General features: G+C 59.0%; 60 protein-coding genes (2 of these 60 running past the window's edge). 31 read left to right on the forward strand and 29 right to left on the reverse strand.

All coding sequences use genetic code 11. The features are described 5' to 3' along the window. The 5 genes from ACR0JA_RS08035 to ACR0JA_RS08055 form a co-directional block, all read left to right on the forward strand. Positions 1–617 carry the 3' portion of a F0F1 ATP synthase subunit gamma gene (locus tag ACR0JA_RS08035; protein ID WP_010441762.1) on the forward strand. The gene continues 259 nt to the left of window position 1, outside the view, so 617 of the gene's 876 nt are visible here — the last part of the coding sequence; the start codon falls outside the window, past its left edge; its stop codon occupies positions 615–617. A gap of 20 nt (positions 618–637) precedes the next feature. Next, entirely contained in the window at positions 638–2,062 is a 1,425-nt protein-coding gene (gene atpD / locus ACR0JA_RS08040) for a F0F1 ATP synthase subunit beta (RefSeq protein WP_480572567.1), read from the forward strand. Positions 2,063–2,074: 12 nt separating this feature from the next. Then, the gene (locus tag ACR0JA_RS08045) at positions 2,075–2,485 is read left to right on the forward strand and encodes a F0F1 ATP synthase subunit epsilon (protein WP_480572569.1); all 411 of its coding nucleotides are present in this window, start codon (positions 2,075–2,077) and stop codon (positions 2,483–2,485) included. Between the two features lie 120 nt (positions 2,486–2,605). After that, a complete protein-coding gene (locus tag ACR0JA_RS08050; protein WP_480572571.1) occupies positions 2,606–2,956 on the forward strand; it encodes an H-type lectin domain-containing protein in 351 nt (116 codons plus the stop codon). A gap of 85 nt (positions 2,957–3,041) precedes the next feature. Beyond that, on the forward strand, positions 3,042–3,734 hold the full coding sequence (locus tag ACR0JA_RS08055; protein ID WP_480572573.1) for a nitroreductase family protein: 693 nt from the start codon (positions 3,042–3,044) through the stop codon (positions 3,732–3,734). A 97-nt stretch (positions 3,735–3,831) separates the two neighbouring features. Here ACR0JA_RS08055 and ACR0JA_RS08060 read toward each other — a convergent pair whose 3' ends face one another. Then, complete coding sequence (locus ACR0JA_RS08060; protein ID WP_480572575.1) at positions 3,832–4,851, reverse strand: ribose-phosphate pyrophosphokinase; 1,020 nt, start codon at positions 4,849–4,851, stop codon at positions 3,832–3,834. A 108-nt stretch (positions 4,852–4,959) separates the two neighbouring features. Between ACR0JA_RS08060 and ACR0JA_RS08065 the strand changes: the two genes are divergently transcribed. Further along, on the forward strand, positions 4,960–5,562 hold the full coding sequence (locus ACR0JA_RS08065) for a DsbA family protein (protein WP_480572577.1): 603 nt from the start codon (positions 4,960–4,962) through the stop codon (positions 5,560–5,562). 87 nt (positions 5,563–5,649) lie between these two features. Here ACR0JA_RS08065 and ACR0JA_RS08070 read toward each other — a convergent pair whose 3' ends face one another. The 7 genes from ACR0JA_RS08070 to ACR0JA_RS08100 all read right to left on the reverse strand — a co-directional run bounded on the left by ACR0JA_RS08070 (position 5,650) and on the right by ACR0JA_RS08100 (position 11,807). Next, a complete protein-coding gene (locus ACR0JA_RS08070; RefSeq protein WP_480572579.1) occupies positions 5,650–6,684 on the reverse strand; it encodes a threonine aldolase family protein in 1,035 nt (344 codons plus the stop codon). After that, positions 6,684–7,157: a YcgN family cysteine cluster protein gene (locus tag ACR0JA_RS08075; RefSeq protein WP_480572581.1), complete on the reverse strand. Its 474-nt coding sequence runs from the start codon at positions 7,155–7,157 to the stop codon at positions 6,684–6,686. The genes ACR0JA_RS08070 and ACR0JA_RS08075 overlap by 1 nt, the downstream gene beginning before the upstream one ends. Further along, a complete protein-coding gene (locus ACR0JA_RS08080; RefSeq protein WP_480572583.1) occupies positions 7,154–8,086 on the reverse strand; it encodes a bifunctional riboflavin kinase/FAD synthetase in 933 nt (310 codons plus the stop codon). The genes ACR0JA_RS08075 and ACR0JA_RS08080 overlap by 4 nt, the downstream gene beginning before the upstream one ends. A gap of 147 nt (positions 8,087–8,233) precedes the next feature. Next, positions 8,234–8,677, reverse strand: a complete 444-nt coding sequence (locus ACR0JA_RS08085; protein ID WP_170452686.1) for a MaoC family dehydratase — start codon at positions 8,675–8,677, stop codon at positions 8,234–8,236. Positions 8,678–8,778: 101 nt separating this feature from the next. Beyond that, the gene (locus tag ACR0JA_RS08090) at positions 8,779–9,654 is read right to left on the reverse strand and encodes an HAD family hydrolase (protein WP_480572585.1); all 876 of its coding nucleotides are present in this window, start codon (positions 9,652–9,654) and stop codon (positions 8,779–8,781) included. A 146-nt stretch (positions 9,655–9,800) separates the two neighbouring features. After that, a complete protein-coding gene (locus ACR0JA_RS08095) occupies positions 9,801–10,721 on the reverse strand; it encodes a manganese-dependent inorganic pyrophosphatase (protein ID WP_480572587.1) in 921 nt (306 codons plus the stop codon). Positions 10,722–10,826: 105 nt separating this feature from the next. Then, the gene (locus ACR0JA_RS08100; RefSeq protein ID WP_480572589.1) at positions 10,827–11,807 is read right to left on the reverse strand and encodes a TraB/GumN family protein; all 981 of its coding nucleotides are present in this window, start codon (positions 11,805–11,807) and stop codon (positions 10,827–10,829) included. A 128-nt stretch (positions 11,808–11,935) separates the two neighbouring features. On the opposite strand from ACR0JA_RS08100, the gene ACR0JA_RS08105 reads away from it, so the two are divergent. From ACR0JA_RS08105 to ACR0JA_RS08130, 6 genes are all read left to right on the forward strand, one after another. Then, entirely contained in the window at positions 11,936–12,610 is a 675-nt protein-coding gene (locus tag ACR0JA_RS08105; RefSeq protein WP_480572591.1) for a DUF2161 domain-containing phosphodiesterase, read from the forward strand. Positions 12,611–12,762: 152 nt separating this feature from the next. Further along, positions 12,763–13,050 (forward strand): co-chaperone GroES, encoded by a 288-nt coding sequence (gene groES / locus ACR0JA_RS08110; protein ID WP_010441779.1) that lies wholly within the window; start codon positions 12,763–12,765, stop codon positions 13,048–13,050. Positions 13,051–13,105: 55 nt separating this feature from the next. Further along, positions 13,106–14,749: a chaperonin GroEL gene (gene groL, locus ACR0JA_RS08115; protein ID WP_480572593.1), complete on the forward strand. Its 1,644-nt coding sequence runs from the start codon at positions 13,106–13,108 to the stop codon at positions 14,747–14,749. Positions 14,750–15,011: 262 nt separating this feature from the next. Further along, the gene (locus tag ACR0JA_RS08120) at positions 15,012–15,854 is read left to right on the forward strand and encodes a DMT family transporter (RefSeq protein WP_480572595.1); all 843 of its coding nucleotides are present in this window, start codon (positions 15,012–15,014) and stop codon (positions 15,852–15,854) included. Positions 15,855–15,892: 38 nt separating this feature from the next. Next, positions 15,893–16,666, forward strand: coding sequence for an esterase/lipase family protein (locus tag ACR0JA_RS08125; protein ID WP_480572597.1), 774 nt, complete (start codon positions 15,893–15,895; stop codon positions 16,664–16,666). Beyond that, positions 16,663–17,814 (forward strand): alpha-D-ribose 1-methylphosphonate 5-triphosphate diphosphatase, encoded by a 1,152-nt coding sequence (locus ACR0JA_RS08130; RefSeq protein WP_480572599.1) that lies wholly within the window; start codon positions 16,663–16,665, stop codon positions 17,812–17,814. The genes ACR0JA_RS08125 and ACR0JA_RS08130 overlap by 4 nt, the downstream gene beginning before the upstream one ends. Before the next feature lie 63 nt (positions 17,815–17,877). Here ACR0JA_RS08130 and ACR0JA_RS08135 read toward each other — a convergent pair whose 3' ends face one another. The 4 genes from ACR0JA_RS08135 to ACR0JA_RS08150 form a co-directional block, all read right to left on the reverse strand. Continuing rightward, positions 17,878–18,945 (reverse strand): 5-(carboxyamino)imidazole ribonucleotide synthase, encoded by a 1,068-nt coding sequence (locus tag ACR0JA_RS08135; protein WP_480572601.1) that lies wholly within the window; start codon positions 18,943–18,945, stop codon positions 17,878–17,880. Further along, on the reverse strand, positions 18,945–19,703 hold the full coding sequence (locus tag ACR0JA_RS08140) for an NAD(P)-binding domain-containing protein (RefSeq protein ID WP_480572603.1): 759 nt from the start codon (positions 19,701–19,703) through the stop codon (positions 18,945–18,947). Before ACR0JA_RS08140 ends, ACR0JA_RS08135 begins: the two co-directional genes overlap by 1 nt. After that, entirely contained in the window at positions 19,700–20,185 is a 486-nt protein-coding gene (gene purE / locus ACR0JA_RS08145) for a 5-(carboxyamino)imidazole ribonucleotide mutase (RefSeq protein WP_480572605.1), read from the reverse strand. Before purE ends, ACR0JA_RS08140 begins: the two co-directional genes overlap by 4 nt. Positions 20,186–20,249: 64 nt before the next feature. Next, entirely contained in the window at positions 20,250–20,474 is a 225-nt protein-coding gene (locus tag ACR0JA_RS08150) for a YdcH family protein (RefSeq protein WP_480572607.1), read from the reverse strand. Between the two features lie 162 nt (positions 20,475–20,636). On the opposite strand from ACR0JA_RS08150, the gene ACR0JA_RS08155 reads away from it, so the two are divergent. The 3 genes from ACR0JA_RS08155 (at position 20,637) to ACR0JA_RS08165 (ending at position 22,278) form a co-directional block, all read left to right on the forward strand. Then, a complete protein-coding gene (locus tag ACR0JA_RS08155) occupies positions 20,637–21,050 on the forward strand; it encodes an Hsp20 family protein (RefSeq protein ID WP_058275530.1) in 414 nt (137 codons plus the stop codon). A gap of 5 nt (positions 21,051–21,055) precedes the next feature. Then, on the forward strand, positions 21,056–21,280 hold the full coding sequence (locus tag ACR0JA_RS08160) for a DUF1150 family protein (RefSeq protein WP_480572609.1): 225 nt from the start codon (positions 21,056–21,058) through the stop codon (positions 21,278–21,280). 119 nt (positions 21,281–21,399) lie between these two features. After that, positions 21,400–22,278 (forward strand): PhzF family phenazine biosynthesis protein, encoded by an 879-nt coding sequence (locus ACR0JA_RS08165; protein ID WP_480572611.1) that lies wholly within the window; start codon positions 21,400–21,402, stop codon positions 22,276–22,278. Here ACR0JA_RS08165 and ACR0JA_RS08170 read toward each other — a convergent pair. The 5 genes from ACR0JA_RS08170 to trxB form a co-directional block, all read right to left on the reverse strand. Beyond that, positions 22,275–23,123, reverse strand: coding sequence for a hypothetical protein (locus tag ACR0JA_RS08170; protein WP_480572613.1), 849 nt, complete (start codon positions 23,121–23,123; stop codon positions 22,275–22,277). The two genes, ACR0JA_RS08165 and ACR0JA_RS08170, sit on opposite strands and share 4 nt — an antisense overlap. A gap of 114 nt (positions 23,124–23,237) precedes the next feature. Then, the gene (locus tag ACR0JA_RS08175) at positions 23,238–24,953 is read right to left on the reverse strand and encodes a bifunctional sulfate adenylyltransferase/adenylylsulfate kinase (protein WP_480572615.1); all 1,716 of its coding nucleotides are present in this window, start codon (positions 24,951–24,953) and stop codon (positions 23,238–23,240) included. Positions 24,954–25,152: 199 nt separating this feature from the next. Further along, positions 25,153–26,838 (reverse strand): adenylate/guanylate cyclase domain-containing protein, encoded by a 1,686-nt coding sequence (locus ACR0JA_RS08180; protein ID WP_480572617.1) that lies wholly within the window; start codon positions 26,836–26,838, stop codon positions 25,153–25,155. A gap of 72 nt (positions 26,839–26,910) precedes the next feature. Continuing rightward, positions 26,911–27,369 (reverse strand): RES family NAD+ phosphorylase, encoded by a 459-nt coding sequence (locus ACR0JA_RS08185; RefSeq protein ID WP_480572619.1) that lies wholly within the window; start codon positions 27,367–27,369, stop codon positions 26,911–26,913. A gap of 1 nt (position 27,370) precedes the next feature. Continuing rightward, positions 27,371–28,312 (reverse strand): thioredoxin-disulfide reductase, encoded by a 942-nt coding sequence (gene trxB / locus ACR0JA_RS08190; RefSeq protein WP_480572621.1) that lies wholly within the window; start codon positions 28,310–28,312, stop codon positions 27,371–27,373. Positions 28,313–28,541: 229 nt separating this feature from the next. Between trxB and ACR0JA_RS08195 the strand changes: the two genes are divergently transcribed. Further along, positions 28,542–29,042, forward strand: coding sequence for an Lrp/AsnC family transcriptional regulator (locus tag ACR0JA_RS08195; protein WP_480572623.1), 501 nt, complete (start codon positions 28,542–28,544; stop codon positions 29,040–29,042). 132 nt (positions 29,043–29,174) lie between these two features. Here ACR0JA_RS08195 and ACR0JA_RS08200 read toward each other — a convergent pair whose 3' ends face one another. The 4 genes from ACR0JA_RS08200 to lgt form a co-directional block, all read right to left on the reverse strand. Next, positions 29,175–29,957: a Hint domain-containing protein gene (locus ACR0JA_RS08200; RefSeq protein WP_480572625.1), complete on the reverse strand. Its 783-nt coding sequence runs from the start codon at positions 29,955–29,957 to the stop codon at positions 29,175–29,177. A 724-nt stretch (positions 29,958–30,681) separates the two neighbouring features. Continuing rightward, positions 30,682–31,440: a peptidoglycan editing factor PgeF gene (pgeF, locus tag ACR0JA_RS08205; RefSeq protein ID WP_480572627.1), complete on the reverse strand. Its 759-nt coding sequence runs from the start codon at positions 31,438–31,440 to the stop codon at positions 30,682–30,684. After that, complete coding sequence (locus tag ACR0JA_RS08210) at positions 31,437–32,504, reverse strand: class I SAM-dependent methyltransferase (RefSeq protein ID WP_480572629.1); 1,068 nt, start codon at positions 32,502–32,504, stop codon at positions 31,437–31,439. The genes pgeF and ACR0JA_RS08210 overlap by 4 nt, the downstream gene beginning before the upstream one ends. Further along, positions 32,501–33,388 (reverse strand): prolipoprotein diacylglyceryl transferase, encoded by an 888-nt coding sequence (lgt, locus tag ACR0JA_RS08215; RefSeq protein ID WP_480572631.1) that lies wholly within the window; start codon positions 33,386–33,388, stop codon positions 32,501–32,503. Before lgt ends, ACR0JA_RS08210 begins: the two co-directional genes overlap by 4 nt. Positions 33,389–33,485: 97 nt before the next feature. On the opposite strand from lgt, the gene ACR0JA_RS08220 reads away from it, so the two are divergent. From ACR0JA_RS08220 to ACR0JA_RS08240, 5 genes are all read left to right on the forward strand, one after another. Further along, positions 33,486–33,734, forward strand: coding sequence for an accessory factor UbiK family protein (locus ACR0JA_RS08220; RefSeq protein ID WP_480572633.1), 249 nt, complete (start codon positions 33,486–33,488; stop codon positions 33,732–33,734). Between the two features lie 321 nt (positions 33,735–34,055). Beyond that, entirely contained in the window at positions 34,056–34,556 is a 501-nt protein-coding gene (locus ACR0JA_RS08225; RefSeq protein WP_480572635.1) for a type III secretion system chaperone family protein, read from the forward strand. Between the two features lie 38 nt (positions 34,557–34,594). Then, positions 34,595–35,410 carry a pyrroline-5-carboxylate reductase gene (gene proC / locus ACR0JA_RS08230; protein WP_480572637.1) on the forward strand — a complete coding sequence of 272 codons (816 nt, stop codon included), beginning with the start codon at positions 34,595–34,597 and terminating at the stop codon, positions 35,408–35,410. Continuing rightward, positions 35,403–35,741: a tRNA-binding protein gene (locus ACR0JA_RS08235; protein ID WP_480572639.1), complete on the forward strand. Its 339-nt coding sequence runs from the start codon at positions 35,403–35,405 to the stop codon at positions 35,739–35,741. Before proC ends, ACR0JA_RS08235 begins: the two co-directional genes overlap by 8 nt. Beyond that, positions 35,741–36,691 carry a 2-hydroxyacid dehydrogenase gene (locus tag ACR0JA_RS08240; protein WP_480572640.1) on the forward strand — a complete coding sequence of 317 codons (951 nt, stop codon included), beginning with the start codon at positions 35,741–35,743 and terminating at the stop codon, positions 36,689–36,691. Before ACR0JA_RS08235 ends, ACR0JA_RS08240 begins: the two co-directional genes overlap by 1 nt. Here the strand turns inward: ACR0JA_RS08240 and ACR0JA_RS08245 are convergent. After that, a complete protein-coding gene (locus ACR0JA_RS08245; protein WP_480572642.1) occupies positions 36,688–37,266 on the reverse strand; it encodes a thymidine kinase in 579 nt (192 codons plus the stop codon). The two genes, ACR0JA_RS08240 and ACR0JA_RS08245, sit on opposite strands and share 4 nt — an antisense overlap. A gap of 355 nt (positions 37,267–37,621) precedes the next feature. Here ACR0JA_RS08245 and ACR0JA_RS08250 point away from each other — a divergent pair, with 355 nt between their 5' ends. Continuing rightward, complete coding sequence (locus ACR0JA_RS08250) at positions 37,622–38,083, forward strand: hypothetical protein (protein WP_480572644.1); 462 nt, start codon at positions 37,622–37,624, stop codon at positions 38,081–38,083. 37 nt (positions 38,084–38,120) lie between these two features. Here the strand turns inward: ACR0JA_RS08250 and ACR0JA_RS08255 are convergent, their stop codons facing one another. Beyond that, complete coding sequence (locus ACR0JA_RS08255; protein ID WP_480572646.1) at positions 38,121–39,245, reverse strand: beta-ketoacyl-ACP synthase III; 1,125 nt, start codon at positions 39,243–39,245, stop codon at positions 38,121–38,123. 157 nt (positions 39,246–39,402) lie between these two features. Between ACR0JA_RS08255 and ACR0JA_RS08260 the strand changes: the two genes are divergently transcribed. The 3 genes from ACR0JA_RS08260 to ACR0JA_RS08270 are packed head-to-tail and all read left to right on the forward strand — an operon-like array spanning position 39,403 to position 43,957. After that, positions 39,403–39,870, forward strand: a complete 468-nt coding sequence (locus ACR0JA_RS08260) for a MarR family winged helix-turn-helix transcriptional regulator (RefSeq protein ID WP_480572648.1) — start codon at positions 39,403–39,405, stop codon at positions 39,868–39,870. Then, positions 39,867–40,904: an efflux RND transporter periplasmic adaptor subunit gene (locus tag ACR0JA_RS08265; RefSeq protein ID WP_480572650.1), complete on the forward strand. Its 1,038-nt coding sequence runs from the start codon at positions 39,867–39,869 to the stop codon at positions 40,902–40,904. Before ACR0JA_RS08260 ends, ACR0JA_RS08265 begins: the two co-directional genes overlap by 4 nt. A gap of 11 nt (positions 40,905–40,915) precedes the next feature. Continuing rightward, on the forward strand, positions 40,916–43,957 hold the full coding sequence (locus tag ACR0JA_RS08270; RefSeq protein ID WP_480572651.1) for an efflux RND transporter permease subunit: 3,042 nt from the start codon (positions 40,916–40,918) through the stop codon (positions 43,955–43,957). A 19-nt stretch (positions 43,958–43,976) separates the two neighbouring features. On the opposite strand, the gene ACR0JA_RS08275 is transcribed toward ACR0JA_RS08270, so the two are convergent. Next, the gene (locus tag ACR0JA_RS08275; RefSeq protein ID WP_480572653.1) at positions 43,977–44,387 is read right to left on the reverse strand and encodes a VOC family protein; all 411 of its coding nucleotides are present in this window, start codon (positions 44,385–44,387) and stop codon (positions 43,977–43,979) included. 115 nt (positions 44,388–44,502) lie between these two features. Continuing rightward, positions 44,503–47,847: a carbamoyl-phosphate synthase large subunit gene (carB, locus tag ACR0JA_RS08280; protein ID WP_480572655.1), complete on the reverse strand. Its 3,345-nt coding sequence runs from the start codon at positions 47,845–47,847 to the stop codon at positions 44,503–44,505. 177 nt (positions 47,848–48,024) lie between these two features. On the opposite strand from carB, the gene ACR0JA_RS08285 reads away from it, so the two are divergent. The 4 genes from ACR0JA_RS08285 (at position 48,025) to aspS (ending at position 52,277) form a co-directional block, all read left to right on the forward strand. Further along, entirely contained in the window at positions 48,025–49,152 is a 1,128-nt protein-coding gene (locus ACR0JA_RS08285) for an aminodeoxychorismate synthase component I (protein ID WP_480572657.1), read from the forward strand. Continuing rightward, positions 49,107–49,754: an aminotransferase class IV family protein gene (locus ACR0JA_RS08290; RefSeq protein WP_480572659.1), complete on the forward strand. Its 648-nt coding sequence runs from the start codon at positions 49,107–49,109 to the stop codon at positions 49,752–49,754. The genes ACR0JA_RS08285 and ACR0JA_RS08290 overlap by 46 nt, the downstream gene beginning before the upstream one ends. Then, positions 49,751–50,422: a CPBP family intramembrane glutamic endopeptidase gene (locus ACR0JA_RS08295; RefSeq protein WP_480572661.1), complete on the forward strand. Its 672-nt coding sequence runs from the start codon at positions 49,751–49,753 to the stop codon at positions 50,420–50,422. Before ACR0JA_RS08290 ends, ACR0JA_RS08295 begins: the two co-directional genes overlap by 4 nt. Positions 50,423–50,501: 79 nt before the next feature. Next, complete coding sequence (gene aspS / locus ACR0JA_RS08300; RefSeq protein WP_480572663.1) at positions 50,502–52,277, forward strand: aspartate--tRNA ligase; 1,776 nt, start codon at positions 50,502–50,504, stop codon at positions 52,275–52,277. A gap of 60 nt (positions 52,278–52,337) precedes the next feature. Here aspS and ACR0JA_RS08305 read toward each other — a convergent pair whose 3' ends face one another. Both ACR0JA_RS08305 and ACR0JA_RS08310 read right to left on the reverse strand, forming a co-directional pair. After that, positions 52,338–52,463: a hypothetical protein gene (locus ACR0JA_RS08305; RefSeq protein WP_480572665.1), complete on the reverse strand. Its 126-nt coding sequence runs from the start codon at positions 52,461–52,463 to the stop codon at positions 52,338–52,340. A gap of 1 nt (position 52,464) precedes the next feature. Then, positions 52,465–53,181: a response regulator gene (locus ACR0JA_RS08310; protein ID WP_480572667.1), complete on the reverse strand. Its 717-nt coding sequence runs from the start codon at positions 53,179–53,181 to the stop codon at positions 52,465–52,467. A gap of 134 nt (positions 53,182–53,315) precedes the next feature. On the opposite strand from ACR0JA_RS08310, the gene mce reads away from it, so the two are divergent. Both mce and ACR0JA_RS08320 read left to right on the forward strand, forming a co-directional pair. Then, entirely contained in the window at positions 53,316–53,720 is a 405-nt protein-coding gene (gene mce, locus ACR0JA_RS08315; RefSeq protein WP_480572669.1) for a methylmalonyl-CoA epimerase, read from the forward strand. A 9-nt stretch (positions 53,721–53,729) separates the two neighbouring features. Then, positions 53,730–54,005 (forward strand): DUF1467 family protein, encoded by a 276-nt coding sequence (locus ACR0JA_RS08320; RefSeq protein ID WP_480572671.1) that lies wholly within the window; start codon positions 53,730–53,732, stop codon positions 54,003–54,005. Positions 54,006–54,008: 3 nt separating this feature from the next. Here ACR0JA_RS08320 and ACR0JA_RS08325 read toward each other — a convergent pair whose 3' ends face one another. After that, positions 54,009–54,707: an EI24 domain-containing protein gene (locus ACR0JA_RS08325; protein ID WP_480572673.1), complete on the reverse strand. Its 699-nt coding sequence runs from the start codon at positions 54,705–54,707 to the stop codon at positions 54,009–54,011. Then, a protein-coding gene (locus ACR0JA_RS08330) for a nitroreductase family protein (RefSeq protein WP_480572674.1) crosses the window boundary here: on the reverse strand, positions 54,704–54,798 show its 3' portion. Its footprint extends 484 nt past the window's final position; only the last 95 of its 579 coding nucleotides appear in the window; the start codon falls outside the window, past its right edge; the stop codon is at positions 54,704–54,706. The genes ACR0JA_RS08325 and ACR0JA_RS08330 overlap by 4 nt, the downstream gene beginning before the upstream one ends.

Raw genomic sequence — 54,798 nt, forward strand, 5'->3', positions numbered from 1 at the left:
AACGCGGCCTGTGTGGCGGCTTCAACGCGAACATCGCCAAGCTGGCCCGCGCCAAAGCGGACGAGCTGCGCGGCAAGGGCAAGACGGTCAAGGTTCTGACCGTCGGCAAGAAAGGCCGCGACGCGCTCAAGCGTGATTTTGGCGATCTGTTCGTTGGACATATCGACCTGAGTGAGGTCAAGCGCATTGGCTACAACAACGCGCAAGACATCGCGAAGGACGTCCTGTCCCGTTTCGATGGGGGTGAGTTCGACGTTGCCACGATCTTCTACTCGAAGTTCGTCAACGTGGTGACCCAGATCCCGACGGCACAGCAGGTCATCCCCGCCTCGTTCGAGGAAACCGAGGGTGACGACAGCGGTGCCGTGTTCGATTACGAGCCCAGCGAAGAGGCCATCCTGGCTGACCTGCTGCCCAAGGGGGTTGCGACAGCGATCTTCTCGGCTCTGCTCGAAAACGGAGCGTCTGAACAGGGTGCACGGATGTCCGCAATGGACAACGCGACACGTAACGCGGGTGAGATGATCGACAAGCTGACGATCCAGTTCAACCGCTCGCGTCAGGCCGTGATCACCAACGAGCTGATTGAAATTATTTCCGGCGCCGAAGCGCTGTAGAGACATACCGGAGACGAAACATGGCGAATGCAAAAGGCAAAGTCACACAGATCATCGGGGCCGTCGTCGACGTGCACTTCGAAGATCAGCTGCCTGAAATTCTGAACGCGCTGGAAACCACCAACAACGGCAAACGCCTGGTGTTGGAAGTTGCTCAGCACCTGGGTGAGAACACTGTCCGCACCATCGCGATGGATGCGACCGAGGGTCTGGTCCGCGGCGAAGCCGTAACCGACACCGGCGCACCGATCTCGGTTCCGGTTGGCAACGCAACCCTGGGCCGTATCCTGAACGTGGTCGGCGAGCCGATCGACGAAAAGGGCCCGGTTGAGGCAACCGAGACCCGCGCCATCCACCAGCCCGCGCCCGAGTTTGACGAACAGTCGACCGAGTCGGAAATTCTGGTGACCGGCATCAAGGTTGTTGACCTGCTGGCCCCCTACGCCAAAGGCGGTAAAATCGGCCTGTTCGGCGGTGCCGGCGTGGGTAAAACCGTTCTGATCATGGAACTGATCAACAACATCGCAAAAGTGCACTCGGGCTTCTCGGTGTTCGCGGGTGTTGGTGAACGGACCCGTGAAGGCAACGACCTGTACTGGGAAATGATCGAATCGAACGTGATCAAGCCCGACAACCTGTCGGACTCGCAGGTTGCGCTGGTTTACGGTCAGATGAACGAGCCTCCGGGTGCGCGTGCACGTGTTGCTCTGACCGGTCTGACCCTGGCCGAGCAGTTCCGCGACCAGTCCGGAACCGACGTTCTGTTCTTCGTCGACAACATCTTCCGCTTTACGCAGGCGGGCTCCGAGGTTTCGGCTCTGCTGGGTCGTATTCCTTCGGCGGTGGGCTACCAGCCGACGCTGGCGACCGACATGGGCGCTCTGCAGGAACGCATCACCTCGACCAAGTCGGGCTCGATCACGTCCGTGCAGGCCATTTATGTTCCTGCGGACGACCTTACCGACCCTGCACCGGCAACCTCGTTTGCCCACTTGGACGCGACCACCGTTCTTAACCGTGCGATCTCGGAAAAGGGTATCTACCCGGCCGTTGACCCGCTCGACTCGACCTCGCGTCTGCTCGACCCGGCCATCGTTGGTGAAGAGCACTACAAGGTCGCGACCGACGTCCAGCAGATCCTTCAGCGCTACAAGTCGCTGCAGGACATCATCGCCATCCTCGGCATGGACGAACTGTCGGAAGAGGACAAACTGACCGTGGCCCGTGCCCGTAAGATCGAGCGCTTCCTGTCGCAGCCGTTCGACGTGGCCGAGGTTTTCACCGGCTCGCCGGGCGTTCAGGTTCCGTTGGATGTCACCATCTCGTCGTTCAAAGCGGTTGTCGCTGGCGAATACGATCACCTGCCCGAAGCGGCCTTCCTGATGGTTGGTGGCATCGAAGAAGTGATCGCCAAAGCGGAAAAGATGGCCGCAGAAGCCGCCTAAGGAGTATCCCTGATGGCAAACACGATGCAATTCGACCTCGTCAGCCCCGAGCGGAGCCTTGCTTCGCTCGCGGCCAGCGCGGTCCAACTACCCGGCGCGGACGGGGACATGACGGCGATGCCCGATCATGCCCCCACCATCACCACGCTGCGCCCGGGCATCCTGAAGGTCGAGGCACCCGAAGGGTCCAGCGAATACCTGGTCACCGGCGGCTTTGCTCAGATCAACGGCGATGGCCTGTCGGTTCTGGCGGAAAAGGCCATTCCGGTTGCCGAAGTGACACGGTCGCATATCGATGACCTGATCGCTGAAGCACGCGCCTCGCACGAAGCAGCTAAGGCAGGAGACGATCAGACCATCGTCGATGATGCCGCCAAGCTGCTGGCCGACATGGAGGCCCTTGGGACGCACATGAGCCTGTAAAGGCGTCATTGGATCCCGGAATTTCGAAACGGCTCCGCCCAAGCGGGGCCGTTTTTTTTGTCGTGCTATTGTTTGATTTCCAAAGTAAGTTTTGGATATTCAAAGAAAAAAGACGACAGAATGAAAAAATTTCAAACACATCCGATTGGGATCGACCAGGGTGAGGAAGTCCTGTTTTCCGAATTTGCTGATGGCGGCGAAATGTGGACCGGCACCGGCGCCCGCGAACGCAAGGTAGCAATTCGATTCAGCGAACCATTCCGGAGCCCACCGCTGGTGCAGATCGGCGTATCGCTGTGGGACGTGGACACGTCCTCGGCGCTGCGCGCCGAAGTCCAGGCCGAAGATATCACGACCACGGCATTCAATGCGGTCTTTCGGACATGGTCCGATACGCGTATCGCGCGCATTCGCGTGGCCTGGATGGCAATAGGAGAAGTCGCGCATGAGGATGACTGGAACATTTCCTGATCCAGCAACCAATCGAACATGGCCAATGATCGCAGCGACGTCCATAAAGAAGACGCATCAGAGAACATTCTGAACGAGGTACGCAGTGTTTGCCAAAGAGCATATCGAATACCAAGCCATAGACCTGCCGGACCGGGCGCAATTGACCGACGCTGACATGATGGATGCGGCATTGGCGTTTTATGAAACGATGAAGCGCCGACACACAGTGCGGGACTATTCTGATCGCCCTGTTTCCAAAGCGGTGATCGAAGAATGTATCCGTACCGCTGGCACAGCCCCTTCAGGCGCAAACCATCAGCCCTGGCACTTTGTGGCGGTTTCGAACCCAGCGTTGAAGAAACGCATCCGCGAAGAAGCCGAAGAGGAAGAAAGAAAATTCTACGATGGCGGAGCGGGTGATGAATGGCTCAAAGCTCTTGAGCCGATCGGCACCAACGATCACAAACCGCATCTGGAGGAGGCACCGTGGCTGATCGTGATATTCGCGCAGCGTTGGGGCCATTTTGATGACGGAACACGGTTCAAGAATTATTACGTACCTGAAAGCACGGGGATCGCGACTGGATTTCTTTTGGCGGCTCTGCATCATGCCGGATTGGTTTCACTGACCCATACGCCGAACCCCATGAAGTTTCTGAACAAACTTCTGGACCGCCCAGATCACGAAAAACCGATCATGATCGTAGCTGTTGGTCATCCGCACAAGGACGCAAAGGTCCCGAAGGTCGCCAAGATGAAAAAATCGCTGGACGAAATCATGACGGTCGCAGAATAGGTTCTGCGGTCCGTAATCTTTGTCGGCCGCTGTTGCGGGACGGGTTGTCAGTACCCCCAAGGGGACGTCAGCACTGTGCCCCACATCCCGCGCCGGGTCAGCCTGCGTGGTACAGCGATTCGTATATCGGCGTCAGCGTTTTGTCCTCAAACAGTGACGAAACGCTGGTCCCGTTCCAGATGTTCAGGATCGCCTGCGTAAAGATCGGTGCGGTGGGCACGATGCGGATATTCTCAGCCTTGGCAACCTCGGGTGTCGGCTGAATGGTGTCGGACAGAACCAGCGATTTCATGACAGAGTTTGTCACGCGCTCAACTGCAGGGCCGCTCATGACGCCGTGCGTGATATAGGAATGCACCTCTTTCGCGCCGTTATCCATCAGAACCTGCGCCGCCTTGCACAAGGTTCCGGCCGTGTCGCAGATATCGTCGACAATCAGGCAGATCTTGTCTTTTACATCACCGATCACCGTCATCTCGGCCACTTCACCGGCTTTTTCGCGGCGTTTGTCGACGATCGAAAGCGGTGCCTCGATGCGTTTGGCCAATTCGCGCGCGCGGGCGACGCCGCCGACATCGGGTGACACGACCATCAGGTCGTCCATTTGGGTCTTGAACTGTGTCTTGACGTCCAGCGCAAAGATCGGCGAGGCGTACAGGTTGTCGACCGGCATGTCGAAAAAGCCCTGAATCTGTGCCGCATGCAGGTCCATCGTCAGAATACGTTCGATCCCGGCGCCGGTCAGCATGTTGGCAACCAGCTTGGCGCTGATCGGGGTGCGTGCTTTCGTGCGGCGGTCCTGGCGGGCATATCCAAAATACGGGATCACGGCGGTGATCCGCTGGGCTGACGAGCGGCGCAAGGCGTCGGCGATGATCAGCAGCTCCATCAGGTTGTCGTTGGCCGGGTTCGAGGTCGGCTGGATGATGAACATGTCCTCGCCGCGCACATTCTCGAACACTTCGACGAAGATCTCGCCGTCGTTGAACCGTTCGACCCGCGCGTCGACCAGACCCTGATCCACTCCGCGATGCAGGCTCATGCGGCGGGCGATGGTTTCGGCAAGCGGAAGATTGGCGTTCCCAGCGATAAGCTTGGGTTCGTGAAGTGTCGGCATCGGCTGTAGGTCCCCGGGCAGCGTTGGCAATGTGACAGATTCGTGATGTTGACACCGCTTAGCATGGGTCTACCGTCGCGCATAGATGACGCTGCGGAGAAAGTGAACATGGCCCAGATTGACTACTTTTTTGCGACACTCTCGCCCTTTTCCTACCTGGCAGGTACGCGGCTTGAGGAGGTCGCAGCAAAGCATGGTGCGACGATCAATTACAAACCGCTTGATATTATAGCATTGTTCGGTCGTACCGGTGGCGTCCCGCCCAAGGACCGACATATCTCGCGCGTGGAGTATCGAACGCAGGAACTGACGCGACAGGCAAAGAACCTGGGGATGGACATCAACCTTCAACCGGCTCACTGGCCAACCAATGCGGCGCCGTCGTCCTACGCGGTCATTGCGGCGACAAAGGATGGGTCAGGGGATGTCGGCAATCTGTGCCATTCCATCTTGCGGGCCTGCTGGGCCGAAGAAAAGGACATCGCCGAAGACAGCGTCATTCGAGACTGTCTTGAAAGGGCGGGGTTCGACCCGAACCTGGCCGACAGCGGCCTGCTTGTCGGGGCCGAAACCTATGCAGTCAATCTCGAAGAAGCTGTGGATCGCGGTGTATTCGGTGCGCCGTTCTACATCACACCAGATAATCAGCGGTTCTGGGGTCAGGACCGGTTGGACGATCTCGACCGCCACCTGGCGACGTTGAAAGACTAGCCGCTACCGTCTGCTTCAACTGGCTAATAATATCCCGGGGGGGGAGGCGCAGCTTGCTGTGACGGGGGCCGCGCCCTCCCAATGTGCCTAGAGCAAGGCCAGGAACTGATCGATCTGATCCGCAGAGGTAGACCAGTCACAGACCAATCGGCAGGCCAGCATTTCGTCCTGGTCATTCCCGTCCAACACTCCACCCCACAGGTGGTAGACCGCGCCGGCATCATGGAGTTCCCGATGCTGTCGGCGCGGGAAGCTGGCAAAGATCAAGTTGGCCTGGGGGGTGTGCAGGAACTCGGCCCCCGCCGCGCGCAAACCCTCTGCCAGTCGCGCGCAGCTGGAATTGGCCTGCCGAGCCGATCGCAGCCACAAATCCTCGTGCAAATAGGCCGCCATCTGAGCGGAGAGAAACCGGTGCTTCGAGAACAGATGCGCCCCGCGCTTGCGGCGCAATTCAAACTCCCAAGCCTTGCTTTCGTCAAAGAAGATCACGGCCTCGACCCCGATCAGCCCGTTTTTAGTGCCGCCAAAACTGACCGCGTCCACTCCGGCCTTCCAGGTCATTTCAGCCGGAGAACAGTCAAGCGAAACCAGCGCATTGGCAAAGCGGGCGCCATCCATATGAACGGGCAGCCCAAATTCCTTGGCAACAGCACATAGGGCCTGCAATTCGGTCAGCGTATAGACAGATCCCCGTTCCGTCACCTGTGTGATCGACACTGGGCCGCGCTGCGGACCATGCACGCCTCGGGTTTCTTCGTTTTGGATCGCACCTCGCAGTGCCTTGGCGGTCATTTTGTCACCACCCGGCACTAGGGTCAGCTTGGCCCCACTGAAGAACTCCGGCGCGTTGCATTCGTCCTCGTGGATATGCGCAACGGGCGAGCAGAACACGGTCTCCCATGGCTGTGACAACGTCGCCAGCGCCAGAGAATTCGCCGCCGTGCCTGTCGCTACCAGATAGACCGCCGCACCGGGCGCTTCGAAAACCCCTCGTATCTGATCTCGCACTTCGTTCATCAAAGTGTCCGCGCCATAGGCCATCTGATAGCCCTGATTGGCGTCGGACAACGCTGCCAAAACTTCGGGGTGTACGGGCCCTGAATTGTCAGAGGCAAAGTGCATCAGCTCGGCTCCTCGATGATATAGTCTTCCCACTCATCCATGGGGGTCTCGAATTCCGAGACGGTACGGCCCTGAACGGAAACTCCGGCGGCATGAACACTGTCCGGCGTTCCGGACAAAAGCGGGTGCCAATCGTAGAGGGGTTTCCCCTCCCACAGCAGCCGGTAGGCACAGGTTTGGGGCAGCCAGTAGGCGTGATCGTCAATGTTTTCCGGTTTCATCACGATGCACTCGGGCACGAATTGATGACGGATATCATATTGTGTGCACCGGCAGGTTTCGTCGTCCAGCAACCGGCAGGCGACGCAGGTCAGCGCGACCTCGCCGCTATCCTCGTCCTCCAGCTTGTTCAGGCAGCATTTGCCGCAGCCGTCGCACAGCGCCTCCCATTCCTGTGGGTTCATCTTGTTCAGGGGCTTACGCTCCCAGAACCGCTTGGGCAGGCCTGATCGGACAATCGGATCGCGGCTCATACCGCCGCCAATATGTCGCGCGCGCGGTCGCAATCCGCTTGCATCTGCGCGATCAATTCGCCCAAGCCGTCAAACGTCATTTCGGGGCGCAGGTAATCGACCAAGCCGACGGACAGGGTTGCACCGTAAAGGTCGCCGGAAAAGTCGAAGAGATAGGTTTCGATATTGGGCACTTCGCCGTTGAACATCGGGCGTGTACCGACCGAAGCCGCCCCGCGATAACTGCCTTTGTGGGGGCCATCCAAGACGTCGACCAAAACCGCATACACACCAAATTTCGGTGGATGCAGCCCTTCGATCGACATGTTCGCCGTCGGAAAGCCCAGTTCGCGCCCGCGCTGTTCCCCGCCGATCACCTCGCCTTCGATGCGGTGCCAGTGGCCCAGCATTGCGGCGGCGTCCCGAGGGCGACCTTCGGACAGCGCATCTCGGATCGCAGTCGACGAAACGACATTTTCCGACTTTTCCATCAGCGGTGCGATGGTCACGCCAAATCCCATTTGTTCACCAAAGCGCAGCAAGTCTTCGGCGGTGCCAATCCGGCCTTTGCCAAAGCAGAAATCCGCGCCGACAACAACATGAGACAACCCCAGGCCGCGGGAGATGACGTTTTCGGCAAACTCTTCGGGTGCCAGCCCGGCAAGAGCCGCGTTGAACGGCAATTCATAGAGCTTTTGCACACCCAGTTTTTCAAGCCGGTGTGCTCGGGCATTGCCACGCATCAGACGGAACGGCGGGGTGTCTGGGGCAAAGTGTTCACGTGGGTGGGGCTCGAATGTCAAAACGCCCAGAGGCGCTGCAGGCACAGCATTCCTCGCCAGGTCAATGACGGACTGGTGGCCAACATGAACGCCGTCGAAATTACCGATCGCAACACTGGCGCCTCGGTCCTCGGGATTGACAAATTGATAGTCGCGGATGATCTGCATAGGCTGTGCGTATCCGCGCAGCGCGCGTTGTTCAAGCTCTGGATGTTGGGCAAAACCCCGTCAATCCTTCCCGCCTGTCATTTCTGCGGCCCGACGCGTAATCAGGCCGCTTACCTTTGTCAGAGCTACGGTCGGGCTATCGAAGTTTCAGTCAAACTTGCGGCTTGGTGCCAGGACCATTGCTTCACCGATCAGAACTTTTTTGCCGTCGACCGAACAATGGCAGTCCAGTTTGACGCGGCGTTTTGCAAAGTCGATGTCGATAACCTTAACCTCGGCATAGACCATGTCGCCGGGGCGTACTGGTGCCAGAAACTTGAGCGATTGGCCCATATAGACCGTGCCGTGACCGGGCAATTGCTCACCAATAACGGCCGAGATCAGGCCCGCTGTCAGCATGCCATGGGCGATGCGGCCCTCAAAGATGGTGTCGCGCGCATAGTCATCGTCCAGATGGACTGGGTTTCGGTCTGTCGATACTTGCGCAAACATCTCGATATCTTCGTCCGTCACCACTTTGCGCAAGTGGCGGGACATGCCCATTTCGATGTCTTCGATACAGATCGTTCCGCGTGGAAGATTATCCAACATGTTGCCCTCATCAAAGATCGGTCGGGCAACAAAAGACCTTCAGATGCGCCCGTTTGGCAACTTTATTACTTCGCAAGCGCAGAAAATCAAGTATTTTCTGACTACCGCAGGCGGCCGATTGAATAGGTCGGATTGATATTTTCTTTTTCGTTATGGGATCTTAACGCATCCTCATCGGGGTGGTGCGACGTTTTGGTCTCGGCTGCGGCCAAGCCGCCGGTGATGAACAGAGAATCAAGCCCCTCTCCCATACCGCCCGCAATGTCGGTCTGCGGCCCGTCGCCAATGACCAGAATGTCTGAATCAGCGATGTCGGCCCCAAGTTCGATCAGCCTGCGTCGGGCCAGATCGTAGATCGGCGGGTGCGGTTTGCCAAAGTACAAGCTCTCGCCGCCCATCTCGGTGTATAGCCGCGCCAGCGCGCCCGCACACCATTCGCGCACTTCGCCCCGATCCACCACGATATCGGGATTGGCGCAGAGCAATTTCATGCCCTTCTGTTTGGCGTAGAGAAAATCTGGTCTGTTCACCGCCGGGTCCGCCATCGGATCAAAAGGTCCGCAGCAGACGATGCCTTCGGCCTGATCCAGCGGCACACGTTCAATATGGATCGGGTGGTGCAACAGCTTCAAAGGCTCAAAGAACCCGGCATCCCGTTGCCATTCGCCCATGAAATACACCCTCTCGCCGACAGCGCCGCGAAACATCGCGGACCGCGCTGAATCTCCACTGGTTGCGATAGTGTCATAGGCATCTGCTGGAACGTTGAACTGTTCCAGCTGTTCGGCCACGCCGGCGCGCGGTTTCGGGGAATTGGTGACCAGAACAACCAGACCGCCGTTTTGGCGATAGGCCTGTAGCGCAGCAACAGCCTCGGGGTAGGCGGTGATGCCGTTGTGAACACAGCCCCAAAGGTCAACGAACAGCGCCTTGTAGCGGCCGGAAACGTCGGAAAGCGCGTGGATGATCCGGGTCATGGAGCCCTCGATGTCTGAGAAAGATCGAATGCTCATCCCTATGGCAGAGGTGACCAGCTTTGGCCAGAGGGCGCGCCTGGCACGTCGGTGCAAGCCGCGCCTCGTATTGAGAAAAGCGCCCGTTCAGGGCGCTTCTGAAAATCTATTTAGACCTTGAGGTTCGGAATGATCTGTTTTTTGCGGCTCATGATGCCGGGCAGGACCACCGCGTCACCTTCAACAGATGCGCCAAAGCTTTTCTCGGCGACGGATTTGACCAGATCGTTGGGGACCAACAGGGTGGCCTCTTCGTTCAGAATGTCGACCACGAACAGCAGCACCTGATCGACACCGTCTTCGCTGGCAACATCCGTCATTGTGGTTGCAAGACTGTCTTTGCGGTCCAGAACAACGCCCGGCGCTGTGGTCTCCAGAACCGAAACGCGGAATTTTGTACCGTCGACCTCGTATTCCTTGCTGTCCATGCGGATCAGTTCCGCATCCGAAAACGAAGACACATCCGATTTTGCCGCGAACATGTCGGCAGCATATGCGGATACGTCCAGACCCAGATCGGCGGCCAGTTTCTCGGCCACAGCACGGTCATGCGCGGTGGTGGTGGGCGAGCGGAATTCCAGCGTGTCCGACAGGATGCAGGTCAGGGCGGCGCCTTTGATGGCGTCGGGCATTTTGGCCGCGTCGTCGCCCATAAGATCGATCAGGATCGTCGCGGTGCAGGCCAGCGGGCGCACGGTGATGTCGATCGGACCCTTGGTTTCCAGGCCGCCGACCAGCTTGTGGTGGTCGATAATCGCCCGGATATCGGCGCTGTTGATGCTGGCGGGCAACTCGGCCGGGTTGTTGGTGTCGACGATGACGACCGGCGCATCCTCGGCCACATCATCGATGATCCGCGGCTTTGGCAGGTCCCAGCGTTGCAGCATGAACGCGGCTTCGGTGTTGGGCTCGCCCAGCAGAACAGGTTCGGCCTGTTCGCCTTTGACGGTGTTCAGATACCAGGCCCAGACAATGGCTGAGCCGGTCGAGTCGGTGTCGGGAGATTTGTGGCCAAATACTTGAATGGTCATGTCTGCGTCCTGCGGATAGAAGATTTGCGCGCCTTATAGGGCTGGCATCCGAGCTTGTCACCCGCTTGACGTCGGGTTGCGACGGTTCGTCAGAATGCAGCCTGCCTAGAACCCGGCGCGCGTCAGGGTGTACCCAGCCATTTGCAACTGATTCAGCAAACCGAAATTGTCTGCCAGGTGTCCGGCACCGACAGCAATAACTGCTGTTTGGTCCTGAAGCGACAGAATGGTGCGCATCCAGTTGTCGTTGCGCTGTGACAGCAACCGGTCTTCGAAATCTTGCCATTCGGTGGCGAACTCCTCGGGCGTCAATCCCGACGCTTCGAGCCCCTGAATTTTGGCGAGTTGGATGATCTCGGCGTGCTTTTCCTCGAGATAGGCATTGGCCATCGTGATCAGTTGATCGTCCCCGGCCTGCAATGCGCCCGCAAGCCGGACCAGAGACTGCACCTGATCCTCAAGCGGGTGACTGTCAAACAGCGTGATCAGTTCCTCAATGCTTTCCAGCGAGTATCGGGGAATGTCGTGAGTCTGGGCCAGTTCGGACAGGCGCGCATCCATACCGTGGTCGAAATCCGGTGTATCCATCAGGCACGGGGGAATGCCCAGCATCATGCTTAGAAACCAGGGGCGCAGTTTGGCGGCCATCCAGCCAGGGATGCCGCGTTCAGCCAGAGTCGCCGAGAGCGTGGCCCAGTCCTCGTCAGGCATAAGGTCGATCAGGGTCGGGCCCGAAGTGATCATCACGGGGCTGAAATCCTTTGCCAGATCGCGCTCGAACGCCTTCATCTCTTCCTTGGTGATCTCGAAATAGAAAGCATCGGCCTGCGACAGGGCAGGTGCCAGCCTTTCGACGACGTCGCCCATCCTCTCGTCATTGGTGTGAAGGGTGCCAATCAGGTGCAGAACCGTATTACCCTTGCGCGCGATCCAGTGGTTGCCTTCAGGGAAAACAACGTCGGCGACGGCGTCATTCAGGGCAGCCCGCTGATCTGCAGTCATATCCTGCCGAAGATCGCGCCCTTCACAGGCCGCGTGTGCCGAAATCGGCAAGAGCAGGAAGAAAAGCAGGCAGAGAAGGCGCATGGGTCGGCTTTCGCTATGGTAAAGATCAACTCAATGAAAGTGATAACCTTGCGGGTTTGGCGCAGGCAAGGCGGCAATTTCCTCATACGGCGGCTGGCAATCCGCTTCAATCTGCCTAGCATGGCGGCATGAACCGCGAGCAGGACCTCTACCCCCCGATCAAAGCGCTGTTGGAGCGTCAGGGTTATACCGTCAAAGGTGAAGTTGGCGCGGCCGATATCGTCGCTATACGAGAAGGCGAAGAACCTGTGATCGTCGAATTGAAGCTCAGGTTCACGCTTTCGCTTTTTCATCAGGCGGTCGCCCGCTTGAAAGTGACCGATCAGGTTTACATTGGGGTCTGCAAACCCAAGGGCCGGTCTGCGCGCCGCGCCTTGCGGGACAATCTGGCCATGTGTCGGCGACTGGGGCTGGGCCTGATCACGGTCAGACCTGATGGCCGCGTGGAGGTCCAGTGTGACCCCGGGCCCTATGCGCCGCGCAAGAACAAAGCCAAGACCGCACGTCTGTTGCGCGAGTTTGACAGGCTGGAAGGCGACCCCAATGCCGGGGGTGCGACGCGGCATGGGATCGTGACGGCCTACAGGCAGGACGCGCTGAAATGTGCGGCGCATCTGGCCGAATGCGGTGCCTGCAAAGGCGCGGACGTAGCCAGGGCCACCGGCGTGCCTGCGGCCACACGATTGATGCGGGAAAATCACTATGGGTGGTTCGATAAAGTTGAAAAGGGTGTCTATGCGCTGTCTGACACAGGCTCGGAAGGGTTGAAGCACTGGGCCTATAGCTGGGAACAGGGCGACTGAACGGGAATGCCAAAAAATCCATCACTTCTTGTTGACTCGGGGGTTTGGACTCCCTAGCTATGCGTCGTTATCACTCACACACCCCGAGTGCTAACGCCTCGTCGGATGGCGAGGGGAGGATAAACAAACTTTGAGCCCAAGGAGCTGCAAAGATGGCATTGAAACCGCTACATGACCGTGTGCTGGTCCGTCGCGTCGAAAGCGAAGAAAAAACCGCAGGCGGCCTGATCATTCCTGATAGCGCAAAAGAAAAGCCCAGCGAAGGCGAAGTCGTCGCAACCGGCGAAGGCGCACGCAAGGACAGCGGCGAACTGATCGCAATGGCTGTAAAAGCTGGCGACAAGATTCTGTTCGGCAAATGGTCGGGCACCGAGGTTCAGGTCAACGGCGAAGAGCTGTTGATGATGAAAGAAAGCGACATCATGGGGATCATCGAGTAAGCCCGCGCGCTTTCTCTGATCTTCATTCCAATACATTTTCTCAAGGAGAAACGACATGGCTGCTAAGGACGTCAAGTTCGACACCGATGCCCGCAACCGTATGCTGTCCGGTGTGAACATCCTGGCCGACGCGGTAAAAGTGACCCTGGGCCCCAAAGGCCGCAACGTGGTTCTGGACAAATCCTTCGGCGCGCCGCGCATCACCAAAGACGGTGTTTCGGTTGCCAAGGAAATCGAACTGGAAGACAAGTTCGAAAACATGGGCGCGCAGATGGTGAAAGAAGTCGCCAGCCGCACCAATGACGAAGCCGGTGACGGCACCACCACAGCAACCGTTCTGGCTCAGTCCATCGTAAAAGAAGGTCTGAAGCAGGTTGCAGCTGGTCTGAACCCGATGGACCTGAAGCGCGGCATCGACCTGGCAACTGCCAAGGTTGTTGAAGGCATCAAGGCAGCATCGCGCGAAGTCAAAGACTCAGCAGAAGTTGCGCAGGTTGGCACCATTTCGGCCAACGGCGAAGCTGAAATCGGCAGCCAGATCGCAGACGCGATGCAGAAGGTTGGCAACGAAGGCGTTATCACCGTCGAAGAAAACAAAGGTCTGGAAACCGAGACCGATGTTGTCGAAGGTATGCAGTTCGACCGTGGCTACCTGTCGCCTTACTTCGTCACCAACGCAGACAAGATGATTGCAGAGCTCGACGACTGCATGATCCTGCTGCACGAAAAGAAACTGTCCTCGCTGCAGCCGATGGTTCCGCTGCTGGAGCAGGTGATCCAGTCGCAAAAGCCGCTGCTGATCATTGCTGAGGACGTTGAAGGCGAAGCGCTGGCCACCCTCGTGGTCAACAAACTGCGCGGCGGCCTGAAAATCGCAGCTGTCAAAGCACCGGGCTTCGGCGATCGCCGCAAAGCCATGCTGCAGGACATCGCAATCCTGACCGGCGGTCAGGTAATCAGCGAAGATCTGGGCATGAAGCTTGAGTCCGTCACCATGGACATGCTGGGCACCGCCAAGAAGATCGAAATCACCAAAGACGAAACCACCATCGTCGACGGTGCTGGCGAGAAAGCCGAGATCGAAGCACGTGTTGCCCAGATCCGCACTCAGATCGAAGAAACCTCGTCGGACTACGACCGTGAGAAGCTGCAAGAGCGCGTTGCCAAACTGGCAGGCGGTGTTGCCGTAATCCGCGTCGGCGGCATGACCGAAGTTGAAGTGAAAGAGCGTAAGGACCGTGTGGACGATGCTCTGAACGCGACCCGCGCTGCTGTGCAAGAAGGCGTAGTTGTGGGCGGCGGTGTAGCTCTGGTTCAGGCCGGTAAAGCACTGGAAGCACTGGAAGGTGCAAACGCTGACCAGAACGCAGGTATCAACATCGTTCGTAAAGCAATCGAAGCGCCGCTGCGCCAGATCGCAGAGAACGCAGGTGTTGACGGTGCAGTTGTGGCGGGCAAGGTCCGTGAATCGGCTGACGCTGCATTCGGCTTCAACGCGCAGACCGAAGAATATGGCGACATGTTCTCGTTTGGTGTGATCGACCCGGCCAAAGTTGTCCGTACCGCTCTGGAAGATGCGGCATCGGTTGCTGGCCTGCTGGTCACCACCGAAGCCATGGTTGCCGACAAGCCCGCCAAAGAAGGCGCGGCACCTGCCGGCGGCATGCCCGACATGGGCGGCATGGGCGGCATGATGTAAGCACGTCGAATTCGCCCAGGCGAATTCTGACGACCCCGATAGGCGCTTGGCCTGTACGCCAGGCTGCCTCAAGGGGCCGCTCAGAGAAATGAGAACGGGGTCGCCTTCGGGCGGCCCCGTTTCGTTTGGACCGTTTCGCGTGGAATGCCTGCTGCGCGGCCATGCCTCCGGCGGGAGTATTTTTGAAAAGATGAAGTTCTGGTCGGATCTGCCTTCGGGAAAGTGAGTGTGCAAACGAAGCTGAAACGGCTATGCGGTTGATATGCGACTGTTTCTGCTCACCGCTTTGACCATGTGCGCCTTTGCGGCGAATTCCATCCTGAACCGGTTGGCGATCGACGGTGGTTTCAGCGACCCTGCCGCGTTTGCCGTCGTACGTGTGCTGTCCGGCGGGCTGGTGCTGTCTGTTTTGGTCCTTTGGAAGGGCGGGCGGCTGCCCTTGCGCAGCCAGCGACGGTTTTGGGGCGCGGGGTCGCTGTCGCTGTATATGATAGGTTTTTCGCTGGCCTATTTGACCCTGGACGCCGGGCTTGGTGCGTTGATCCTGTTCGGCGTTGTTCAGGTCACTATGTTTGCAACCACAGCAGTAACGGGCACGCCGCCCGCGCCCCGGCAAGTGCTGGGTGCAGCTATCGCGTTGGCCGGGCTTGCCTATGTGCTTTGGCCAGCCGGAGACGTTAATGTAGACGCCACAGGCGCGCTGTTGATGACATCTGCAGGGGTCGGTTGGGCGATCTATTCGCTGGTCGGGCGGTCCGAGCCGGATGCTCTTTCAGGCACGGCTGCAAACTTTGTCGTCGCGCTGCCGATTACGGCTCTGGTCATGCTCTTCTCGGGGGCGATCTGGCAAATGACGGGACCGGGCTATGCTTTGGCGATCCTGTCCGGTGCGGTGACGTCCGGACTGGGTTATGCGCTTTGGTATCGTGTTCTGCCGCAGCTTTCCCCCACGGCGGCGGCCGTCGTGCAACTGAGTGTGCCAATTATCGCCATCGTTGCCGGTGTGCTGTTGCTGAGCGAACAAGCGTCTTTCAGCCTGCTTTTCGGCGCGGCCCTCGTTCTGGGCGGTATTGCGCTGGCAGTGGTGCGCATTCCAGGCCGCTAGGGGTTTTCTCGCCCCGAATTAGTCCTTAACTAGCGCGCATGAAGTACGGTCTTGCCTTAGTCCTGTGCCTGATCCCGTTTGTGGCCAACGCGAAATGCGTTGTCTTGCTGCATGGTTTGGCGCGGACCGAGGCATCATTTTCGGTGATGGAGCAGCTCTTCAAGGCCCACGACTATACTGTCGTGCGACCCGGATACCCGTCGACCGATCTGCCGATCGATCAATTGGCCGAACAGACCCTGCCGGGCGCGCTTGCAAGCTGCGGCGAAGACAAGGCGAACATCGTTGCGCATTCGATGGGCGGCATTCTGTTGCGGTATTGGTTGCAAGATAACCACCCGGAAAACCTGGGCCGTGTCGTCATGCTGGGGCCGCCCAATCAGGGCAGCCAATTGGTTGATGAGCTCGGCGATTGGGAGGTTTTCGGGCTCTTGCACGGTCCCGCTGGTCTGGCCCTTGGAACAGGACCCGAAGGCGTTCCGAGAAGCCTGCCGCCGGTCGATTTCGAGCTTGGCGTGATTGCGGGCGAGAACTCATTGAATCCGTTGTTTTCGTCCCTGATCGATGGGACGGATGATGGCAAGGTTTCTGTCGAAACGACCAAAGTCGAGGGTATGACTGATCACATCGTTCTGCCCGTGACACATACGTTCATGATGAACAATCCGCGCGTCATGGCGCAGGCGCTCCATTTCATCGAATTCGGCCGTTTTGATCCTCAGATCACCTGGTTGGATGGGGTTACGGATATCATTGACGAAATCTGTATCGGGCAGAATTGCGATGCCCCTGAATCGGAATCCACAAGATGACATCACTGAACCTGACCTTTTCGGGTGCAGAGGTCCTGTTGCCCAACGATGGGGTGATGCAGGCCGACCTCAGCATTGGCGACGGCGTGGTACAACCCGAGCCTGTGGGACGGCGGATAGACCTGACCGGCTACCTGATCCTGCCGGGTATCGTCGACCTGCATGGGGACGGGTTCGAACGTCATATTGCTCCTCGTCGCGGGGCCATGAAGCAGATGGCCGAAGGTATTCTGTCGGTCGAGGCTGAACTGGCGGCAAACGGAATAACAACAGCCGTACTGGCGCAGTTTCACAGTTGGGAAGGGGGCGTGCGCGGACCGGAGTTTGCGGCGCAGGTGTTTGATGGCATTGCTGCGGTCAGAAGCAGTGTGGTGACCGATCTGATCCCGCAATTGCGGTTCGAGACCCATATGTTGGACGACTATGCCGATCTGCCAGACCGGATCGCAGAATGGCAGGTGCCCTATGTCGTCTTCAATGATCACTTACCGCATGATCGCTTGTCGCAAGGGCGCACCCCGCCTCGCCTGACCGGGCAGGCGCTAAAGGCCGGACGCAGTCCCGAAAGTCACCTTCAGATGCTGCGAACCATGCATGATCGAAGCGCCGAAGTTCCGGCAGCACTTGATGCGCTTTGCGCGACATTGGCGCGCCGTGGGATCCGTATGGGTAGCCATGATGATGGCACGGCTGAAACGCGTGACAGGTGGCGCATTCGGGGCGCTAAGATTTCCGAGTTTCCTGAAACGCTTGCTGCGGCCGAGGCTGCGCGCGCTGCCGGAGATCACGTTATCCTGGGCTCACCAAACGTGGTGCGCGGTGGATCGCACAAAGGGAATGTCAGTGCATTGGACCTGATCACGATGGGCCTGTGTGATGCGCTGGCATCCGATTACCACTATCCCAGCCCGCGCCGCGCCGCTTTGATGCTGGCCAAAACCGGTCTGCTGGATCTGGCTGCGGCGTGGGACTTGGTATCCTCGGGGCCTGCCCGAGTGCTTGGCCTGATGGATCGCGGAACCCTGTCGCCCGGAAAACGCGCCGATCTTGTCATTCTCGATGCGGCCACCCATCGCGTTGCGCTTACGATGGCTGCGGGCCGGATCAGCTATCTCAATGGCGCAATCGCTGACCGGCTAGTGGGCTGATCCACTGTTCATCTGACCTAGCAACTCTCTGCCGGTGGAATCGCGCTGCAGGCGCGATTTCCCTTATCGAACGATACGATTGAAATGAGCCATCTTGCGGCCGGGCTTGACCTCGGCCTTGCCGTAAAGATGCAGGGCAACATCGCGCTCCCGGGCCAATTCTGGAACCCGGTCCATGTCCGCGCCGATCAGGTTCTCCATCACCACGTCCGAATGCCTTTGGCCATCGCCCAAAGGCCAGCCCGCAACGGCACGGATATGTTGCTCGAATTGATCAACGGCACAGCCATTCTGTGTCCAGTGTCCCGAATTGTGCACGCGCGGCGCGATCTCGTTCACGATCAAACCCTCGCGCGTCACAAACAGTTCAACGCCCATGACGCCGACATAGTCCAGCGCGTTCAGAATGTTGGCCGCCAACAGAACGGCGTCGGTTCGTTGCGCCGGCGCAAGACGGGCCGGGACGGTTGTGGTGTGCAGAATACCATCGCGATGAACGTTTTCGCCCGGATCGAAACAGGCCACCTGTCCATCCAGCCCACGGGCGGCGATGACCGACACTTCGTGAGAGAAGTCGACAAACCCTTCCAGGATGGACGGCGCCCCAGCCATCTCGGCAAGTGCGTTATCGGCATCTTCGGGGGCTTTCAGGCGGGCCTGGCCCTTGCCATCATATCCAAACCGACGCGTCTTGAGGATCGCGGGTGCGCCGATCTGCGCAATTGCCGCGTGCAGGCTGTTCAGGTCGGTTATGTCGGCGAACTGGGCGGTTTTCAGGCCGAGACCCTGCAAAAACGTCTTTTCTGTCAGACGATCCTGGCTGACGCGCAATGCTTCACGGCCTGGACGGATCGGGCCGTGTGCCTCCAGAAGATCAAGTGCTGCGGTGGGGATGTTTTCGAATTCATAGGTGATGACATCGACCGACCCGGCAAAACGTTTCAGCGCATCGGTATCGTCATAAGGGGCAGTGGTTACGCGATCAGCCACTTGCCCGGCAGGCGGGTTCGCGCCCGGTTCATAGATGTGGGTTACAAACCCAAGCCGGGATGCGGCGACCGACAGCATGCGGCCCAGCTGACCGCCACCAAGAATCCCGATCGTCGCACCAGGGGCGAGCATATCCGCCATCATCCATTCTCCAAACGTTTACCAATTTCCGTGAGCGCCGTGCGCAATGCATTATGGGCACCCTTGTCGCGCAGGGTGTCGGTCATTTGCAGGCTCAGAGTGCCTTCGGTCGCAAGCGCATCACGCTCTTGCGCCAGACGCCCGGCACCGTCTTTTTCCATTGCCGCCAGAAAGCCCGAGATCAATTGAGCGGTGTAGAATTCGGAACTGTCCGGGTCACCGGTTTGCTCGGCCAGCCAGTTTGCCCCGGTGGCCATCAGGTCCAGAAGGCCCGGCACCATGGCGCAGATCGCAAAATGTGCGTTCAGCGCGGCTTCGTCGGCGACTTTGACGACCGGGTTTTCGGGTTCGAAAAGATCAGCCAGCAACCTGTCATTGCCGTAGGCCGCCAACGGACACCCCCCGGTTTGCAGAAAGCCCAGCGGGATCGTCTGCACAAAGTCCGTAGCGGGCGCACACAGTTTCCCAAGTTGCGCGGACGTGACCGCCGCCATCACGGATACGATCCGCTGATCGGGCTGGAAGGTCAGCGGGGCCAGAACCTCGGCCGCAATCTGCGGGCGTAGGCACAAAATGACGATGTCAGAGGCATTGACCACCTCTTGCGGGTCCGCAACGTCAGCGCCCAGTTCGGCCTGCAACTGGGCGGACACCTGATGGTTTCGCCTCGACACGGTGATGTCATGGCCCTTGGCGGCCATCAATCGCGCAATTGGGGCAGCGATATGCCCGGTTCCAAGAAAGCCTATTCGGCTCATCCCTCAGGTTCCTCGGGGATCGAGGCAGACAATGCGTTACGCCATGCATCCAACCGTGCCGCCAAATCGTCATCCTGAAGGGCCAGGATCCCTGCCGCCATCAGGCCCGCATTCGCCCCGCCAGCTGAACCTATGGCCATGGTTGCGACCGGGAAGCCCTTTGGCATCTGCACGATCGAATACAGGGAATCGACGCCAGACAGGGCGCGGGTCTGAACCGGAACTCCGATCACTGGCACCCGCGTTTTCGAGGCCATCATACCCGGCAGATGCGCGGCCCCACCGGCCCCGGCAATAATCACCTGCAATCCACGCGAAACGGCGGTTTTTCCGTAGTCCCAAAGCCGGTCGGGTGTGCGGTGGGCAGAGACGATCCGTTTTTCGTAGGCAACGCCCAGATCGTCCAGAATATCTGCGGCTTCTTTCATGGTTGGCCAATCCGACTGGCTGCCCATGATGATCCCGACCTTGACCTCGCCCATACGCCTGTCCTCTGCCGCTTGAAAGAGCGCGCACTATAGCCAAATCCGTCTTTGTGGCAATGCGTCAGGCGATGATATCCGGGGTCAGACGGTCTTCGATCTGGCGGATGATGTCCTTGAGGCGCAGTTTCTGCTTTTTCAGCCGTTTGATCGTCAATTGATCCGAGGTTCCCTTGGCCTGCAACGCCTCGATGGCTTCGTCCAGATCACGGTGCTGGCGACGAAAAACCTCTAACTCGACCCGCAAAACTTCGTCGGTTTTCATTGAAAGGTCGGTAGGGGCATTCATGGGCGACTCATGGCTTAGGCTAGGAATTGCACACAAGATAGTGTGTTGCGGTGAATCGGGCCAGACCTTGTGGACAGCCACATTTCGTCCCATATTCTATGATACGCGGTTGCCGATACGGGACCGCACCCCACGTCGCTTTACAATCAAGGACGAAAATACGTGTCGAAACTTACCTTAGGCTCATACCCGCATCTTTTGGGGTTCGAGCAACTGGAGCGCCTTCTGGAGCGGTCTGCCAAGGCCGGGAATGAAGGGTATCCGCCCTATAACATCGAACAGACCTCGGATTTTTCCTATCGCATCACCCTGGCCGTGGCCGGGTTTGCAGAAGAGGACCTGTCGATCACCATCGAGGATCGCCAATTGGTGATCCGGGGCCGTCAGCGCGACGACAGCGAAGGGCGCATCTTCCTGCATCGCGGCATCGCAGCGCGGCAATTCCAGCGCATGTTCGTGCTGGCTGATGGTGTCGAGGTGGGAGAGGCGATCATGGAGAACGGCCTGCTGCACGTGGATCTGACCCGCGCGGTGCCGGAAACAGTGGTCCAGACAATCAACATAAGAAAGGGGTAAGAGCTATGAATACACCGATTGAAATCAACACCGAAGGTGATCGCATCGTCTATGTCAAAACGGTGCATGTAGCCGATCTGCCGCGTGACCTGCGCGAGCAAGCAGGCGATCTGGATCAGCTTTATGCCGTTCACGACGCCGACGGGCAGCAACTGGCGCTTGTGGCGGACCGCAAGTTGGCCTTTGTTCTGGCGCGCGAACATGATCTTTCACCGGTCGCCGTGCATTGATCCCGCAGTTAACCCGGTCAAAATCCTGGAATTGACGTGACAACCCCGTTTGCCCGCGCGAAAGTCGGGACCTGCTGGTGTGCGACACCCTAAATTGTGACGACAGCGGAGCCGCAGCGATGAGCTGGTTTGATTTTGACTGGGTGGATGCCTTCACAGATCGCGCGTTTGGAGGGAACGGATGCGCCGTCGTACACGGCGCAGCGCATCTGACGGACGATGTGTGCATGTCTTTTGTTCGCGAGACCTCTTTGGTCGAATGCACGTTTACCGGTCCGTCCAAGGTTGCCGATGTTCGCGTTCGCTATTTTCTGGCCAGCCGTGAAATCCCTTTTGCCGGGCATCCAACGATTGCCACCGTTGCAGCGATGCAGTCCCGGGGCCTGTTCTCGGGGGACAGTCTGACGCTGGAAACCGGCGCGGGGCTGGTTTCGATCCATCTGAACGGCGATGACATCGAAATGACGCAAGTTGCGCCCGAGTTCGGCGTGCATGTCCCGACGGAACTGGTCGCTGCTGCAATCAGCCTGCCTGCGGATGCAATAGTTTCACCGCCGCAAATGGTATCGACGGGTTTGCCGTTCTGCGTCACGGTTCTGCGCGATCATGACGCCCTTCGCGCGGCCCGTTTGGCGGTAGAACCATTGCAGGACATGGTGCGCGCCGCAGGTTACTCGGGCTCGGATATGGCCGAGCCGTTTCTGGTGACGCTGAAGGGTGCGACCGAAGCAGGCGATACGTTCTCGCGCTTGTTGCTGGCCCCACCGAGCCCGCCTGAGGACCCGTTTACCGGTTCGGCAACAGGGGCAATGGCGGCCTATCTGTGGCGTCACGGATTGATGCATAAGGACAGTTTCGTGGCCGAGCAGGGTCACGACATGGGACGACCCGGGCAAGCGACAGTTACACGGGTCGGACCGTCGGATGCGATCACTGGCGTCAAGGTCGCTGGGCGTGGTTTTGTTCTGATGCGTGGTCAGACTGACCTGCCGGACTAGGATTTCGGCACCATCCAATCCAGCTGTTTGATCGGGTTCTGCCGTGGATCAACGCCGTGCCGATGGCAAAGTCGATCCAGGTAAGACCCGCGCAGCGGCAGGCCCGACTTGGTATTTGCCAGCCATTTTTTCTGATGGCCGTAGAAATGAACGGAATAAGATTCCGGAGTTTCGATCTCTGACAATTGCACCTTTGGGTCGTGTAATCTCCACAGTTCTTCGGGCGGTAAAGGATAAAAGGCGCTGTGCGGCTGTGCCAAAGCGCATTCACCCGTTTGTTCCAAAAAATGCCCAAGCGCCTTGGGGCCTGAGCACCCCCAGGGCAGGGCTTCGATCCCCCAGCGCTCGCCGCTTTCCTGACGCGCAGCGTTGGCGCGATGCAAACGCTTTCCCCGCCACGGCTGTGTCGGATTTGCGCTGGTCACAAACTCCAGCAGGTGCGCCAGCGCGGGCGAATCCGCAGGCAGACGCAGAACACCGTTTGGATAGGTGCCCGACCTCTCGCGCCCAAAAACATGGACAGCGTCAAACGCAAAGGGCCGCAGGCAGTAGGCATCCAGATCGACCCAGATGAAATCGGTCTTTTGGCAAAGGCGCAGGCGGAACAGATCCGAAAACACCGCCACGCGATGGCGATCGTTACCCTTCAGGTCAAACGCGGGAGGCCACGATATATCAGATGCCGGGCGACGCTCGACGCCCTTCGGGATGCCGTCCACCGGATGCGCGGTATAGAGGACAAAGTGATGCCCGTGATCCAGATAGGACCGGATGCAGAGGATTTCGAACCAGGACAGGTCCGATCCGTACCAGAAACTGGCAATTGTCGGCAGGGCATTTGTCATTTCCCGAACCTACTGAAACGTCGGCTCAAAACCAGCGTGTTCTGTCCGAGCTTCTCAACGTGAACAAACCCCAGCAACATGCAGGGGCTTGTTCACGTAAATTCGGGGGCGCGCTTATCCGGCGATCAGCCCCATGCTCTCCAGCTTCAACAGAACCTGATGGGCGCAGTTGTCGACTTCGACATTTTCGGTCTCGACCCGCAGTTCCGGATCCAAGGGCACATCATAGGGGTCGGAAATGCCGGTAAATTCCTTGATCTTCCCTTCGCGCGCCAGTTTGTACAGGCCCTTGCGGTCGCGACGCTCGCATTCCTCGATGCTGGTCGAGACATGGACCTCGCAAAAGGCACCGAATTGCTCGATCTCTTCCCGTACGGCGCGGCGGGTCGTCTCGTAGGGTGCGATCGGCGCACAAATGGCGATGCCGCCGTTCTTTGTGATTTCGGACGCCACATAGCCGATACGGCGGATGTTCAGATCGCGATGCTCTTTCGAGAAGCCGAGTTCGGATGACAGGTTCTTACGAACGATATCGCCATCCAGAAGGGTCACGGGGCGGTCGCCTGTCTCCATCAGTTTGACCATAAGCGCATTGGCGATGGTTGACTTGCCCGAGCCGGAGAAGCCTGTGAAGAACACGGTGAAGCCCTGTTTCGAACGCGGTGGGAACCGGTTGCGCAGTTCCTGAACCACTTCGGGGAACGAGAACCATTCGGGGATCTCCAGCCCCTCGCGCAGACGGCGGCGCAGTTCGGTGCCCGAGATGTTCAGGATCGTGACATTGTCCTTGTCTTTGATCTCGTCGTTGGGCTCGTACTGGGCGCGTTCCTGTACATAGACCATATGTTTGAAGTCGACCATTTCGACGCCGATTTCGTCCTGGTATTTGCGGAACAGGTCCTGCGCGTCATACGGGCCGTAGAAATCCTCGCCAGCCGAGTTCTTGCCCGGGCCCGCATGGTCGCGGCCCACGATGAAATGGGTGCAGCCGTGGTTGGCGCGGATCAACCCGTGCCAGACCGCCTCGCGCGGGCCAGCCATGCGCATCGCCAGGTTCAGCAGCGACATCGAGGTGGTCGAGGCCGGATATTTGTCCAACACCGCCTCATAGCAGCGCACGCGGGTAAAGTGATCGACATCGCCCGGCTTGGTCATACCCACGACCGGATGGATCAGCAGGTTGGCCTGTGCCTCTTTTGCGGCGCGGAAGGTCAGTTCCTGATGCGCGCGGTGCAGCGGATTGCGCGTCTGGAACGCCACGATGCGCCGCCAGCCCAGCTTGCGGAAATAAGCGCGCAATTCGTTCGGCGTATCGCGGCGGGCGCGGAAGTCATAGTGGACGGGCTGTTGAATGCCGGTCACCGGGCCACCCAGATAGACCTTGCCCGCGACGTTGTGCAGGTAGTTGACCGCCGGGTGGGCCTGATCGTCCGCACCAAAGACCTTCTCTGCCTCTTTCGTCTTGTCCGGTGTCCAGCGGTCGGTGACGGTCATGGTGCCCAGAATGACACCCTCCAGGTCGCGCAATGCGATGTCCTGCCCCAACTCGACCTGTTCGGCGAATTCTTCGCTAACGTCCAGCGTGATGGGCATGGGCCAGAGAGTGCCGTCGGCCAGCCGCAGGTTTTCGACGACGTTGTCATAATCGGCTTGGGTCAGAAAACCCTTCAAGGGGTTGAAACCGCCGTTCATCAGCAGTTCCAGATCACAGATCTGCCGCGGGCTCAGGTCCCAGCTGGTCAGGTCCGCGGCTTCGGCCTTGAGCTTTTGGGCCGAGTCATAAGACACGTAAAGTTCGGGGATTGGGGCCAAGTTGGCTAGCATCGTCATCGGAATACTCTTGTCGGCGTGGTCGGACGCGTTTTTCAGGGCTTTCGACGAAGGATGTGCCCCGGTCGTGCGGCAATGTCCAGAGAGGCCCGGCAACAAAGGAGGATATGCACAGGTTTCACCGGGATTGGAAGAAATTCCTAACTTCCATTCTCAAGCGAGGCAAACGTTCCTGTTCATCAATCTGTAACCATCATCATCAGGCAATCTGTTCTGCAGGGTTCATCCGCGATTCAACCTCTGCCGCGCGCTCGACAGGCAGGGCGGGGACCGGGGCTGACACGCCGCGCAGACTGAAATCTCGTAGCTCACCGGGCTCGGTGATGATCCCGGCCGTTGTCAAAACCGCCTGCGAAACCAGCAGTTCGATACCCAAGGCCTTTGTCTCTGCCTCCAGTCTGCTGGCGACGTTGACCGCGTCCCCGATGATGGTGCGGGGGGCGTGCTTGGCGGCCCCGATCTCACCAAGAACCAAATCACCCAGATGTAGGCCCATGCCGATGCGGATCGGTGGACTGCCTTCGGCTTCCAGCTGTTGGTTGAACCTGTCCAGCGCATGGCCGACCCCTGCCGCAGCATGCAGCCCAGCCAGCGCCGAACTGGCGGCATCGCGGGTTTCGAACATCGCCAGCAGACCGTCGCCCATGTATTTGTCGACCGTCCCACCCTGTGCCGTGATTGCCGGAACGATCGCGTCAAAGAAACGGTTCAGAAGGAAAACGACGTCATAGGGCAATTGTCCGGTTGTCCGCGCGGTGAAGCCGCGCATATCAAGAAACAGCACCGCCAGTTGTCGCTCCTGCCCCTGGCTTGCATGCGCCCGGTCGCGTCCGCCATCCGGACGGAAAACGCGAAAGACCGTTACCGGGTTCGTCGGTCGCACCTGGCAGGCCAGCCGCGTTCCATCGGGGGCGCCAACGGCGGCCAAGCTGCGGGCCTCGACCTCACCGGGCGCGGGCAGCTGGTCAGCCCCGTTCTCGACAACAACGCGGCAGGTTGTGCAGCGGCCCTTGCCGCCGCAAAGCGCGGTATGAGGGATGCCGTTCGCCTGCGACATCTCAAGCAGCGTCATTCCCTTTTCCGAGACGACCTCGGGGCCGTCTACGTAACGGACCCGAACCGAATGCCGCCTGCGCCATAGCTTACGGCCCAAATAGACACACGCGGTCAGCGCAAGGGCTGTCCAGAACACTGTCTTCGCGGTATCGGTGACGCTGAAAAGGGCCTGAAACTCTTCTGAGGAAGGCCAGTTGTAGTGCTCGATATACTGCTCACGCAGGAACGGGTCCGCGAAGTCTGCCCACAGTCGCCGCCCTTCGGTCAGTGCACCTGCCAGCGCAAAACCCGGAACAAAAACCGCGCATCCTATCAGATAGGGAACCGCTGCGCGCCACCAGCTGGTCAGGCGCAGCCACATATGAAGCCCGATGCAGCCATGTACCCAGACCAACAGGACAAGCAGGCTTTGCATCCATATTGCCGTGCTGGGCCACATCAGGATGATGATGTACCCCATCTCGTCATTGACGCCATAGATCTCATGCGCATAGCGCGTCTGCACAATATGCGCGATCAGCTGTATCGGGATCAGCAGGCCAAGAACGGCTTGCAACGCCATGCTGAACGGCATGCGCAGCGTGCGGCGCTGGGCCAGCGAATACAGCGCCAGCCCTGCATGGGTGAGCAATGCGATGTAAAGGATCAAGCTTATCAGATTGTGGCGCGTGATGAATTTGCGGCCATCCTGCATCCCGTGCAGCAGGTCGGTGTGAAACAGGCCCAGACCGATATTGATGAAATGGAAAAAGGCAAAGACGAACAGTATCAGGCCGCTGGCGATCCTAAGCCGTTGCACCCATCCGCCGCGCCAAAGAGCACTTTCCAAAAGCTTACCCGTCTTTCGTCTTGCCTCAATTGATTCTGATACGCCATTGCCCGGCGGTCAAGACAAGTGCGTTCAACAATGCGGGTCCCACAACTGGGCCTCACCCCTCGGAACGATCAGATCAGGCGGTGCGTGAAACAGCACAAGATGGCTGAGATCCGGGCGAGAGCGTGAGCTGTAGCGCAACCCGTCGACCCCTGTGCTGCGGGCCAGATCGGAAAATTTCCAGGTTGGGGAAGGGTGCCCTTTGGCGCGGGTGTCCTGCCAGATCGCTGACACCTCGGGGCGGTTGCGAAAGTCCATCAACCGCGCCTCCGAAATGTCGAACTTCTGAATGACACGCAAAGGGTCTTCTGAAGACACATAACGCCGGATGGCGATTCCGGCCCCTACGGCGCTGAGCGAGGCATAGAGCGCGAACTGACCGGTGTGATGGAACCGGCCTTCGGGCGCACGGGCAGGGGCCAGCGGCGCACCTGATCGGGACTGCAACAGAATTCTCCAGACCGGGCCGGAGAATTCCGTGATCATGTCAGTCGTTCTCCGCCAGAAAACGCTCGGCATCCAGCGCGGCCATGCAGCCCATGCCGGCGCTGGTCACGGCCTGACGGTAAATGTGGTCGGTCAGGTCACCGGCGGCGAACACGCCCGGCACTGAGGTCTCTGTCGAGCCCGGTTTGGTCACCACATAACCACCCAAATGGGTTTCCAGCGTGTCCTTGACCAGTTCGTTCGCGGGCGCGTGGCCAATTGCAACAAAGACACCCTTGCACGGGATCTCGGTGATCTCGCCGGTTTTGACGTTTTTGACACGGACGCCTTCGACACCCAGCGGCGCGTCGGTGCCGATGACTTCGTCAAGCTCGTGGAACCAGAGCGGTTCGATCTTCTCGTGTTTCAGCAGGCGGTCCTGAAGGATTTTCTCGGCCCGCAGCTCGTCGCGGCGGTGGATCAGGGTGACCTTGCTGGCAAAGTTCGTCAGGAACAGGGCTTCTTCCACGGCAGTATTGCCGCCACCGATCACGACGATTTCCTGTCCGCGATAGAAGAACCCGTCGCAGGTTGCACAGGCTGAGACGCCAAAGCCCTTGAACTTTTCTTCCGACGGAAGGCCCAGCCATTTTGCCCGTGCGCCGGTCGCCAGAATCGCGGCGTCGGCGGTGTAAACCGTGCCGCTGTCGCCTTTGGCGGTGAAAGGACGCTTGCTGAGGTCCAGATCGTTGATGATGTCGCCGATCACTTCGCAGCCCATGGCCTTGGCGTGATCCTGCATTCGCACCATCAGGTCGGGCCCTTGCACTTCGGTGTCGCCGGGCCAGTTTTCGACCTCGGTCGTGGTGGTCAGCTGCCCACCGGGTTCGATGCCCTGCACCAGAATGGGATTCAGCATAGCGCGGCTGGCATAGACGCCCGCAGTGTATCCGGCCGGTCCCGATCCGATGATCAGAACCTTTGTGTGTCGTGTTTCGGCCATGGTGCCCCCAATTCAAATCATCTGCAGCGGGCGTTCAGCCCTTCGCGGTTGGATATAGCGACGGCGACAGGGCGCTTAAACCCCTTTTGGCGCATGTATCGGACTTGCGTTGCTGTCATGGCGCGGTCGGCAAAAATGTGATCTGAATGCAGAATGTTGCGTCAGCGCGAAAGATTATTGCGCATCAGCAGGGCGCTGATATAAGAACCGAAAAAATCAGGAGTCATCGATGGTCACGACCCGGCTGGATGAGATCGACCGCAAGATTCTGGCGGAATTGCAGGCCGATGGCCGCATGACGAATGTCGAACTGGCAAAACGCGTGGGAATCTCGGCCCCTCCGTGCCTGCGCCGGGTTAGAACGCTTGAGGACGCGGGCTATATCCGGGGCTATCACGCCGACGTAAACGCGCGCGAACTGGGGTTCGAGGTTCAGGTCTTTGCCATGGTCGGCCTGGAAAGCCAGGCCGAATCGGAACTCAGCGCTTTTGAGGAACGCTGCCGCGAATGGCCTTTGGTTCGCGAATGCCACATGTTGAACGGCGAAGTGGACTTCATCCTGAAATGCGTCGCGCCCGACCTAAGCAGTTTTCAGCAGTTTCTGACCGGCGAATTGCTGACCACACCGAATGTGGCCAGCGTCAAAACATCGCTTGTCATCCGAGGCGCAAAAGACGAGCCAGGCGTACCATTTGACGTGCTGGAAGACCGGATGAACCGGACGGCCTGACGGCCAACCGCGTTTCGTTTGCGTTGATTGGTGGAAGAATCGCAACCACCGTCAGGTAAGCTGCCCAACCTAATAAAATCTGCATCATGCCCCCAACATTCGCAGTACCATTTAACACTTACACGTCACAGATTAAGCAGTGATCGCGTCGATCTCGCCATCTCCGGCGCGCGGCATCAACAGCGGGCCAAAATCACTCAGCGATTCTATATGGTAAAATAGATTGAGATAGACAGAACGCAAGGACTGGCTGATCAACCGAACTGCATTTGTGCCTGGGTGATAGGTTTCGAACTGCAACCCGTCCACGCGAATCACGGAATGTTTGCGCAGGCAGATGTGAAACAGCTCAACCGGCGTAGGTGGCAGGGTCTCGATCACGCCCATTCCATCCTGAAATTCGGAAACCGGGGTCAGCATCTGCTGGCCTCCATAGAGGTGACGCAGATGCGCGGGCGTGCCAAGCAGCCGTGCCGCCGGACCGGTGATGACACCGGACATCGGTTTCTGCATCCCGAAGGTGTCCGCCATGATGCGGGTCAGAGGGCGCATGCGACCGCGCGAATCCTCGCGCCCTGGAACAAGGGTAACCGATCCTTTCCAAAGGACTGTTTCGGATGATCCGTCCTGGGTCAGCACCTGGTCGCCGGGCAGCAGGTCTTCGATGGCCATCGGCCCCTGCGCTGTCTCCACCAAAGACCCGCGCGTGAAGGCGCAAAAGGCGTCTTCGAACATTGGCAGGGCCGGCGCGATATGGCGCGTTTGCGAGACATCGCCGTTTTTCAGCAATGTGCTGACCTCATAGCGCCGCAGCTGCGCCTTTTTTTGTGTCGCTGGTCGCGGAGCTTCGCGCAGCAGAGTAGATGTCTCAACAGCGTTTCTGGCCGCGCGGGCCAGTGAATTTGGAATAGTCATGTATTCCGTCCCCTTTTAGTCTCCGTACCGACGGGGTGAACCCCCGTGCATTCCCGTCAGACGGTCTTGTTCTTTGCCTTTCAGATACAGGGCAGACGCAGGACGGAATTCGCACAGATTCCGCGCCGCGAAAGAAATTTAATTGTTTTGGTCAACTGTATGACCCCCCAGACAAACTCGTAACCACAGGCAACAACGCCTGCACACACACTCCTGAAACATGCGGCGCAAACCCATCTGCGACGCAACGCACCAGACCGGAGCCTGTCTGATACGCATAGTGCCCGTTGGAACCGGCAGCTTGGTTCCGTTGGGGTTCGTTAGTCAGTGCCGGTCAGCCAAACGGCGCGCGACTCTGACGGAATGACTTGAAACCCGCTTCCATGGCATCTCAGGTTCATGGGCCTGTACAGCCGCAACAATCGCGTTCAAAAAGCGTGATTTCGACTTCATTTCTGGTCCTGCTCTGTTTTGGGGCTGACGCCCTGGTTCCCGTTACATATTCAAATCTGACGACGCTTTGCGGCGCGGATAAGGCTGATCCGGGATGAATTGAGGACAAAATGAAGGTTTCGCGTACTCCTCTGGTTAACCTGATCAGGACAGAGCGGCTGAGGGCCGCAACCACACCCTGATTACTGGTAAAAACTGAAACGATTCTGAGTCTGATAAACACAAAAATTGTGGCGGAAAGGTGGCAATACTGCCTTATTTCAGCCCAAGATCAGAGTCTTATGGCCGAGATCATGCGTCCGTAGTCCGCCTCTTTTGCATGGGTCGCCCTGCGGTAGGAAAAGAACCTGTCCGGGTCCGAATAAGTGCAGTGACGGGTCCATTCGGACTGTCCGACACCTGCCGCGCGTAAACGGTGCAGGCCAAAGGCGGGCAGGTCGAATTGCAGTCGATCATCCTGTCCATTCGCAAAAAATCGCGCGTTTTCGGGAGAGTCCGCCAGAAATTCATCCATGAATTCGGGCCCGACCTCATAGGCGCGCTGCGAGATTGACGGGCCGATCACGGCACAGGTCTTGCTGCGGCTTGCGCCCAGTGCTTCCATCGCCTCGAGCGTTGCCTCGAGAACACCGTCCAGTGCGCCGCGCCACCCAGCATGGGCTGCCCCGATCACTTTTGCGTCAGGGTCGGCAAACAAGACCGGCTGGCAATCGGCAGTCAGGATCGTCAGGGCAAGCCCGGGCGTCGCCGTGACCACTGCGTCTGCCTTTGGCTTATCGCCGTCCACCGGGCCCTCGACAGTCAGAACGGTCGGAGAATGCACCTGATGTACGCCGACAAGTGCCTCGGGCGTCAGCTCCATCGCTTCGGCCACGCGGCGGCGGTTCACCGCGACAGCTTCGGTCAGATCAGATGAACCATGGCCGCAGTTCAGCCCTGAGAATATTCCGGAAGAGGCGCCGCCACGCCGAGTAAAGAAACCATGTTTGACTGGGGACAACAGATCCGAGGTCAGAATTTCCAGAGTCATGGTTCAAGTCCCGGTGGTGGTGCGCCGTGGGCCGGGTACAGCCCCAGCACCTTGAACAGGTTTCCCATTTCCTGTGGATGCGTCAACCTTCGATGTGCGGCAATCAATGTATCCAATGCCTGACCGCCCAAAGACGCGGCTAGGCTTTGCGCGCGCGCGGTGATTCCCAACCGCTCGAGAAACACGCCCTGCGGGGTGAGGCGGGTGCAGGCGCATCCGGCTGATTGCGCCGCGCTGAACAGCGGTTCGAAATCCACATGCGCCGTCAGATCAGCCTGTCCGGGCGCGTTCAGCGGATCGGTCCGTTCGTGGGATCGCAGCGCTTGAAGCGTATCCCCCAACGAGCGCCAATCGCCGTAATCAATGATCAACGCCGTACCGCCATGTCGGGAAATGCGTTCTGCTATTTCGGACACAATCGGAATTGCGGCGGCGCAAAGTTCGACCAGATCGCCCTCTTGCGTGTCGGTGAGCCTGTCTTTCAGGGCGGGCTGCGGCATCGCTGCGCCGCGGCCAAAGCGAAGCTGCGCGCCTTGCGTACCGATCAACCGTTCGCACCAACCGTCGCCGTCCCGCAGGAACTGCCGGATGGGTAGGGCGTCGAAGAACTCGTTCGCGATCAGGAACAGCGGCAGCCGGGGCAGATCCGTGATCGTATCAATCCAATTGGGGTCATGGGGCTGCAACGTGTCAGCCTGGATTGCGCGCAGGACCGGGGACGCCTCTAGCAGCACGATCTGGGCTGCGGCGTGAAACCCCTTAACCTGCCGCGTGGCGCGCAGGATATCTGCCATCAAGGTGCCGCGACCCGGACCCAGCTCCGCCAGAACGAATGAGACCGGGCTTCCCTGATCCATCCAACTTTGCGCAAGGCTCAGTCCGATCAGTTCACCGAACATCTGGCTTATCTCGGGCGCGGTGACAAAATCCCCGCGCGCACCCAGCGGATCTCGGGTCGAGTAATACCCCAGTTCCGGGTGCAGCAGGCATTCGGTCATGTAATCCGCCACTGTCATCGGACCCGCCTCGGCAATCCGGGCCATCAGCAGGTCCTTGAGGGTCATGTCGCCCGCCGGGTGCGCAGCACGAACCACAGGCCGAGTGCGATCATCGGCAGCGACAGCAACTGCCCCATCGTCAGCCCGTAGCCGCCAACATGCCACGCCAGACCCAGTGGATTGCCCGGGGCAACAAACTGGGCGTCCGGCTGGCGGACAAATTCGACAACGAACCGTGACGCGCCGTAGCCCGCCAGAAATACGCCCATGATCAGGCCCGGCTTGCGAAACGCGCCCCAACGGTAGGCCAGCCAAAGCAGCAGCGCGCCCAGCAGCAGCCCTTCCAGCACGGCCTCGTAAAGCTGCGAAGGGTGGCGGGCACACATGCCTGCGACCACACCGAGACAATCTTGTGCGGCAGCGCCGGGAAAGATGACGGCCCAGGGCAATTCACTGGGTCGACCCCAGAGCTCGGCATTGGTGAAATTCGCCAGACGACCCAAAAACAGACCGGGTGGGACGGTATGTGCCACCAGATCGCCCAGCGATAGAACAGATATACTGTGCCGACGCGCATAAAGATATGTGGCTATGATGACACCCAGCAAACCGCCGTGAAACGCCATGCCGCCCTGCCAGACCTTCACGATTTCAAGAGGATGAGCAAGGTAATAGCCGGGCTGATAAAACAGCACAAAGCCCAGCCGCCCACCAAGGATCACGCCAAGAATGATCCAGGTCACCAGATCCTCCAGCCGTTCAGGTTGCATTGGCGCGGTTTCACTTGGCCAGAGGCGCGGGCGTCGCAACGCCGCAACCGCCATACGCCACGCGATCAGAATGCCGGCGATATAGGCCAGCGCGTACCAACGTAGCGCAAGCTCGAATCCGAAGACGGGAATCGAGAAAACGTCTGGTGACAAATCGGGGAAGTTCAGAACAGCCTGCATGTGCGTCTCATTGCCCGGGGAGAATGGCACAAGTCAACCTTGAGCCCGGCGCTTTCTTTACCCATATAGAGGTCAACGACGAAACCGGAGTAACGCCATGCAGACCCGCAACAAAATTCTGGACGATATGTCTCAGCTGATGACCAACGCGATGGGGGTGGCTCAGGGCGCGCGTCAAGAGGCCGAGACAGCGATGAAATCGATGCTGGATCGTTGGCTGGCGGATCGCGACTTTGTCACGCGCGAGGAATTCGATGCCGTCCGCGCCATGGCACAAAAGGCGCGCGAAGAGAACGCGGCGCTCGAAGCGCGTATTGCCGCGCTTGAGGCGAAGCTGGGCGACTAACGTCGGATCAGCGCAGAAATCGAATAGCAGATGCCGTTGGATGCACCGCGTGATCCGCTGCGGGATTGGGCGGTGCCGCGTATGATGACGCGTTGCAGCAATTAATCAAGCTAAAGCTGGCGTTACCGCCAATATTTTGATCGCCGTTGCCATCTGTCCACAACTTATTGCCTTTATCCCCAAAAATGGGGGTTGTCAGAGTCCCGGCCACATCGCACCATATTTAGTACAGGCCCAAGGGGGAAGCCCGGCTTGTAGAGCAGGCAACTAGCGCTGGGGCGCTGCCAGCCCCGGAATGCTAGAGATTAGTGAGGTGGCATTATGGCCCTTTCCGAGCAGTATCTCGAAGAAGACCTTCATCCGATCGACATTGTTGAACATCTTGCAGAACACCACGACTGGGACTTTGACCGGATCGGGGATGATCAGATTGCCATGGCTGTGGAAGGCCAGTGGCGCACCTATTCGATCACTTTGGCATGGTCCAACTACGACGAAACACTGCGTCTGGTGTGTTCCTTTGAAATGGAGCCACCCGCCGAGCGTGAGACCGAGTTGTACGAACTGCTCAACCGGATGAATGATCAATGCTGGGCCGGGGCCTTCACCTATTGGGCCAACCAAAAGCTGATGGTCTATCGCTACGGGCTGGTTCTGGCCGGTGGCCAGACGGCAAGCCCAGAGCAGATCGACACCATGATCAACGCTGCGGTGTTAAGCGCCGAGCGTTACTATCCCGCGATCCAATTGGTTACCTGGGGTAACCGCGATCCCGAAGACGCGATACAAGTCGCCATTGCAGAGGCTTACGGCCGCGCGTAAAGCTTTGCCCCGAACCACATCGCAGGGGAGGGGCAAAGATGGACATGTCACGCGTCGCCGAACAGGGCCTTGTGCAGTTGGGCTGTGGCAAGATGGGGTCTGCGATGCTAGCCGGTTGGCTGGATCATGGCCTGCCCGCATCCAGCGTTTGGGTGATCGATCCCTACCCATCGGATTGGGTGAAAGCGCAAGGCGTGAACGTAAATGTCACACTACCAGCCTCTCCGGCCGTCGTTCTGGTTGCTGTCAAACCACAGATGATGGGCGAGGCGCTGCCTGCGATTCAGGCGCTGGGCGGTGGTCGCAGCCTGTTTATCTCGGTCGCGGCGGGCACATCGATCGGGACGTTCGAGGCCGTATTGGGGCAGGGCACGCCGATCGTCCGCGCGATGCCAAACACGCCAGCAGCGATCCGGCAAGGCATCACCGCCCTCATCGGAAACAGTCATTCTACTGATAGCGATATCGCGCTGACCGAAAGCCTGCTGTCTGCCATTGGCGAGACGGTTCGGCTGGAAGACGAGGCACAGATGGATGCGGTTACAGGCGTCAGCGGGTCCGGCCCGGCCTATGTGTTCCACCTGATCGAAACTTTGGCAAAAGCGGGTGAAGCGCATGGCCTGCCGCACGATCTGGCAATGAAACTGGCCAAATCGACGGTGGCTGGCGCAGGTGCGCTGGCCATGACGGCCGAGGAGGACCCCGCCCAGTTGCGCATCAACGTGACCTCGCCCAATGGCACGACGCAGGCCGCGCTTGAGGTCTTGATGCACGAAGAGCAGGGATTTCCCGATCTGTTGCATCGGGCCGTCAAGGCGGCCACTGACCGGTCCAAGGAGCTGTCGCGTGAGTGAAATTACCTTTGACGATTTCTTGAAGGTCGATATCCGCGTGGGCGAGGTGACCCGCGCCGAACCCTACCCCGAGGCGCGCAAACCAGCGATCAAGATGTGGATCGATTTTGGCGACGAGATAGGCGAGCGGAAAACCTCGGCTCAGGTGACCGCGCATTACAACCCCGCGGGGCTGGTCGGAAAACAGGTCATGGCCGTTGTCAATTTTCCGCCCCGCCAGATCGGCAGATTCATGTCCGAGGTTCTGGTGCTGGGCCTGCCGGATGAAAACGACGAGATTGTTCTGATTGGCCCCGACGGCAAGGTGCCGCTGGGTGGAAGGATGCACTGATGAAGCTTTGGATCACGCGCCCCATGACCGACGCGGTGCAGACGCGGGCTATGGAAGAATTTGATGTCGACATTCGCAGCAGCACGACTCCGTTAAGCGAGGCCGAGATGATCGGGGCGCTGACCGATTACGACGTGGTTGTACCGACACTGGGTGACCTGTTCTCGGGCGATGTTTTCGCCGCTGTTGCCAGCCCGCGCTGCAAGTTGCTGGCCAATTTCGGCGTCGGTTACAACCACATTGATGTGAGCGCGGCACAGGCGGCCGGGGTGGTGGTCACAAACACACCCGGGGCTGTTACGGATGCCACTGCCGACATTGCAATGACCCTACTTCTGTCTACAGCCCGGCGCGCGGGCGAGGGTGAGCGGTTGGTCCGCGCAGGTGGCTGGCAGGGTTGGCACCCGACGCAGATGCTTGGGCACCATGTCTCGGGCAAGCGCGTTGGCATTGTCGGGATGGGCCGCATCGGTCAGGCGATTGCGCGGCGCTGTCACTTCGGGTTCGGGATGCAAGTGGCTTATCAGTCGCGCTCGGCCAAGGACGTCGATTTTCCGGCGCAGTTTGTTCCGGATCTTGAGGCGTTGGCGGCGCAGGTTGATTTCCTTGTGCTTGCCGTTCCGGGTGGTGCCGATACCCGCCATCTGATCGACGCGCGAGTGTTCGAGGCGATGAATTCTTCGGCGATTCTGGTCAACATCGCACGCGGTGAGGTCGTCGACGAATCTGCCCTGATCGCGGCATTGCGTGAAGGTCAGATCGCGGGCGCAGGCCTGGATGTCTATGAATTCGAACCGGACGTTCCGCAGGCGCTGCGCGACATGGAAAACGTCACGTTGCTGCCCCATCTGGGCACTGCGACCGAAGAGGTCCGCACCGGAATGGGCCATTTGGCGCTTGATAACGTAGCGGCTTTTGTCGCGGGTCGCCCGTTGCCCAATCCGGTCTAACCGCCCACGGCATCTCGCCAATGTTTGCGGCAGAGCGAAACGTAGGTCTCGTTGCCGCCGATCTGTACCTGTGCGCCTTCGGTGATCGTCTGGCCATTCTCGTCCTGACGGATCACCATGGTGGCCTTGCGTCCGCATTCGCATATGGTGCGCACTTCGCGCATCTCATCAGCCAGCGCCAACAGGGCCGCTGATCCGGGGAACAGCTTGCCCTGAAAGTCGACCCGCAGACCATAGGCCAGAACGGGGACGTTCAAATCATCGACCGCACGGGCCAGTTGCCAGACCTGATCTTCGGTCAGAAACTGCGCCTCATCCACGAAAACGCAGGCCAAGGGGCTAGCGTTCAGGCGGGTCTCGATCATCGCGAAAACGTCGTCATTTGTTCGGAACGTGTCTGCCTGTTCCGAGATCCCGATCCGAGAGGCGATCCTGCCTGATCCCGCGCGACCGTCAATCGCTGCCGTCAGCAGGTAAGTGTCCATGCCGCGTTCGCGATAATTGTGTGAAGCCTGCAGCAACACGGTCGATTTGCCCGCGTTCATGGTCGAATAATTGAAATAGAGCTTAGCCATGAAGCGGGTCTAGAATGCCAAAGCGGTCCGGGCAAGCCAACAGTTTCGGGATTGGTGCGACGCCGCCGTTACAATAGCCGAGGCCGAGCGTGAACTCTTGGGGATGGAAACCCCTGCCACCGCAACAGCAGCGCCGCAGGCCACCATGAGGCCCAAACAGCGCAGGGCGAAAATAGTGCCCTGCAATTACTCATTACCGGCACGAACGGCCGCCACTCACTCACAAAATCCCTGCATTTCTGAGGGATAGTCAATTTATGGCATTTCAATTATGATTCAAATATGGGAAATTTCCCTACCCTTTCCCCCGCTGGGACAAGCTTGGGACAGGAGCGCAGGTAACAAAGGTAAAACAATGGCAGATATCGGGGCCTATCTGAAGAAGCACACCGAAGCGCTGGTCAAGGATGTCGGGATCGAAGCCGCGTGCGAAATCACCGGCAAATCCAAGGCGACGTTGGGCCGGTACTATTCGGATAACGCGGAGCATTCGGATCGGTTCATGCCGGTTGATGCGGTTGCCCGTCTCGAGTCGGTCTCGGCCTATCCGCATGTGACCTCGGCGCTGGCAGACCTGTTGAACATCACGCTGTCTTACGATGGCCGCAACTCGACTAGCCCGCGCACCGGTGGCGTCAATGCGGATGTGATCGCCTTGAGCCAGCGGTTTGCCATGCTGATGACCGAATATCAGGCCGCGATTGAGGATGGGATCATTACAGTGAACGAGGCCAAGCGCCTTCTGAAAGAGACCAGTCTGTTGCAACAGGTGCTGATCGAGATGAAGCTTCATCTCGAGGAAGAAAGCGTCAACTAGGCCGTAGCTTTTTGGCCGTAATTCGGCGGGCGCGGCGTCAAACGTGCCGTTTGACGATCACAGAGCCAACCGAATATCCCGCCCCGAACGAGCAAATGAGGCCGATGTCGCCCTGCTGCAAATCGCCGGAATACTGTGAAAACGCAATGATCGACCCAGCGGACGAGGTGTTTGCGTAATCCTGAAGAATATTGGGTTGTTCTCCGACCTCGGGCGTGCGCCCCAGAACTTTTTTGCCGATAAAATCGTTCATTGTCTTGTTGGCCTGATGCAGCCACAGGCGTTTGAGGTCGGTACTGGCCACGTTCTCGCCGGTCATGTGATCCGCGATGTGGCGGCTGACCATGGGCAGAACCTCTTTGAACACCTTGCGCCCGTTCTGCATGAACTGCATGTCGCGGCGATCGACCAGGCCAGCGGGTCGGGATCGGCGCAAGAACCCGTTATTGTTGCGGATATTGTTGGAGAACTGCGTGGCACAGCGGGTCGAGATTACCTCGAAATGCGGGCCTTGGGCGTCTTCGATGCGTTCAATCAGCGTGGCAGTTGCGACGTCGCCAAAGATAAAGTGGCAATCGCGGTCACGCCATTCCAGATGGCCCGAGCAAATCTCGGGGTTGACGACCAATGCCGCCCGCACCGACCCAGATCGCACCATATCGGCCGCCGCCTGTATGCCAAATGTGGCCGACGAACAGGCGACGTTCATATCGAAACCAAACCCGTTGATACCCAGCGCCTGCTGAATTTCGATGGCGATCGCGGGATAGGCCCGTTCATGGTTTGACGCAGCACAAATCACCAGATCGACATCAGCCGCGGTTCGACCGGCCTGATCCAACGCTTTGGTGCAGGCATCCACGGCCATTTCGGTCATGATGCCAGGTTCATCATCGGACCTCTGGCGCAGGGCGGGGTGCATGATTTCAGGGTTCAGCACTCCGGTCTTGTCCATCACATAGCGGTTTTCGATCCCAGATGCCTTGACGATGAACTCTTCGGACGAATGTTGCAAAGGCTCGGCTTCACCCGCGGCGATGGCCTCTGCGTTCTCGGCATTCATGCGGTCGGCATAGGCATTGAACGCCAATACAAGCTCGGCATTGGTAATGACGTTTGGGGGCGTGAAAACTCCGGTACCGGTGATGGCGGGCGTATACATAGGGTGTCCTGAACATTTCGAATTAGAACAAGATGCAGGTACGGATCGGTTTGATCAAGATATCTTGACCTAAGGGAATGTGCGTTAGGTTTGCCATTTCACATCTTGAATAGTTCAGAAATTGAAGTATATGGCGGTCACATCGACGGAGCCCCACATGTCAGATGATACCAGCCGCAGCCTTAGCCGCATGAGCCCTGAGATACAGGCAATGATGGGCGTCTACGCTCTGTACTGGAAGCTGGAAGAAAGCTTTGACAGTATCGAAACCGACCTGAGCCATCAGGAATGCCACATGCTGATAAAACTAGATCAGCCCAAACGCATGGGTGTTTTGGCGACTGATATGTTAAGCGTTCCGTCCACGATCACAGCTACGGCGGATGCGTTGGAAAAAGCTGGCTACCTGTCCCGCAAGCGCGACCCCGAGGATCGGCGCGCCTGGCTTTTGTTGCTGACCGATAAAGGCGAAGATGCGCGCAATATGCTTGTGACAACAGCCGGAGAGCTGTTTCACCGCGCCTCTGGACTGAATGACGCCGAAACAGCCGAATTTGCCAGTCTGGCGTGCAAGATCCGCAATAACATCTTGAAAACCGGAATTCCCGAGGGATTGAAGAAATGAAACTCCTGACCTCTCTGGTCCTGTCACTGACCATTCTTGCAGCGCCTGCCGTTGCTCAGGACACCCCCAAACCTGTGAAGTTGATTCAGGTAAAGGAAACGGCGCCGGGCTTCTCGCGCCAGTTTTTTGGACGTGTCGCAGCGCGGCAAACCGTCGATCTGGCCTTTCAGGTCGCCGGACAGATTGTCGAAATGCCGGTCAACGAAGGCTTCGTGATCCCAAAGGGCGAATTGATTGCCCATCTGGATCAGGAACCGTTTGAACTCAAGCTGGATCGCGCGCGTCTCCAGAAGGACCAGGCGGATCGCACTGTCGCGCGCCTGTCGCGCCTGCGCGGCACCGCCGCCAGCCAGGTGGCTGTGGATGATGCGGAAACGGCAGCGCAATTGGCGGCCATCTCGTTGCGCGACGCTGAATACGAGTTGGAACACGCGACGCTGACGGCACCGTTCGACGCGTTGGTTTCAAGCCGCGCGGTCGAGGCATTTACGACCGTCTCGGCAGGGACGCCCATCGTGCGCATTCACGATATGTCCGAGCTTCGGATCGAAGTGGATGTGCCAGAAATTCTGTTCCAGCGGTCGAGCCAGCAAAACGAAATCACGATCACCGCCAAGTTCCCCGTCAGTGATGAGATTTTCCCGCTGGAAATCCGCGAATTCGACGCCGAATCGTCGAGCGTGGGGCAAACCTTTCGCATCCAGTTTGGTCTGACCCCGCCAGAGGGGCTGCAAATTCTTCCCGGTTCGTCTGTCACCGTCAATGTTCAGGTTCAGGATCGGCGTACGGGCATCATCGTGCCGGCCACCGCGATCGTCGCGGATGCCGGGGGTGATCTGGGCGTTATGGTCTATTCTCCGGTCGGGGCAGATGAGGGTACCGTTCAGCGTGTTCAGGTAAAAATTGAACCGACTCAAACAGGCGATGTGCGTGTCCTTGAAGGGCTATCCGAAGGTGATGAGATAGTGGTCGCTGGTGGCGGTGCCCTGGTCGATGGCCAAAAAGTACGCCGCTTTGTCGGCTTTTCCAACTGAGGGGCGGACAGATGAACATCGCACGCGCCTCGATTGATCGGCCGCTCTATACGTGGCTGATCATCCTGATTGCCCTGTTCGGCGGCATCTGGGGCTTTCTGTCGCTTGGTCGGCTTGAAGACCCGGCCTTCACCATCAAGAACGCAGTTATCATCACGCAATACCCCGGTGCCACGGCGGAACAGGTTGCGCTGGAAGTTTCCGAGCCGCTTGAATCGGCCATCCAGCAGATGGGAGAGGTCGACAAGATTACCTCGATGAACCAACCCGGCCAGTCGATCATCGAGGTCGAGGTCAAATCCACCTATGACGGGACCGAGCTACCCGACATCTGGACCCGGTTGCGTGCCAAGGTCGGCGACGCCGCGCGGGCCTTGCCGTCGGGCGTTGGAGAGCCGTTTGTCAATGACGGCTTCGGGGACGTTTTCGGGCTGTTCTACGCGGTCACGGCCGAGGGGTATTCGGATGCGGAAAAGCATGAGCTTGCGACGTTTCTGCGCCGCGAGTTGTTGACCGTCGACGGGGTCGCCGATGTCGAAGTTCAGGGCTTGCCGGACGAAGCGATTTTCATCGAACCCGATCTGGCGATCTCGGTGAACCAGAATGTGCCATTTCAGGCGATCAACGATGCGATTGCAAACGCCGACTCGGTCAATTCGTCGGGCTCCTTGCGCTCGGCCGATGACCGAACGACGATCCTGACGGCAGAGGGGTCCGACAGCGTGTCTGCCATCGCCGGTCTGTCCGTTGGCTCGCAAGGGCAGGTTGTCAATCTGTTCGACATGTCCAATGTCTACAGGGCGCGGCAAAGTGATCCGTCGATCATGATCCGCTATAACGGGGTCGAAGCATTCACGCTTGGGATTGCGGGCCTTTCCGACGAGAACATCGTCGAAGTCGGCAAGCGCGCGGACCAGAAATTTGCCGAACTGGATGCGGACATTCCCTACGGCGTCGAGATCCTGCCCGTCTACCAGCAGCACGTGGTGGTCGAGCAGGCATCGAACGACTTTCTTGTTAACCTCGCCATGTCGGTCACGATCGTGGTCATTGTCTTGGCCATTTTCATGGGCTGGCGCGCCGCGATTGTTGTCGGGTCCACCCTTTTGCTAACCGTGGTGGGCACGCTGCTGTTCATGTCGATGTTCTCGATCGAGATGGAGCGTATCTCGCTGGGTGCATTGATCATTGCCATGGGGATGCTGGTGGACAACGCGATCGTTGTCGCCGAAGGGATGCAGATCGCCATGTTGCGTGGCAAATCCTCACGCGATGCAGCCGAAGACGTGGCCGGGAAAACGCAAATCCCGCTGTTGGGTGCAACCGTGATCGGCATCATGGCCTTTGCGGGTATCGGCCTCAGCCCGGACGCGACCGGAGAGTTTCTGTTTTCGCTGTTTGCCGTGATCGGAATCTCGCTGCTGCTCAGCTGGGTACTGGCGATCACCGTGACGCCTATGCTGGGGCACTACTTCTTCAAGCAGGGGACTGGTGAGGACACAGACGCCTATGGTGGCCCGCTGTTCCGAATCTATGGTGCGATCCTGCGCGGAGCATTGCGGCTTCGCTGGCTGGTTCTGGCGGGTCTGATCGGTGTCACCGTGGTTTGCTATGCGGGCTTTGGCCTGATGAAGCAGCAGTTCTTCCCGGACTCGAACACGCCGCTGTTCTTTGTGCACTACAAACTGCCGCAGGGAACACCAATTGCGCGGACCGCCGAAGACATGGCCGTCTTCGAAGAATGGCTTGAGGCCCGCGACGACGTCGTATCTGTCACTACGTTTGTCGGGCAGGGGGCAACGCGGTTCATGCTGACCTATTCGGCCGAAAAGCCGAATCCAAGCTATGGTCACATGATCATCCGGACCGAAAGCCTTGAGGATATTCCCGCCTTGCAGGCCGATCTCGAAACCTTTGGCATTGCCCGTTTCCCCGAAGGAGAGTTTCGCACCAAGCGACTGGTTTTCGGACCGGGCGGCGGTGACCCGATCCAGGCCCGGTTTTCCGGCAGTGACCCGGCGGTATTGCGGGGGCTTGCGGATCAGGCCATTCAAGTCATGAAAAACGCATCGCCCAACGCGCTGAATGTGCATCACGACTGGCGCGAAAAGGAATTGGCCGTACAGCCGATCTACGCCACCGAACGTGCGCAAACAGCGGGCGTCACGCGCGAGGATATCGCGGCAACCCTGCAATTTTCGACAGACGGTATCACCGGTGGTGTTCTGCGGGAACGCGACCGGCTGATCCCGATCATTCTGCGCCGCCCGGCAGACGGGGATTATTCGATTGTCGATCAGGTCGTCTTTTCCGATCAGTCCGAAAGGTTCGTGCCGATCGAGCAGATGGTTGACGGGTTCGAATATCAGGCACTCAATACGCTGGTGCATCGCCGCGATCGGGTGCTGACGATCACTGTGGGTGCCGATATCCCATCCGACCTGACGGCCGTGCAGGTTCATTCCGAAGTACGCGCCGCCGTCGAGGCAATTGACCTGCCGCCGGGCTACAAGATGGAATGGGGTGGCGAGTATGAAAACTCGCGCGACGCGCAGCAAAGTCTGGGGCGGCAATTGCCGCTGAGCCTGCTGATCATGGTGTTGATTTCGGTCATGCTGTTCAATGCGTTGCGCCAGCCGATCATCATCTGGCTGCTGGTGCCCATGTCGGTCAACGGTGTCGTCATCGGGTTGCTGGGAACCGGTCTGCCCTTCACGTTTACAGCCTTGCTGGGGCTTCTGAGCCTGTCGGGCATGTTGATCAAGAACGGCATCGTTCTGGTTGAGGAGATCGACCTGGTGCGGGCGACGGGCAAACCGTTGCAGCCTGCGATTGTCGAAGCCTCGGTCTCGCGTTTGCGCCCTGTAATGCTGGCGGCGATTACCACGATCCTGGGCATGGCGCCGTTGCTGACAGACGCGTTCTTTGTCTCGATGGCTGTCACGATCATGGGCGGACTGGCCTTTGCCACCATTCTGACGATGGTTGCGGCGCCGGTCCTCTACATGCTGCTATTCGCGCGCGAGGAAAGGCGACGGCTGGCCGCGGCTTGATCTGCTTTGGGCGGCTGATTCAGCCGCCCTTATCTTTCTCCGGGTCGTAATGATAGCAAAAACACGAAATCTTGTTGCCGTCGGGGTCACGAAGATACGCGACAAAAAAATCCGGTTCATACCTGTCACGTGTTCCGGGGCCGCCTTCGTCGGTCCCACCATTTTCCAAGCCAACTGCATAAAACCGCCGAACGTGATCCGCCGTTTCAACCGGAAACGCAATCATTGTTCCATTGCCAACAGAGGCCGGTGCCGCGTCATAGGGTTGGCATATCCAAAATCCTGTCCCCTTTTCCAGATCGTTGCCCCATCCCGCCCAGGTATCGGACCACCCCGGAAGGCGTTGCTGTCCCAGAACGGCGAAAATCGCGTCGTAGAATGGAATGGCGCGCTGTATGTCGTTGGTTCCGTAGGTGGTGAACAGGTTCATGGGTGCTCTCCGGTACTCAGACTTCCGCAGATTGCGATGACAACCGGTGAATTCAAACAAAAAAGACCCCGGCCAAAACCGGGGTCGATTGGCAATTGAGCAGCTTTGACTGAAATCAGCCTTGCAGCGATTTCACCTCGACCTCTTCTTCGGCCTGCGCCTTGATGGCCAGCGCAGCGGCGTGGCTGGCGGCGGCTGTGGTAAAGTAGGGGATTTTGTCATAGAGCGCGATCGAGCGGATCGCCTTGCTGTCCTCGACCGCCTGCGCGCCTTCAGTGGTGTTCATTACCAGTTGCACCTGGCCGTCTTTCAGCATGTCGACCACGTCGGGGCGGCCCTCATACACTTTGTTGACCAGATCGCAGGCTACACCCTGATCCGACAACCATGTCTGGGTGCCGCGGGTCGCCACCAGTGAAAATCCTTGCTCGGACAGAACCTGAGCGGCCTCAAGCATCGCCGGACTCTTGTCGGCATCCTTGATCGAGATGAAAGCGCGGCCCGAGGACGGCAGGACCATGCCCGCCCCCATCTGCGCCTTGAGGAAGGCGCGCGGGAAGTCGCGATCCCAGCCCATGACCTCGCCGGTGGAACGCATTTCAGGGCCCAGAATGGTATCGACGCCGGGGAACCGGGCAAAGGGCAGAACCGCCTCTTTCACCGAGAACCACGGCATGTCCGGGTCGGCCAGTGTCATCTGGTCGGCAATCTTGGTGTCATCCACGGTCTTGTAGGCCGGGCGCTGCGGGAAGGCCGTCAGCTTTTCACCTGCCATCACACGGGCGGCGATGGACGCAATCGCGCTATCGGTGGCCTTGGCGACAAAGGGCACGGTACGGCTTGCGCGGGGGTTTACCTCGATCAGGTAAATCTCATCATCCTTGATCGCAAACTGGACGTTCATCAGGCCGACGACATTCAGCGCCTTGGCCAGCTTGAACGCCTGAACCTTGATCTGTTCGATGATCTCTTTCGACAGTGAATAAGGTGGCAGCGAACAGGCCGAGTCGCCAGAGTGAACCCCGGCCTCTTCGATATGCTGCATGATGCCTGCGACGTGCACGTCGGTGCCATCGCACAGCGCGTCGACGTCCAGCTCAACCGCGCCGGCCAGATAGCTGTCCAGCAGAACCGGGCTGTCACCGGAAACCACCACGGCCTCGTTGATATAACGTCTCAGTTGATCCATATCGCGCACGATTTCCATCGCGCGACCGCCCAGAACGTATGACGGGCGGATGACCAGCGGGAAGCCGATGTCTTCGGCGATCTCAAGCGCTTGCTCGTCGGTCGAAGCGATGCCGTTCTTGGGCTGTTTCAAGCCCAGATCATTGACCAGCGCCTGGAAGCGTTCCCGGTCTTCGGCAAGGTCGATGGCGTCGGGCGTGGTGCCAAGGATCGGAATGCCCTCAGCCTCTAACGCGTTGGCCAGTTTCAGCGGGGTCTGGCCGCCGAACTGAACGATCACGCCGTGCAGGGTACCGTTTTCCTGCTCTTTCGTCAGGATTTCCATGACATGTTCAAAGGTCAGCGGTTCGAAATACAGCCGGTCCGAGGTGTCATAGTCGGTCGACACGGTCTCGGGGTTGCAATTGATCATGATGGTTTCATAACCCGCTTCGGTCAGCGCGAAACAGGCGTGGCAGCAGCAATAGTCGAACTCGATGCCCTGACCGATCCGGTTCGGGCCACCGCCGAGGATGACGACTTTCTTGCGGTCGCTCGGGCGCGCTTCGCATTCAACCTCACCCATCATCGGGGCTTCGTAGGTCGAGTACATATAAGGCGTTTGCGCCTCAAATTCGGCAGCGCAGGTGTCGATGCGTTTGAAGACCGCGTTGACGCCCAGATTGCGGCGGGCACGGCGGACATTGTCTTCGTCGCGACCAGTCAGGTTGCCCAGACGCGCGTCGGTGAAGCCCAGCATCTTCAATTTTCGAATGCCGTCTTCGGTTACGGGCAGGCCGTCTTTGCGCACCTGCCGTTCAGCATTGATGATCTCACGGATACGAGCCAGGAACCACGGGTCGAACTTGGTGACCCCGAAAATCTCATCGTCGGTCAGGCCATGCCGCATCGCCTGCGCGATGGTGCGCAGGCGGTCCGGCGTCTGCTGGCTGATCGCCTTGATGATGGCGGCCTTGTCGTCGGCTTCGTCCCAGACACCCACATTCAGGCCGGGGATTTCAACCTCATCAAAACCGGTCAAACCCGATTCCATCGAGGCCAGCGCCTTTTGCATCGATTCGTGGATGGTACGGCCGATGGACATGGCCTCACCCACCGACTTCATTGCGGTGGTCAGGTAGGGTTCCGAACCGGGGAATTTCTCGAATGCGAATTTCGGGATTTTGGTGACGACATAGTCGATGGTCGGTTCGAACGAGGCAGGCGTGACCTTGGTGATGTCGTTGTCCAATTCGTCCAGCGTATAGCCCACGGCCAGCTTTGCCGCGATCTTGGCAATCGGGAAACCGGTCGCCTTCGACGCCAGCGCAGATGAGCGGGACACACGCGGGTTCATCTCGATCACGACCATGCGGCCGTCAACAGGGTTGATCGCCCATTGCACGTTCGAGCCGCCGGTTTCGACGCCGATCTCACGTAGGACGGCAATCGAGTGATTGCGCATGATCTGATATTCTTTGTCGGTCAGTGTCAGCGCCGGGGCCACGGTGATCGAGTCACCGGTATGCACACCCATCGGGTCAACGTTCTCGATCGAACACACGATGATGGCGTTGTCGGCGGTGTCACGCACCACTTCCATCTCGTATTCTTTCCAACCCAGCAGGCTTTCGTCGATCAGGATCTGACCAACGGGCGAGGCATCCATGCCCGAGCGGCAAATATGGATATAATCCTCACGGTTATACGCTACGCCCCCGCCAGTGCCACCTAGCGTAAAGGCGGGGCGGATGATGGCGGGCAAGCCCACGGTTTCAAGCGTGTCCAGCGCCAGCGCGACACCAGCATCCAGGTCTTTCTTGCCGGCGTCATCCTTGGGCGCTGTTACGATCTCGGCCTTGGGGTTTTCGATGCCCAGCCGGTCCATCGCTTCGCGGAACAGGGCGCGGTCTTCGGCCATTTCGATGGCGTCGCGCTTGGCGCCGATCATTTCGACACCGAACTTTTCCAACACACCCATTTCTTCCAGTGCCAGCGAGGTGTTCAGGCCGGTCTGTCCGCCCATGGTGGGCAGCAAGGCGTCGGGGCGTTCCTTCTCGATGATCTTGGCGACAACCTCGGGCGTGATCGGCTCGATATAGGTGGCATCCGCCAAACCCGGGTCGGTCATGATCGTGGCTGGGTTCGAGTTGACCAGAATGACCCGGTAGCCTTCTTCTCGCAGTGCCTTGCATGCCTGAGCGCCGGAATAGTCGAATTCACAGGCCTGACCGATAACAATGGGGCCCGCCCCGATGATCATGATCGACTGAATGTCGGTTCTTCTCGGCATGGCCTTGTTCCTTCGATTGTCCGCGAGTCAGGGCACCGCCCCAGCGCCCAAATTGTCCTGCGTTATAGGGACCGCGCGAAAAGGTGCAAGAGGTATCGGAAACAAGGCTGAAATTGCCGCTTTCCCCCCTTTCGCTTGCTGGCGTATCCTCTATATCGCGCAGCACGGCCAAAGAGGATGCACTTGCGTATTCGTTTCGATCAAGGACCAGCCGGGCGCGGAACCCGGTTCGAGCGTCCATCCCGGATCATCCGCGCGGATGATGTCCAGGACGTGCCCCAGGCTCTGGCGGCGCTTGATCAGGCGCGCGCGGAAGGAGCATGGCTGGCAGGATACGCAAGCTATGAGCTGGGTTACGTGCTTGAGCCGCGTTTGGCCGAGCGTTTACCGGACAATCGACGCCTGCCTCTGTTGTGTTTCGGTGTATATGACGAACCGGATCGCGTTGGCCTCTCGAAGGACATTGGCGCAGTTACGGCGTTTCAGCCGCGCTGGGACGAGACGCGGTACACAGGCTCATTCCGCGTGGTGCATGACGCCATCGGCGCGGGTGACATCTATCAGGCAAACCTGACCTTCCCCATCGACCTTGAGGTGACCGGAGACAGTGCAGCCCTTTATGCGGCGCTTGCGGCAGGCCAGCCCGTCGGTCACGGAGCGCTGGTCGAGCAGGACGGTCTGCCCGATCTGCTCAGTCGATCTCCCGAGCTGTTTTTCCGCACTGACGCTGAGGGCCGGATCGAAACGCGCCCAATGAAGGGCACACAGCCGCGCAGCGAGGACCCGGTCGAAGACGAACGCCGCCGAACGTTCTTGTCTTCGGATGAAAAGAACCGCGCCGAAAACCTGATGATCGTTGACCTGCTGCGCAACGATATCAGCCGGGTTGCGCTGGCCGGATCGGTTAAGGTGCCCGAGCTTTTCAAGGTCGAAACCTATGCGACCGTTCACCAGATGGTGTCGCTGGTGCAAGCACAGCTGCATCTTGGCGTCGGCCTGTCGGATATCCTGACGGCCCTGTTCCCCTGCGGATCGATCACCGGGGCGCCGAAGATTCGCGCCATGGAGATCCTGTCTGAACTGGAACCCTGGCCCCGCGATGTTTACTGCGGCACTATTGGCTGGGCAGCGCCTGACGGGCGATCGGAATTCAACGTGGCCATTCGAACGCTGATGGTTGAAAACGGCAAAGCGACCCTGAATGTCGGCGGCGGTCTGGTTTGGGACAGCACCGCCCCTTCGGAATATGAGGAGGCGTTATGGAAAGCCCGCTTCGCCCACCAACTGAGCCTGATTTCCGTCTGATCGAAACGCTGGCCTTTCGGCCCGAACAAGGATTTGTTCGCTGCGACCGCCATCTGATCCGCATGGCACACACGGCCAAGACGTTCGGAATTCCTTTCGACCGGAGTGCCGCGCTGGCGGCGTTGAACGCGGCCTTGGGCGATGAGTCTTTGCGCTGCCGCTTAACGCTCGATGCAAAGGGCAGTCTTGCGCTGACGACTGGAACTTTGGCACCTAATCCGGACGTCTGGCGCGTGGGCATTGCACCGCAGAGGCTGTCGTCGTCGGATATCTGGCTGTATCACAAAACCACGCGAAGGGCCGTTTATGACTCCGCTCGTGCGAATCTGCCGCAGGATGTTGACGAAGTGCTGTTTCTGAACGAACGCGATGAGTTGTGCGAAGGCACGATTACGAACCTGTTCCTGACCATGCCGGATGGCAGGCAACTGACACCTTCGTTGCGATGCGGCCTCCTCCCCGGCATCCTGCGCGAGGAGTTGCTGGACAATCAGCAGGTTACCGAATCCGTTCTGACCTTGACCGATCTGCAAAATGCGCGATCTTTCTACTGTGGCAATTCCCTGCGGGGACTGATCCGGGCGGAGATAGTAGCACCTTGAGCAAGAACATCGAATGGCTGGAGGCCCCGGCAACCAATGCGCACCTCAGGATCGAGTTTGGGCTGTTCTTTGTGGCGGTCCCGGTGCTGATCGCGACCCTGTTCCCGCCAAACTGGATGTTCCCATCGCTTTTTGCCTTTACCGGGCTGGGCATACTCCTGCTGCAGAACACGCCCGGGTTTTCGTGGTCCGAGCTTCGATTTGGCTGGCGAAACTGGTCTTGGTTGGAAGTGATCGGATTCACCGTGTTCATGGCCGCCTTCTGTTCGGCCCTGGTCTTATGGGCACGGCCCGAGGCGGCTTTTGCGCTTCTTCTGCACCGGCCGGAACTGCTGATATTCATCTCTGTTGGCTACCCTTTGCTGTCGGCCCTTCCGCAAGAGCTGCTGTTCCGGTCGCTTTTTTTCCGGCGCTACCATGCGATCCTGCCTGAAGGGCGCGCTGCGTATCTGCTGAACGCCGGGCTATTTTCATTGGCCCACCTGATGTATTGGAGCTGGGTCGTCGCAATCATGACCTTCGCCGGAGGCCTGCTGTTCACCTGGGCCTACCGCAAGCGCGGGTCATTCTTTTACGCGGTTCTGCTGCATGCAATTGCGGGCAACATCATCTTTGCTGCGGGGCTTGGGGTTTATTTCTACTCGGGCAATGTGCAAAGGCCGTTTTGACGGTGCGACCTGCCTTGACTTTCCGGGCCTGACGGGGTGTATCGGCGCGACGAATTCTGCGCCCGAAGGGATATGATCCATGCACGCCTATCGCAGCCACACCTGCGCCGCTCTGACTGCCGCCAATGTTGGTGAAACCGTCCGCCTGTCCGGTTGGGTGCATCGTGTCCGAGATCATGGCGGCGTGCTGTTCATCGACTTGCGCGACCACTTTGGTGTGACGCAGGTTCTGTGTGATGGCGACAGCGCGGCGTTTGCCGAGTTGGAAAAGGTGCGGTCCGAATGGTGCATCCGTATTGATGGCACCGTCAAAGCACGCGACCCAGAGTTGGTGAACCCGAAACTGCCAACCGGTGAGATCGAGGTCTATGTGCGCGAGCTGGAAGTGCTGGGTGCCGCAGATGAGCTGCCGTTGATGGTGTTTGGTGATCAGGAATACCCTGAGGAAACCCGCCTGCGTTACCGTTACCTCGACCTGCGCCGCGAGGCGATGCAGCAGAACATGACCCTGCGCTCGGACGTTGTCGCATCCATGCGCCGCCGGATGTGGGATCAGGGTTTCCGCGAATATCAGACGCCGATCATCACCGCGTCCTCGCCCGAAGGCGCGCGCGATTTTCTGGTACCGTCGCGCCTGCATCCGGGTAAGTTCTATGCTTTGCCGCAGGCCCCACAGCAGTTCAAACAGCTGATCATGGTCTCGGGCTTCGACAAGTATTTCCAGATCGCGCCGTGCTTTCGCGACGAAGACCCGCGCGCCGACCGTTCGCCCACCGATTTCTACCAGCTTGACCTCGAGATGTCGTTTGTCGAGCAACAAGACGTGTTCGACACGATCCAGCCCGTTCTGACCGGTGTGTTTGAAGAGTTCGGTGGCGGCCGCAAGGTCGATCAGGACTGGCCGCAAATCTCCTACAAGGACTCGGCACTTTGGTACGGCACCGATAAGCCTGACTTGCGCAACCCTATTAAAATGCAAGTGGTCTCCGACCACTTCCGCGGGTCTGGCTTCGCGATTTTCGCGAAGCTGCTGGAGCAAGAGGGCACCGAAATCCGCGCTATCCCAGCGCCGAGTGGTGGCAGCCGTAAGTTCTGTGACCGTATGAACGCCTTTGCGCAGAAAGAGGGTCTGCCCGGCATGGGTTATATCTTCTGGCGCGATCAGGGTGAGGGGATGGAGGCCGCCGGCCCGCTGGCTAAGAACATTGGCCCCGAGCGCACTGAGGCGATCCGTCAGCAACTGGGGCTGGGTGTTGGTGACGCGGCGTTCTTCCTGGGCGGCAAGCCGAAAGCCTTTGAAAAGGTCGCGGGCAAAGCGCGCGACGTGATCGGCGACGAATTGAACCTGACTGAAAAAGATCGCTTCGCCTTCGCCTGGATCGTGGATTTCCCGATCTACGAGCAGGACGAAGAATCCGGCGCGATCGATTTCGAGCACAACCCGTTCTCGATGCCCCAAGGGGGTATGGACGCGCTGAACGGCGATCCGCTGGACGTGCGCGGATATCAGTACGATCTGGCGTGCAACGGGTACGAATTGGTTTCGGGCGCGATCCGGAACCACAAGCCAGAGATCATGCTGAAAGCCTTTGAGCTGGCAGGCTATGGCGAAGACGAAGTGAAGTCCCGCTTTGGTGCGCTGTTCAACGCGTTCCACTATGGCGCCCCGCCGCACGGCGGCTGTGCAGCGGGGATCGACCGGATCGTGATGCTGCTGGCTGATGAGGCCAACATTCGCGAGGTCATGATGTTCCCAATGAACCAGCGTGCCGAGGATCTGATGATGGACGCGCCGTCGGATCCGACCTCGGATCAGTTGATGGAACTTGGGCTGCGGCTTATTCCGCAGGAATAGGCGCCGGATCGCCCGCGCTGGCGCGGGCGATGTTTCATGCGCCTGGTAAGCGGGCGCGGTTCATTCGGTGTCGAAGGATATCGTGCGGTCCCGTCGGCTGTTTCGGATCTTTTTGGCCGAGCGCCGCGTTTGGCGATACATCCAGATGCTCAGCAAGGACGCGGTCACGAAATTGGCGATCTCCACGTCAGATCGCCTCCTGCCGCTGCAATCTGTTTTGCACCAGCCCGGCCAACCGGGCCGCCTGCGCGGTTACCGGAGCGCCCTGTGCGCGAGAAACCGCTAATTGCTGCGCCGCTTCGGCCAAAACGGTGTCGTCCGCATCGCGGGCCACACCGCGCAGGAATTGAGCCGCGTAGTCCAACGTATTCTGATCCGCCGGTCCCGCCAGCACATCGGCGATATGGGCCATGTCGTCCTGATAAGCCATCGGGTCCGGATGTACGGTGTCATCGCGCACCGCGTCCAATCCGCTGGGTCGTCGATCTTCAGGCAGCAGCGTCAGAATGGCGGTTTGAAAATGGGCCAGCGATGTCAGCGGCTTGGCCAAAAAACCGTCGGCCCCGGCCTGCATTGCGGCAGCCTCGGCCCCTTCGTCACCAGACAGGCCCAGAATGGCGTCGATCCTTGGCATTTCGTCTGTCAGCTCGGCAATCAGATCGGCACCGGATCCGTCGGGCAGGCCCATATCCACAATGATCACCGAGGGGCGATAGATCTGTAAATGCCGCCGAGCCGATTTCAGGCAATCCGCGCGCCGGATCCGAGCGCCGCTGTGCAGGCACATCAACCTGATGGCGTCGCAGGCATAGCGGCTATCCTCGACTACAAGGATGGTCTGACCCAACAGCGGCCGCAGCCTTGTGGGCATCGGATAAGAGGCGAATGGTCCCGAATCGTCCATGGCAGAACTCCTAATCAGCAGATGACCAAGGCTAGGAACTCCTGGCTAACACAGGGTTAACGGGCAATTTGGCGCACTTGCCCTTTGACCAGGCAGCCTCCATAACCGCTGCAACGCAGAACGGAGGAAAACCGATGATCGGACGCCTGAACCATGTTGCCATTGCCGTGCCGGACCTCGAGGCCGCTTCGGCCCAATACCGCAACGCTTTGGGCGCCAAGGTCGGCGCACCGCAGGACGAGCCGGACCACGGCGTAACGGTCGTGTTCATTGAGCTGCCGAACACCAAGATCGAACTGCTCTACCCGCTGGGCGACGACAGCCCGATCAATGGTTTTCTGGAAAAGAACCCCGCAGGTGGCATTCACCATGTCTGCTATGAGGTCGAAGATATCATCGCCGCCCGCGACCACTTGCAGGAGACCGGCGCCCGCGTCCTGGGAACCGGTGAGCCCAAAATCGGCGCCCATGGCAAGCCGGTCCTGTTCCTGCACCCCAAGGATTTCAATGGCTGTCTGGTCGAGTTGGAACAGGTCTGAGGCACCCCGATGACCATTACCGCCGCACTGGTTCTGTTCGCCGTCATCTGGTTTCTGACCCTGCTGGTTGTACTGCCGGTGCGGATCAAGACGCAGGGTGATCTGGGTGATATCGTCCCGGGTACCCACGCGGGCGCCCCGGAAGTGCACCACATGAAAAAGAAATTCTGGATTACGACCGGAATTTCTTTGGTGTTATGGGCGATCATCGCCGGGACCATCATCTCGGGCGTGATCACGGTCCGGGATTTTGATTGGCTCAATCAGTTGGAGCCGCGCGAATAGGGATCAGCGCCGGGATTCTGATAGACGGTGATAGATGTGGGTGAATGTGGCTGCCCCAAGGATCGGAATCACCAGATTAACCAGCGGTACGGACAAGGGAATCGCCATCAGTGTGCCCGCAGCCCAGATCGTCGTCGCATGTTTGGCGCGCAATTTACGCGCTCCGTCCCGTCCCAGCCGCCGCATCGCGGCCAGCGTAAAATACTCCCGCCCCAACAAAAACCCGTTCATCGCCCAAAAGATGAAGGGGGCCAGGGGTGTAAAGATCGCATAGAGGATCAGCGCCAGCAGGTTTGCGACAATCAGCACCCCCAGAAAGCCCAGGGCGTCGCGCAGGGCGTCAGCTATCGGTATGCCGGGAACCCGGGGCAGGGAAGGATAATGCTTGTCCTCGACCGCCTGTGCGACCTCGTCCAGAAACATTGATGTAATCGCCGAGGCGACCGGCACCATCAGAAAGACCGGCAGGATCAGCACCAAAAGGATGCCGGAATAGTTCAGAACGTCGTTCAGCCATGGCACGGTTCCGACGAAGGGCAGGGAAATCTCGCCACCCGCCAGCTCATTGATCACCCAGATCGCGCCCGCGCAGGCCAGGATTAGCAATATCACTGTCAGTCCAACACCGCGCAAAAGGACGGAACGGAATTTGGGATCCCCGATCTGACCGAGCGCGGCAAAGAACGCATTGAATATGATCATTCCGAAACCCATTGCGTCAGGGCGGCAATATCAGGGCGCGGGCGTTCAGGTGGAGCGGTCTGTTCCGTGGCGATGTGGATGAACCCGGCAA

It is taken from the genome of Ruegeria sp. AM4 (assembly GCF_056540665.1).

Bases quoted from the DNA above. Each gene is read 5' to 3' on its own strand.
- ACR0JA_RS08095 (WP_480572587.1), bottom strand. From the start codon at position 10,721: ATGACCATTCAAGTATTTGGCCACAAATCTCCCGACACCGACTCGACC.
- atpD (WP_480572567.1), top strand. From the start codon at position 638: ATGGCGAATGCAAAAGGCAAAGTCACACAGATCATCGGGGCCGTCGTC.
- ACR0JA_RS08255 (WP_480572646.1), bottom strand. From the start codon at position 39,245: ATGTATACGCCCGCCATCACCGGTACCGGAGTTTTCACGCCCCCAAAC.
- ACR0JA_RS08320 (WP_480572671.1), top strand. From the start codon at position 53,730: ATGACCATTACCGCCGCACTGGTTCTGTTCGCCGTCATCTGGTTTCTG.
- purE (WP_480572605.1), bottom strand. From the start codon at position 20,185: ATGGGCGAGGTCAAGGTCGGGATCATCATGGGCAGCCAGTCGGATTGG.
- trxB (WP_480572621.1), bottom strand. From the start codon at position 28,312: ATGGCCGAAACACGACACACAAAGGTTCTGATCATCGGATCGGGACCG.
- ACR0JA_RS08310 (WP_480572667.1), bottom strand. From the start codon at position 53,181: ATGGACGATTCGGGACCATTCGCCTCTTATCCGATGCCCACAAGGCTG.
- ACR0JA_RS08240 (WP_480572640.1), top strand. From the start codon at position 35,741: ATGAAGCTTTGGATCACGCGCCCCATGACCGACGCGGTGCAGACGCGG.
- ACR0JA_RS08210 (WP_480572629.1), bottom strand. From the start codon at position 32,504: ATGACCCTCAAGGACCTGCTGATGGCCCGGATTGCCGAGGCGGGTCCG.
- ACR0JA_RS08265 (WP_480572650.1), top strand. From the start codon at position 39,867: ATGAAACTCCTGACCTCTCTGGTCCTGTCACTGACCATTCTTGCAGCG.
- ACR0JA_RS08325 (WP_480572673.1), bottom strand. From the start codon at position 54,707: ATGATCATATTCAATGCGTTCTTTGCCGCGCTCGGTCAGATCGGGGAT.
- ACR0JA_RS08150 (WP_480572607.1), bottom strand. From the start codon at position 20,474: ATGAATGCCCCTACCGACCTTTCAATGAAAACCGACGAAGTTTTGCGG.
- aspS (WP_480572663.1), top strand. From the start codon at position 50,502: ATGCACGCCTATCGCAGCCACACCTGCGCCGCTCTGACTGCCGCCAAT.
- ACR0JA_RS08165 (WP_480572611.1), top strand. From the start codon at position 21,400: ATGAGCTGGTTTGATTTTGACTGGGTGGATGCCTTCACAGATCGCGCG.
- ACR0JA_RS08070 (WP_480572579.1), bottom strand. From the start codon at position 6,684: ATGCACTTTGCCTCTGACAATTCAGGGCCCGTACACCCCGAAGTTTTG.
- ACR0JA_RS08245 (WP_480572642.1), bottom strand. From the start codon at position 37,266: ATGGCTAAGCTCTATTTCAATTATTCGACCATGAACGCGGGCAAATCG.
- ACR0JA_RS08125 (WP_480572597.1), top strand. From the start codon at position 15,893: ATGAAGTACGGTCTTGCCTTAGTCCTGTGCCTGATCCCGTTTGTGGCC.
- mce (WP_480572669.1), top strand. From the start codon at position 53,316: ATGATCGGACGCCTGAACCATGTTGCCATTGCCGTGCCGGACCTCGAG.
- proC (WP_480572637.1), top strand. From the start codon at position 34,595: ATGGACATGTCACGCGTCGCCGAACAGGGCCTTGTGCAGTTGGGCTGT.
- ACR0JA_RS08100 (WP_480572589.1), bottom strand. From the start codon at position 11,807: ATGCGCCTTCTCTGCCTGCTTTTCTTCCTGCTCTTGCCGATTTCGGCA.
- ACR0JA_RS08065 (WP_480572577.1), top strand. From the start codon at position 4,960: ATGGCCCAGATTGACTACTTTTTTGCGACACTCTCGCCCTTTTCCTAC.
- ACR0JA_RS08130 (WP_480572599.1), top strand. From the start codon at position 16,663: ATGACATCACTGAACCTGACCTTTTCGGGTGCAGAGGTCCTGTTGCCC.
- ACR0JA_RS08220 (WP_480572633.1), top strand. From the start codon at position 33,486: ATGCAGACCCGCAACAAAATTCTGGACGATATGTCTCAGCTGATGACC.
- ACR0JA_RS08200 (WP_480572625.1), bottom strand. From the start codon at position 29,957: ATGACTATTCCAAATTCACTGGCCCGCGCGGCCAGAAACGCTGTTGAG.
- ACR0JA_RS08285 (WP_480572657.1), top strand. From the start codon at position 48,025: ATGCACTTGCGTATTCGTTTCGATCAAGGACCAGCCGGGCGCGGAACC.
- ACR0JA_RS08045 (WP_480572569.1), top strand. From the start codon at position 2,075: ATGGCAAACACGATGCAATTCGACCTCGTCAGCCCCGAGCGGAGCCTT.
- groL (WP_480572593.1), top strand. From the start codon at position 13,106: ATGGCTGCTAAGGACGTCAAGTTCGACACCGATGCCCGCAACCGTATG.
- ACR0JA_RS08270 (WP_480572651.1), top strand. From the start codon at position 40,916: ATGAACATCGCACGCGCCTCGATTGATCGGCCGCTCTATACGTGGCTG.
- ACR0JA_RS08185 (WP_480572619.1), bottom strand. From the start codon at position 27,369: ATGATCACGGAATTCTCCGGCCCGGTCTGGAGAATTCTGTTGCAGTCC.
- pgeF (WP_480572627.1), bottom strand. From the start codon at position 31,440: ATGACTCTGGAAATTCTGACCTCGGATCTGTTGTCCCCAGTCAAACAT.
- ACR0JA_RS08120 (WP_480572595.1), top strand. From the start codon at position 15,012: ATGCGACTGTTTCTGCTCACCGCTTTGACCATGTGCGCCTTTGCGGCG.
- ACR0JA_RS08260 (WP_480572648.1), top strand. From the start codon at position 39,403: ATGTCAGATGATACCAGCCGCAGCCTTAGCCGCATGAGCCCTGAGATA.
- ACR0JA_RS08140 (WP_480572603.1), bottom strand. From the start codon at position 19,703: ATGAGCCGAATAGGCTTTCTTGGAACCGGGCATATCGCTGCCCCAATT.
- ACR0JA_RS08060 (WP_480572575.1), bottom strand. From the start codon at position 4,851: ATGCCGACACTTCACGAACCCAAGCTTATCGCTGGGAACGCCAATCTT.
- ACR0JA_RS08105 (WP_480572591.1), top strand. From the start codon at position 11,936: ATGAACCGCGAGCAGGACCTCTACCCCCCGATCAAAGCGCTGTTGGAG.
- ACR0JA_RS08085 (WP_170452686.1), bottom strand. From the start codon at position 8,677: ATGTTGGATAATCTTCCACGCGGAACGATCTGTATCGAAGACATCGAA.
- ACR0JA_RS08290 (WP_480572659.1), top strand. From the start codon at position 49,107: ATGGAAAGCCCGCTTCGCCCACCAACTGAGCCTGATTTCCGTCTGATC.
- groES (WP_010441779.1), top strand. From the start codon at position 12,763: ATGGCATTGAAACCGCTACATGACCGTGTGCTGGTCCGTCGCGTCGAA.
- ACR0JA_RS08275 (WP_480572653.1), bottom strand. From the start codon at position 44,387: ATGAACCTGTTCACCACCTACGGAACCAACGACATACAGCGCGCCATT.
- ACR0JA_RS08135 (WP_480572601.1), bottom strand. From the start codon at position 18,945: ATGGCGGATATGCTCGCCCCTGGTGCGACGATCGGGATTCTTGGTGGC.
- ACR0JA_RS08050 (WP_480572571.1), top strand. From the start codon at position 2,606: ATGAAAAAATTTCAAACACATCCGATTGGGATCGACCAGGGTGAGGAA.
- ACR0JA_RS08225 (WP_480572635.1), top strand. From the start codon at position 34,056: ATGGCCCTTTCCGAGCAGTATCTCGAAGAAGACCTTCATCCGATCGAC.
- ACR0JA_RS08250 (WP_480572644.1), top strand. From the start codon at position 37,622: ATGGCAGATATCGGGGCCTATCTGAAGAAGCACACCGAAGCGCTGGTC.
- ACR0JA_RS08080 (WP_480572583.1), bottom strand. From the start codon at position 8,086: ATGCAGATCATCCGCGACTATCAATTTGTCAATCCCGAGGACCGAGGC.
- ACR0JA_RS08090 (WP_480572585.1), bottom strand. From the start codon at position 9,654: ATGACCCGGATCATCCACGCGCTTTCCGACGTTTCCGGCCGCTACAAG.
- ACR0JA_RS08195 (WP_480572623.1), top strand. From the start codon at position 28,542: ATGGTCACGACCCGGCTGGATGAGATCGACCGCAAGATTCTGGCGGAA.
- ACR0JA_RS08175 (WP_480572615.1), bottom strand. From the start codon at position 24,953: ATGACGATGCTAGCCAACTTGGCCCCAATCCCCGAACTTTACGTGTCT.
- ACR0JA_RS08170 (WP_480572613.1), bottom strand. From the start codon at position 23,123: ATGACAAATGCCCTGCCGACAATTGCCAGTTTCTGGTACGGATCGGAC.
- ACR0JA_RS08075 (WP_480572581.1), bottom strand. From the start codon at position 7,157: ATGAGCCGCGATCCGATTGTCCGATCAGGCCTGCCCAAGCGGTTCTGG.
- lgt (WP_480572631.1), bottom strand. From the start codon at position 33,388: ATGCAGGCTGTTCTGAACTTCCCCGATTTGTCACCAGACGTTTTCTCG.
- carB (WP_480572655.1), bottom strand. From the start codon at position 47,847: ATGCCGAGAAGAACCGACATTCAGTCGATCATGATCATCGGGGCGGGC.
- ACR0JA_RS08160 (WP_480572609.1), top strand. From the start codon at position 21,056: ATGAATACACCGATTGAAATCAACACCGAAGGTGATCGCATCGTCTAT.